Annotated in this window: 50 protein-coding genes and 2 pseudogenes; 31 read left to right on the top strand and 21 right to left on the bottom strand. The window is 39.0% G+C overall.

Features of this window, described 5'->3' with window-relative positions; all coding sequences use genetic code 11:
- Positions 1-99: 99 nt before the first annotated feature.
- Genes pheA through QME58_03610 form a run of 4 tightly spaced genes read right to left on the bottom strand, consistent with a single transcriptional unit; the run spans position 100 to position 5192 of the window.
- Positions 100-945, bottom strand: a complete 846-nt coding sequence (gene pheA / locus QME58_03625) for a prephenate dehydratase (GenBank protein ID MDI6802921.1) — start codon at positions 943-945, stop codon at positions 100-102.
- Entirely contained in the window at positions 935-1672 is a 738-nt protein-coding gene (locus QME58_03620) for an NAD-dependent deacylase (GenBank protein ID MDI6802920.1), read from the bottom strand. Before QME58_03620 ends, pheA begins: the two co-directional genes overlap by 11 nt.
- Positions 1673-1682: 10 nt before the next feature.
- Positions 1683-4136, bottom strand: a complete 2454-nt coding sequence (locus QME58_03615; protein MDI6802919.1) for a penicillin acylase family protein — start codon at positions 4134-4136, stop codon at positions 1683-1685.
- Complete coding sequence (locus QME58_03610) at positions 4137-5192, bottom strand: class I fructose-bisphosphate aldolase (GenBank protein MDI6802918.1); 1056 nt, start codon at positions 5190-5192, stop codon at positions 4137-4139.
- A gap of 132 nt (positions 5193-5324) precedes the next feature.
- Between QME58_03610 and smpB the strand changes: the two genes are divergently transcribed.
- From smpB to QME58_03595, 3 genes are read left to right on the top strand one after another with little or no spacing between them, the layout of a single operon-like run.
- Positions 5325-5786, top strand: coding sequence for an SsrA-binding protein SmpB (gene smpB / locus QME58_03605; protein ID MDI6802917.1), 462 nt, complete (start codon positions 5325-5327; stop codon positions 5784-5786).
- A 58-nt stretch (positions 5787-5844) separates the two neighbouring features.
- Positions 5845-7038, top strand: a complete 1194-nt coding sequence (gene tyrS, locus QME58_03600) for a tyrosine--tRNA ligase (GenBank protein MDI6802916.1) — start codon at positions 5845-5847, stop codon at positions 7036-7038.
- Positions 7039-7062: 24 nt separating this feature from the next.
- Positions 7063-7608: an arginine decarboxylase, pyruvoyl-dependent gene (locus QME58_03595; GenBank protein ID MDI6802915.1), complete on the top strand. Its 546-nt coding sequence runs from the start codon at positions 7063-7065 to the stop codon at positions 7606-7608.
- A gap of 304 nt (positions 7609-7912) precedes the next feature.
- On the opposite strand, the gene QME58_03590 is transcribed toward QME58_03595, so the two are convergent.
- The 8 genes from QME58_03590 to atpD all read right to left on the bottom strand — a co-directional run bounded on the left by QME58_03590 (position 7913) and on the right by atpD (position 16822).
- Positions 7913-8710 (bottom strand): hypothetical protein, encoded by a 798-nt coding sequence (locus tag QME58_03590; protein MDI6802914.1) that lies wholly within the window; start codon positions 8708-8710, stop codon positions 7913-7915.
- A gap of 604 nt (positions 8711-9314) precedes the next feature.
- The gene (locus QME58_03585; protein MDI6802913.1) at positions 9315-10115 is read right to left on the bottom strand and encodes a hypothetical protein; all 801 of its coding nucleotides are present in this window, start codon (positions 10113-10115) and stop codon (positions 9315-9317) included.
- Between the two features lie 1148 nt (positions 10116-11263).
- Positions 11264-11962 (bottom strand): transglycosylase SLT domain-containing protein, encoded by a 699-nt coding sequence (locus QME58_03580; protein MDI6802912.1) that lies wholly within the window; start codon positions 11960-11962, stop codon positions 11264-11266.
- Between the two features lie 130 nt (positions 11963-12092).
- Positions 12093-12542, bottom strand: coding sequence for a ribose 5-phosphate isomerase B (gene rpiB / locus QME58_03575; GenBank protein MDI6802911.1), 450 nt, complete (start codon positions 12540-12542; stop codon positions 12093-12095).
- 202 nt (positions 12543-12744) lie between these two features.
- Positions 12745-13833, bottom strand: a complete 1089-nt coding sequence (locus tag QME58_03570) for a mannose-1-phosphate guanylyltransferase (GenBank protein ID MDI6802910.1) — start codon at positions 13831-13833, stop codon at positions 12745-12747.
- 9 nt (positions 13834-13842) lie between these two features.
- A complete protein-coding gene (gene alr, locus QME58_03565) occupies positions 13843-14952 on the bottom strand; it encodes an alanine racemase (protein MDI6802909.1) in 1110 nt (369 codons plus the stop codon).
- A 51-nt stretch (positions 14953-15003) separates the two neighbouring features.
- On the bottom strand, positions 15004-15411 hold the full coding sequence (locus QME58_03560) for a F0F1 ATP synthase subunit epsilon (GenBank protein MDI6802908.1): 408 nt from the start codon (positions 15409-15411) through the stop codon (positions 15004-15006).
- Positions 15412-15418: 7 nt separating this feature from the next.
- Positions 15419-16822, bottom strand: a complete 1404-nt coding sequence (atpD, locus tag QME58_03555) for a F0F1 ATP synthase subunit beta (GenBank protein MDI6802907.1) — start codon at positions 16820-16822, stop codon at positions 15419-15421.
- Between the two features lie 185 nt (positions 16823-17007).
- Here atpD and amrA point away from each other — a divergent pair, with 185 nt between their 5' ends.
- From amrA to QME58_03485, 14 genes are all read left to right on the top strand, one after another.
- Positions 17008-17556, top strand: a complete 549-nt coding sequence (gene amrA, locus QME58_03550) for an AmmeMemoRadiSam system protein A (GenBank protein MDI6802906.1) — start codon at positions 17008-17010, stop codon at positions 17554-17556.
- Entirely contained in the window at positions 17556-18404 is an 849-nt protein-coding gene (gene amrB, locus QME58_03545) for an AmmeMemoRadiSam system protein B (GenBank protein ID MDI6802905.1), read from the top strand. Before amrA ends, amrB begins: the two co-directional genes overlap by 1 nt.
- The gene (locus QME58_03540) at positions 18404-19309 is read left to right on the top strand and encodes a DUF2520 domain-containing protein (GenBank protein ID MDI6802904.1); all 906 of its coding nucleotides are present in this window, start codon (positions 18404-18406) and stop codon (positions 19307-19309) included. The genes amrB and QME58_03540 overlap by 1 nt, the downstream gene beginning before the upstream one ends.
- Before the next feature lie 12 nt (positions 19310-19321).
- On the top strand, positions 19322-20392 hold the full coding sequence (locus QME58_03535) for a glucose-1-phosphate thymidylyltransferase (GenBank protein MDI6802903.1): 1071 nt from the start codon (positions 19322-19324) through the stop codon (positions 20390-20392).
- Between the two features lie 59 nt (positions 20393-20451).
- Positions 20452-21234, top strand: coding sequence for an enoyl-CoA hydratase-related protein (locus QME58_03530; GenBank protein ID MDI6802902.1), 783 nt, complete (start codon positions 20452-20454; stop codon positions 21232-21234).
- A gap of 3 nt (positions 21235-21237) precedes the next feature.
- Entirely contained in the window at positions 21238-21666 is a 429-nt protein-coding gene (locus QME58_03525; GenBank protein ID MDI6802901.1) for a hypothetical protein, read from the top strand.
- 21 nt (positions 21667-21687) lie between these two features.
- On the top strand, positions 21688-23160 hold the full coding sequence (locus tag QME58_03520) for a glycine--tRNA ligase (GenBank protein ID MDI6802900.1): 1473 nt from the start codon (positions 21688-21690) through the stop codon (positions 23158-23160).
- A gap of 27 nt (positions 23161-23187) precedes the next feature.
- Complete coding sequence (locus QME58_03515) at positions 23188-24417, top strand: fibronectin type III domain-containing protein (protein MDI6802899.1); 1230 nt, start codon at positions 23188-23190, stop codon at positions 24415-24417.
- A gap of 17 nt (positions 24418-24434) precedes the next feature.
- Entirely contained in the window at positions 24435-25349 is a 915-nt protein-coding gene (locus QME58_03510) for a fibronectin type III domain-containing protein (protein MDI6802898.1), read from the top strand.
- A gap of 15 nt (positions 25350-25364) precedes the next feature.
- Positions 25365-25745, top strand: coding sequence for a hypothetical protein (locus QME58_03505; protein ID MDI6802897.1), 381 nt, complete (start codon positions 25365-25367; stop codon positions 25743-25745).
- Between the two features lie 61 nt (positions 25746-25806).
- The gene (locus QME58_03500; protein MDI6802896.1) at positions 25807-26958 is read left to right on the top strand and encodes a hypothetical protein; all 1152 of its coding nucleotides are present in this window, start codon (positions 25807-25809) and stop codon (positions 26956-26958) included.
- Complete coding sequence (locus tag QME58_03495; GenBank protein MDI6802895.1) at positions 26959-27705, top strand: ZIP family metal transporter; 747 nt, start codon at positions 26959-26961, stop codon at positions 27703-27705.
- 30 nt (positions 27706-27735) lie between these two features.
- A complete protein-coding gene (locus QME58_03490; GenBank protein ID MDI6802894.1) occupies positions 27736-28002 on the top strand; it encodes a hypothetical protein in 267 nt (88 codons plus the stop codon).
- Between the two features lie 6 nt (positions 28003-28008).
- Positions 28009-28596 (top strand): MarC family protein, encoded by a 588-nt coding sequence (locus tag QME58_03485; GenBank protein MDI6802893.1) that lies wholly within the window; start codon positions 28009-28011, stop codon positions 28594-28596.
- Between the two features lie 77 nt (positions 28597-28673).
- On the opposite strand, the gene QME58_03480 is transcribed toward QME58_03485, so the two are convergent.
- A complete protein-coding gene (locus QME58_03480; GenBank protein ID MDI6802892.1) occupies positions 28674-28874 on the bottom strand; it encodes a cold-shock protein in 201 nt (66 codons plus the stop codon).
- 320 nt (positions 28875-29194) lie between these two features.
- Here QME58_03480 and QME58_03475 point away from each other — a divergent pair, with 320 nt between their 5' ends.
- The 11 genes and pseudogenes from QME58_03475 (at position 29195) to QME58_03425 (ending at position 42868) form a co-directional block, all read left to right on the top strand.
- Positions 29195-29734: a hypothetical protein gene (locus QME58_03475; GenBank protein MDI6802891.1), complete on the top strand. Its 540-nt coding sequence runs from the start codon at positions 29195-29197 to the stop codon at positions 29732-29734.
- A 13-nt stretch (positions 29735-29747) separates the two neighbouring features.
- On the top strand, positions 29748-30083 hold the full coding sequence (locus QME58_03470) for an STAS domain-containing protein (GenBank protein ID MDI6802890.1): 336 nt from the start codon (positions 29748-29750) through the stop codon (positions 30081-30083).
- 12 nt (positions 30084-30095) lie between these two features.
- On the top strand, positions 30096-31538 hold the full coding sequence (locus QME58_03465; protein ID MDI6802889.1) for a sodium:solute symporter: 1443 nt from the start codon (positions 30096-30098) through the stop codon (positions 31536-31538).
- 59 nt (positions 31539-31597) lie between these two features.
- Positions 31598-31969 carry a four helix bundle protein gene (locus QME58_03460; GenBank protein MDI6802888.1) on the top strand — a complete coding sequence of 124 codons (372 nt, stop codon included), beginning with the start codon at positions 31598-31600 and terminating at the stop codon, positions 31967-31969.
- Between the two features lie 29 nt (positions 31970-31998).
- A pseudogene (locus QME58_03455) lies at positions 31999-33747 on the top strand (Na+:solute symporter).
- 67 nt (positions 33748-33814) lie between these two features.
- Positions 33815-36868 carry a helicase-related protein gene (locus QME58_03450; GenBank protein ID MDI6802887.1) on the top strand — a complete coding sequence of 1018 codons (3054 nt, stop codon included), beginning with the start codon at positions 33815-33817 and terminating at the stop codon, positions 36866-36868.
- A complete protein-coding gene (locus QME58_03445; protein MDI6802886.1) occupies positions 36868-37902 on the top strand; it encodes a PDDEXK nuclease domain-containing protein in 1035 nt (344 codons plus the stop codon). Before QME58_03450 ends, QME58_03445 begins: the two co-directional genes overlap by 1 nt.
- A gap of 179 nt (positions 37903-38081) precedes the next feature.
- Positions 38082-38636, top strand: a complete 555-nt coding sequence (locus tag QME58_03440; protein ID MDI6802885.1) for an ORF6N domain-containing protein — start codon at positions 38082-38084, stop codon at positions 38634-38636.
- On the top strand, positions 38633-42337 hold the full coding sequence (locus QME58_03435; GenBank protein ID MDI6802884.1) for an Eco57I restriction-modification methylase domain-containing protein: 3705 nt from the start codon (positions 38633-38635) through the stop codon (positions 42335-42337). The genes QME58_03440 and QME58_03435 overlap by 4 nt, the downstream gene beginning before the upstream one ends.
- Before the next feature lie 69 nt (positions 42338-42406).
- Positions 42407-42598, top strand: a pseudogene (locus QME58_03430) (GxxExxY protein).
- 51 nt (positions 42599-42649) lie between these two features.
- On the top strand, positions 42650-42868 hold the full coding sequence (locus QME58_03425) for a hypothetical protein (protein MDI6802883.1): 219 nt from the start codon (positions 42650-42652) through the stop codon (positions 42866-42868).
- Between the two features lie 18 nt (positions 42869-42886).
- On the opposite strand, the gene QME58_03420 is transcribed toward QME58_03425, so the two are convergent.
- The 5 genes from QME58_03420 to QME58_03400 form a co-directional block, all read right to left on the bottom strand.
- Positions 42887-43816 (bottom strand): serine protease, encoded by a 930-nt coding sequence (locus tag QME58_03420; GenBank protein MDI6802882.1) that lies wholly within the window; start codon positions 43814-43816, stop codon positions 42887-42889.
- Position 43817: 1 nt separating this feature from the next.
- A complete protein-coding gene (locus tag QME58_03415; protein MDI6802881.1) occupies positions 43818-44021 on the bottom strand; it encodes a hypothetical protein in 204 nt (67 codons plus the stop codon).
- A 215-nt stretch (positions 44022-44236) separates the two neighbouring features.
- Positions 44237-45025, bottom strand: a complete 789-nt coding sequence (locus QME58_03410; protein MDI6802880.1) for an inositol monophosphatase family protein — start codon at positions 45023-45025, stop codon at positions 44237-44239.
- Positions 45026-45028: 3 nt separating this feature from the next.
- Positions 45029-47803, bottom strand: coding sequence for an alpha-amylase family glycosyl hydrolase (locus QME58_03405; protein MDI6802879.1), 2775 nt, complete (start codon positions 47801-47803; stop codon positions 45029-45031).
- A 2-nt stretch (positions 47804-47805) separates the two neighbouring features.
- The gene (locus QME58_03400; GenBank protein MDI6802878.1) at positions 47806-49281 is read right to left on the bottom strand and encodes a glycoside hydrolase family 13 protein; all 1476 of its coding nucleotides are present in this window, start codon (positions 49279-49281) and stop codon (positions 47806-47808) included.
- A 165-nt stretch (positions 49282-49446) separates the two neighbouring features.
- On the opposite strand from QME58_03400, the gene QME58_03395 reads away from it, so the two are divergent.
- Positions 49447-49596 carry a hypothetical protein gene (locus QME58_03395; protein MDI6802877.1) on the top strand — a complete coding sequence of 50 codons (150 nt, stop codon included), beginning with the start codon at positions 49447-49449 and terminating at the stop codon, positions 49594-49596.
- A 280-nt stretch (positions 49597-49876) separates the two neighbouring features.
- Positions 49877-50269: an SET domain-containing protein-lysine N-methyltransferase gene (locus QME58_03390; protein MDI6802876.1), complete on the top strand. Its 393-nt coding sequence runs from the start codon at positions 49877-49879 to the stop codon at positions 50267-50269.
- Between the two features lie 29 nt (positions 50270-50298).
- Here QME58_03390 and QME58_03385 read toward each other — a convergent pair whose 3' ends face one another.
- Both QME58_03385 and QME58_03380 read right to left on the bottom strand, forming a co-directional pair.
- On the bottom strand, positions 50299-50997 hold the full coding sequence (locus QME58_03385) for a hypothetical protein (GenBank protein ID MDI6802875.1): 699 nt from the start codon (positions 50995-50997) through the stop codon (positions 50299-50301).
- A complete protein-coding gene (locus QME58_03380; protein ID MDI6802874.1) occupies positions 50991-51503 on the bottom strand; it encodes a hypothetical protein in 513 nt (170 codons plus the stop codon). The genes QME58_03385 and QME58_03380 overlap by 7 nt, the downstream gene beginning before the upstream one ends.
- Positions 51504-51654: 151 nt before the next feature.
- On the opposite strand from QME58_03380, the gene QME58_03375 reads away from it, so the two are divergent.
- Positions 51655-51789, top strand: a complete 135-nt coding sequence (locus tag QME58_03375; GenBank protein MDI6802873.1) for a hypothetical protein — start codon at positions 51655-51657, stop codon at positions 51787-51789.
- 138 nt (positions 51790-51927) lie between these two features.
- Here the strand turns inward: QME58_03375 and QME58_03370 are convergent.
- The coding region (locus QME58_03370) for a T9SS type A sorting domain-containing protein (GenBank protein MDI6802872.1) at positions 51928-52425 on the bottom strand (498 nt) is incomplete at its 5' end.

Here is a 52425-nt window from a genome sequence, read left to right as displayed (position 1 = left end):
AACATACGACCCCTACGGGGTCGATATTTCTTTTGTTCTTTGATTATACAGACATTCGACTTCTCTGAAGTCGTTTATTTTTAAATGATCACGTAGTGGTCAAATGTCTGTAGCAGGATAAGAACCTAACACTTTGAGAAACGATGATTTATTTTGTAAATCGTTTAACATATCGCGACAGAGTTGGTCTTCGCGGTGTCCTTCAAAATCAAGATAGAACACATAATGCCAAGGGTTCCGGCGGTCAGGACGCGATTCGAGTTTGGTTAAATTAATTCTACGCAATGCAAGATAACCAAGACAATCGTACAAAGCGCCGGGAACATTCTCTGTTGTAAACACAATTGAGGTTTTCGATTTTTCTGTCCGCGGCAACTCAGAATTTCCAATCACAAAAAAACGTGTAAAGTTATTTGATAAATCTTCAACGCCGGTGGCAAGAATTTGCAGACCGTATAACCGTGCAGCAGTTTCGCTTGCGATTGCTGCTGCGTCAGGTTCGCCCGATACCGCGAGTTGCCGTGCTGCACCTGCAGTGTCGTAAACCGATACCGCTTCCCAACTGTGCGATGCTATAAACTGTTCGCACTGGGCAAGCGCCTGCGGATGTGAATACACCCTTCTAATATTTTCAAGTGTGGTCCCATTCGCAGCAAGCAGGGCGTGGCGAACCCGAAAAATTATCTCGCCAGATATTTTAAGATCGTGATCTAAAAGCAGATCGTACGATTGGTTTATAGCACCTGCTGTAGAATTTTCGATGGGAAGTAAACCTAATTCAGCTTTTTCGTTTTCAACCGACTTAAAAATATCCTCGAAAGTACGACAAGGTAACGTATGCGTATATGGTCCGAAAATCTTAAAAATAGCTTCCTGTGAATATGCGCCATCTTCTCCTTGAAACGCAACTATGCGGTTAGTATTTCTTTCTTGTTTATTTTTCATTGGAAATTATTTTAACAATTTGAGGTAAAATCTCGCCCGACTTTCCGCATAAAAATTCATCGGCAATTTCCGTAATAGGTGTGGGGTCGGGATTGACTTCTACAATATAAGCTCCGTTCCGCTTTGCTAAATATGGTAACGAAGCCGCCGGATAAACAATACCCGAAGTTCCGACAGAGAAAAACAAATCTGCTGAAAGTGCAGCCCTTTCAGCTCCGTTCCACTGGTCTTCGGGCAGCATTTCTCCGAACCATACAACCCCCGGACGGATTAATCCGGCGCAGACATCGCACTTTGGGATTTCAGCATTTGATAAAATCAATTCATCCGAAAAATCTTTCCTGCATTTTATACAATAGTTGAGTTGTATGTTTCCGTGCAACTCGAATATATTTTTACTCCCTGCCCGCCGATGTAAATTGTCCACGTTTTGCGTGATGATTGCAAAGTTTTTATATAATTTTTCAAACTCTACAATTGCATAATGACCCGGGTTTGGCTGAACGTTTGCAATAATTTGCTTCCGGTATTTGTACCACTCCCAAACAAGTTCAGTATTTCTTAAAAAAGCATCGAAGTTGGCAAGCTCTTCAGGTTTAAATTTTTTCCAAAGCCCCTCATCACCGCGGAAAGTCGGCACTCCGCTTTCTGCTGATATTCCGGCTCCTGTAAAAAACACGACCGATTCAGCTGCTTTTAATTTTTGAATTAATTTTTCTGAAAACATTTAGGCCTCATTATTTTTGCGGAGCTAATACCAATTTATTCCAACCTGAATTTTCAATCTCATTTCGATTCATTGAAACGATTTTATAATCGCCGTTTAACCACAACAATGTTTGGTCGGAATAATGCTTATTAAGCGGCTGTCCCGATTGTCCCGTGGTTAGGACACTAAACCTGCTCAAAGGTCTTGCTAAATCGACTATCTGGCGGGTTGAGGGACCCACAACGTTTTTGAACGGACGACTGAAATTGTACTCGCCGTTGTTTATTGTGTTTGTCGAACCACCAACCGGAAAAGGTCCTATATTAAAAACTTTATCGAGAGGTTTTCGTTTGCCGAACAGGTGTTCAAAAGTAACCGAATGCAAAACACCCCACTGCCAATTTTTTAATTCCGGATTTATATCAGTTCGAAGCTGTGCAAGGGCATCGGAAAAACTTTTTTTGATTATATCCGACTTTGTTTCTACCCGTTCCGTGTTAACATTGTCGAACCAACCTGATGAATCAGCAGAAAATATTTTATCAACAACTATAATTGGCACAGCAGAAAAAAACATGTAATCATTCAAAATTTCTTTCCCCATCTCATCTTCGAAAGTGTTATGAATTAGTTTTACGAAGAACATATTAAAAATCGTTGAAGCGACATCGGTTGGCGAGTGTTTGAAATCCCAATTGTTCAAATATTCGAGAGTCGACTTTATATCTGAATCTGTTACAGGATATTCGCTGAATGTATTTGTAATTAACCTTGTAAGATTGCGGGCATGTGGTGAGATGTAATCCAACTGCATTCTTTTAAAATCTTCTACAGAAAATAAAGGTGCTTCGTTTAGAAGTTCGTTTATTCTTTCGATGCGCGAAGGGGGCATAAAGAGATTTGAAATAAAGTAAGAAGTATTATCGGCAATTTTATTATTTGCAGTTGCTATAAATTGTTCAGGCGGATTCCAAAGTTTTGGTAATTGTTCGTAGCTGACAAAGCCCTTCCACTCATACTCTTTCGACCATCCGGGAAGCGGAAATGTGGGATTGAAATTTCCACGCAGCGGAATTTTTGCTGCTGTCCAATGACCGATATTTCCCTCTATATCTGCATAAATAAAATTTTGCCCCGGAACAGCAAAATGTTTCAGGCCATTTTCAAACTCTTCTTTATTACTTGCTTTGTTGATCAGGTAAAAAGCATAAGGTTCCTGGCTGACTTCAAATCCGCACCAACGCATCGCAACTAATTTATTTTGGGGATTTGCTTTTGTCATCAGGGCTGGATGGAGGTCGCTGATTATCGGCCCGTGATGAGTTTCGCGAATCGTAAATTCTAAACTATCCTCTTTTCCAATATATATTACTTCCTCACGGTTCTTAATCGGGATCAATTTTTTTTCGTAATTATACAAGTTTGGATTAGTAGTGTCGGTTGTTACAATATAGAAATCGGTTTCATCAATCATAGCATTAGTCAAACCCCAGGCGATTCGATCATTGCTGCCAATGACGATAAAGGGAGTTCCGGGAATAGCACAGCCGGCTACATTCCAACCGGGCGCCGAGAGATGCATCTCGTACCACTTTGACGGTGCAGGTAAACCGAGATGCGGATCGTTAGCCAATATCGGTTTGCCGCTTGCCGATTTTGCAGAAGAAATTACCCAGGCATTACTTCCTGTTGCCGAACCATTAATGCCAAAATAATTTCGATACTGTTGTACGAGATGTTTAAAACCTGAAATATCCGGAGTGTCGAGTAGGTTGTGCGTGGTATTCCGTACAACTTTTTTTTCCTGCAACTTTCCCCCAACTATCGTCGGTGCTTCTGCGGGATAAACCGGAAGTAATTCCTTCGCTTTTTCGTATCCGAATTTATCCGTCAGCGCCCCCATCGTCAAATCGACCCACCAAGCCAAATTTAAATCCCAAGCCATTAGGCGTGAGAGAAGCAGGCTGTGCTCGACTTTCCATAATTCAGGTTCGTATCCTAACATATCAAACTCGATGGGAAAATTCCCCTGATTTTCCCGAATGAAAGCATTTACACCGTCGGAATAAGCTCTTAAAGCTGAGTTGACTTCGGGCGGCAACTCGGCTTCTATTTTCGAGACAATTTCAGTCAGGTTCAAAGTTCGAAAAAGCCTGTCGAAACCGGCTGCAGAACTTCCTAAAACTTCAGCTAAGCGTCCTTCGCCGGCTCGTCTCGAAATATCCATCTGCCATAAACGGTCTTGAGCTTGGACATATCCTGCTGTAAACATCAAGTCGTGTTCGTTGTCAGCAAATATATGCGGTACACCGAACTCATCGCGGTAGATAGTAACCGCGCCGTTTATTCCTTCTACATTTATTTTACCCTCGTATTCGGGAAACGATTTAGTAACTAAATATTTTAGGAAAAAGATTAAAGCGATTAGTATAATAATTGCACTGCCTAAAATCCCTAAAGTGATTTTTAGCGGCTTCGTCATTTATGCTACAGTAACATCTTTAGATAGATATACATCTTGAATCGCATTTAGAATTTTTGCCCCTTCGTTCATAGGTCTTTGGAAAGCTTTCCTACCTGAGATCAAGCCCATACCGCCAGCGCGTTTATTGATAACAGCAGTACGAACAGCTTCTGCAAAATCGTTTTCGCCCGATGCGCCACCTGAATTTATCAAACCGATTCTTCCCATATAACCGTTAGCAACCTGATACCTTGTTAAATCGATAGGGTGGTCTGAGCATAATTCGGTGTACATTTTTTTGTGCGACTTTGAGAATTTAAGAGCTGTAAATCCGCCGTTGTTCTCGGGCATCTTTTGCTTGATGATATCAGCTTCGATTGTGGCTCCTAAATGGTCGGCTTGACCTGTTAAGTCGGCAGCTAAATGATAATCCTTATCGCTGGTTTGGAAAGCTGGATTGCGTAAATAGCACCAGAGTATTGTTGCCATTCCCATCTCGTGAGCTTGATGGAACATTTCGGAGACTTCTTGAATTTGTCTTGTTGATTCAGGCGAACCGAAGTAAATAGTTGCACCTACGGCAACCGCACCCATATGGTAAGCTTGTCTGATATTGGCGAAGATGATTTGGTCGTGTTTGGTTGGATAAGTGAGCAGTTCGTTATGATTGAATTTTAAGATGAAGGGAATTTTGTGTGCGTATTTCCGAGCGACAATTCCTAAAACACCCAATGTCGAAGCAACCGCATTACAGCCCCCTTCGATGGCAAGTTTAACTATGTTTTCAGGGTCGAAATAAATCGGGTTGGGTGCAAACGAGGCCCCGGCTGTGTGTTCAATTCCCTGATCAACAGGTAGAATAGAAAGAAAGCCGGTGCCAGCCAATCTTCCGTTACTGAACAATGTTTGCAAACTTCGTAGTGTTGCAATCGAACGGTCGGAATCGGCAAATATTTTATCAACAAAATTGGGCGATGGGAGATGAAGCATCTCTTTTGGAATCCCAGTACATTTATGTGCGAGTAAGCTTTCGGCTTCGTTACCTAACAGTTTTTCAATATCTTTTATAGTCATTATTACATCCTCTCTAAAATTATTTATAAAATTGTTTGTGTTTAATATATAAAAAATAAAGCTGAATTAAAAAAAATATCATTGCATTTACCTCACAAATTTATTATAATTGCATCGTAAAAATTGAACAAAATGGCATCTGAAACAAGCGAAGAAAAAGTTCTAATTCACAATAGAAAAGCGCGGCACGATTTCTACATAATAGAAACTTATGAGGTTGGAATAGTGCTCAAAGGAACTGAAGTAAAATCGCTGCGTCTTGGAAATGCAAATTTGTTAGACAGTTTTGCCAAGATAAGAGGTGGCGAAGTATGGCTTGAAAACATGCATATTAGCCCGTTTGACCAAGCAAGTCGTAACAACCACGACCCTAAACGCGATCGGAAGCTTTTGCTCAATAAACGTGAAATTAGACGCCTCATCGGCAAACTTCAGGAAGAAGGAACTACTTTAGTTCCGACTCAAGTTTATCTAAAAAACAACAGAATAAAAGTTGAGTTAGCCCTTGCCCGCGGAAAAAAGATGTTCGACAAACGGGAAGCCATAGCCAAACGTGAAACCGAACGCGAAGTAAGAAGAAAATACGGTATTTAAATTTTATAAAATAATCAAGAGAATAAATTAAGAATTGTTTCCTACCTTAAACGAACAGATGGACCTCATTAAGCGGGGAGTCTTCGAGATAATTCCCGAAGATACTTTAGTTGCCAAAATCGAGAAGTCCATTAAAACTCAAACGCCATTAAAAATTAAACTCGGCTGCGACCCGAGCCGTCCCGATTTACATTTGGGGCATTCCGTAGTTCTCCGTAAACTTCGCCACTTCCAGGATTTAGGACACGAGGCAATATTGATAGTAGGCGACTTTACCGGAATGATTGGCGACCCGTCGGGCAAAAGTAAAACACGCCCATCACTGACACTGGACGAGACACGCAAAAACGGACAAAGTTATTTTGAACAAGCGACAAAAATTCTTTCAACAAAAAATATCAAAATGCTTTATAACTCAGAATGGTTGGCAAGTATGACCTTTGCTGACGTAATTGCGCTTGCCAGTAAATATACCGTTGCAAGAATGTTGGAAAGAGACGATTTTGAAAAACGGTACCGGGATGGTGAGCCGATCAGCGTTCACGAATTTTTGTACCCACTAGCACAGGCGATGGATTCGGTGGCAATTAAAGCCGATGTTGAATTAGGCGGCACAGATCAAAAATTTAATCTATTAGTCGGTAGAGATATTCAAAGAGAATTCGGACTCGACCCTCAAGTAGCAATTATGCTTCCGATACTTACCGGAACCGATGGCGTCGAAAAGATGAGCAAATCGCTGGATAATTATATTGGTGTAGCCGAATCGCCAAAAGAAATTTACGGAAAAACCCTTTCGATACCCGATAAGCTTATTTACGATTACTTTTTGTTGACTACAGATATAGAGACTGATGATTTAAATAAAATCAAAGAACGGGTTACAACCAATCCGCGCGAAACGAAAAGGTTTTTAGCTCGATCACTTGTTTCACTTTATTGGTCGGATGATGAGGCACGAAAAGCTGAAGAAGAATTTGATAGAATATTTGTGCAGAAAGAAATTCCGGATACCATCGATGAATTCATACTCGAAACAAATGAAAAAGAAATGAATGTAATACAGATATTAACTGATACAAAACTTGCTACATCAAAATCAGATGCACGCCGGCTTGTTGAGCAGGGGGGTGTAAGTATCGATGGAAACCGGATAACAGATGTAAACCAGATGATACCGCTTGTAAGTAATTTTATTGTAAAAATTGGTAAAAGAAGATTTTTAAAAATAGTAACTGAAAAAAATAAATAATCAATAATAAATGGAGATGATAAATTGTATGTTCCCGCAAAAATATTTTTTACAAAAGGAGTAGGTAAACATAAAGACTACCTTCAATCTTTCGAAATTGCATTACGCGATGCTAAGATCGAGAAAAGTAATTTAGTAACTGTATCGAGCATTTTTCCCCCCGGTTGTAAAAGAGTAACAGTTGATGAGGGTTCAAAATTATTGCAACCGGGCGAAATTACATTTTGTGTAATGGCTCGAAACTCCACAAATGAACCGAACCGCTTGATTGCGGCTTCGATTGGTGTAGCAACTCCGGCAGATGCAACTCAATACGGTTACCTGTCAGAGCATCATCCGTTTGGAGAGACTGACGAGAAGGCAGGTGAATATGCTGAAGATTTAGCAGCTACTATGCTTGCTTCCACCTTAGGTCTCGAATTTAATCCTGATGACGCATGGGATGAACGCGAAAAAACATACAAAATGAGTGGTAAAATAGTTAAAACTTTTAATATCACCCAATCGGCTGAAGGTGATAAAAATGGTTTATGGACTACAGTGATATCCTGTGCTATTCTCCTTCCGTAACTATCGCCTAATAAAATACAAAAGCCAAAGAGTTTTTTTATAAGTTCCTGGTATTTTCCGCCTCCCGAGCGATCACACCATTTTTTTAACTCTTTGGCTTTAAATTTTGTGTTAATATAAGTCAGAAAAGTTCAAAAGTCAATACCTCATTTGAGGTATTTTTTGATTTATACGCATTAAAAAGTTAGTTTTTCGTTCCACCCGTTTTTGTCGGTCATTAAATAAAACCTTGTATCCCTTGATTTTATTGATATTTTTTTTGTTGTTTCGTATATTTAGCACAGGTTCAACTATTAAAATATTGTTATTTTAGGACAGTATCAAAGTAGCTTTCATAAATAATTGTGTATTCCCACGTTTTTGGATAACGAGTCAAAATTCTATTTTTCAGTGTTTCAACCCGAGTATTATTTTTTTGTTCTTGTGCTAAGAGTAATAATTGAAAATCCGCAGCACACGCTATCTCGTTTGAGTATTTTTCACTTAGCGTATTTAAATATTTCTTCATTTTTTCATACGTTACACCAGATTTTTTTGAGGATTCAGCGTAAGAATTAACACCGTACGTAGCCACCGCATTCTTTAATGCACCACTTCCTAACCCTGGGTATTTTTCAATGAATTTCTCGGATAGTTGTAATGCATCTTTAAATTTTTCTGCCATTAAAAAAGCTGTTAACAAATATGTTTCTATCTGAGCTTGATAAAGAATTCTATTATCAGTAATTAATTCTGTAGTTTCCAATGCCTTATTCATGTAAATGAACGATTTTAATATATCCTTGGGAATATAATATGCTCCCAAAATTCCGTAAAAATAGGCTTGGAATTCAAAATTATTGGGTACTTTGTTTTGGCTTATAATTTCCTCCGCACGGATTATAAACTTATTGCGATATTCATCAATTATATCTTTATTTTTTTTATTTTCAAATGAAAGTTCAAGTCGTATATCCGGAATTTTTAATGCCCTTATTATAGAATCTACTTTTTCTGAAACCTGTAAATCAATAGTCTTATCTGACTCACCTGGCTGGGAGAATCCGGTTGATAATATAAATATCAATAGGAAGATAATTTGAATAACTAAATTAATTCTCATTAATTAATTCCTTTCTTCTTTTAAATTTCTTTAAAAAGTGGATTACTCCTACCGCAATAACAAGCGGACAAAAAACATCGGCAACCTATTCCTATACAACCCAAACATTGATGGCTGCAAAAATGAAAAGGATTACCATCCCCCCTACACGTAAAAGGTTGTTGCCATTGACATATCCATCCTACCCAACTATCTGGATTGTCACATTTTAATGGTCCACAATTTAAATAAGAAACTCCACACATGGATGCTGAACAACAATCACCACCAGGTGGTGGTGCGGGTTTCTGTTTTACAGGGTCTTGATTTGTATCTAACAAATGTTTATCATCTCGACACGATAAAGAATAACCGAATATTAAAAATACTGTTATGGTTACGATTGCCATTACCATACAATTTTTAAACACTTTGGCTCCTAAATTTGCTCAAATATAAGTCAGAAAAGTTCAGAAGTCAATACCTCATTTGAGGTATTTTTTAATTTATACGCATTAAAAAGTTAGTTTTTTGTTTCGCCCGTTTTTGTCGGTCATTAAATAAAACCTTGTCATCCCTTGATTTTATTGATATATTTATCACAAGTTCAACTATTAAAATATTGTTATTTTAGGACAGCATCAAAATAACTTTCATAAATAATTGTATATTCCCACGTTTTTGGGTAACGAGTCAAAATTCTATTTTTCAGTGCTTCAACCCGAGTTTTATTTTTTTGTTCTTGCGCTAAGAGTAATAATTGAAAATCCGCAGCACAACCAACTTCGTTCATATAGGCATTGCTTATTTCTTGTAAAGAATCTTCAATCGACCTAACACTCCAACCTAAACCTTTTGCAGCATCAACATACTCACTCACACTGGAAACCGCAAGTGAATTTTTTAATTTGCCTTTTCCTATGTCTTGATATAGTACAATAGCTTTCTTCGCAAGTTGCAAAGAATTTATATATTTATTTGTAGCAGAATAGGCACCTATTAGAAACATTTCGATACCGGCAATGTAAGCTTTTTGTAAATCAGGTTGCATAGTTTTTGCTTTTTCGTTTGCTTCATTAAAATAATAAATTGACTTGTCGTATTCCTTCTTATGTAAATAAGAAACTCCTAATTTGCCATAAAAATAAGTTTGAAACTCATTATTATTCGGTAACTGTCCCTTTTTCAACATTTCATCAGCACGCGCAATATATCTGTCCTCAATTTCCATAATTTTATTTTTATCTTTCTGTTCTTCTTTTGAAAAGTCAAGCCTTGGATCGGGAAGTCGATAATACCTAAGCAGTGAATCAACCTCTTGTGATGCGGTAAATTTTTCTATTATTTCATCGAGCGTTTGAGAAAAGCCAATGTTGCTAATAATGAAAATATTTATTATAAAAATAAATAAAATATACTTAGTCATAACTTTTTTCTCCTTCTAAAATAAAATTTTTAATATAGCGGCGGCGGTAGTACATCACTACGACAATAACATAAGCTTACCACACATTTGCACCTGTCACCGAAACAGGCATTACATCTATGAGTTCCACAATATCCACTTCCGTTTCCTCCGCACGACCCATCATACCGATGGAACATACAAACCTTTGTCCAAATCGTTTCTAAGCAGCACGTATTACAATTCGTAAAAATAACATCACAAGCATTTCTTCCACAAACGTCATCTACAGGGCCTATCGGTTTAGACATAGTAATTTTGTCACAACAACTTTCACCGATTATTTCATTTGTGCCATCACATGACGTTAATATGTAGCTGCTAAGGAAACCAAAAAATATTCCAAAAATTATGAAATAATTATTCTTCATTTTATTTTTTTCTTTGGCTACTTATTTTGGTTAAATATAAGGCATAGAAGCTCAGATGTCAATACCTCAATTGAGGTATTATTTTTACTTTTTGGACTTGCGCGTTATACATAGGTTAGTCCCGCCTTTAAAATCTATTGCTTTCCCAAAATAATAAAAAATTTTCAACTAAGCTGCTGTTCTCCAAAATGTATAACCCATTTTTCTAATGTCGTTTTTGCAACTCTTTTTAAAATTTTTATGTATAAGGAAAAAAAGGAAAAGGGTATGTTGAATCGAAAGACATCTTTTAGTTTGCACACTGTTTACTTGCTGGGCTTGCAAGATGAGGCAATTTGGTAATCTTTCATCCTACTCTTTCGTGCTTGATGAGCTCGTAAAGGCAACCGTTTTCTGATCTCACCAGTAATGGCGTTTCGACACGCTCAACGCCCGGATCGGATTCTGAACCCTCGTTCTCCCCAATTTAGCACCCATTTTACTATTAACGTATCTATAACTCTTTATTTATCAATAAGTTATTTTTTTATTTCCGTATTCAATTTTTCTGAAATGATAATTATTTCGAGTGGGGAATTTTTTGAGAGTTAATTAAATCATGTTTTGTGAAAGAGGGTTGGCTTAATTCAAGATGTGGAGTGTATTTAAAAGAATTTTCGAGCAGGTGAGTAACATCAACTTCAAGCCCCAGAGTCGCCGCTCTGGTGATGGTCTCGTGAATAAACTGGAAACTAAATGTTATTGAATATCTTTATGAAATTTTAAAACATTTTGAACATACAAAATAGTCTGCCGCCAGCTACCGAAGTAGCCATTTCTGGGTTTCCCACCATCCCAGACTGGCTGGTGCAGCGTGTAGTAGCGTTTCGATAGCAGCGGCAGTGCGTTTTGGATCGACCGCCATGATAGCGGGTCTTCACCTAAATAAGCAGCTAAATCTTGTGCATCATAAATACGGCTCGGTCCGGCATTGTATGCAGCCAAAGCCAAACAAATTCTGTCTTCTTCCGGAGCGTTTTCAAATAATTTATACAATTTTGAAAAATAGCTAACTCCAAGTTTAATATTCTTCTCGGGGTGGAACGAATCGAGTGAGTCGTCCGATAATTCAAATTGAGTTTTGGGCATTAATTGCATTAACCCCTGTGCCCCTCTTTCGCTAACAGCATTTTCGTTGAACTGCGATTCTTGCTTTATGATAGCAAGTATAAGCTTTGAATCAAGATCATTAGCTTTAGCTCTTTCATCAACAATCTTCCGGTATTCGTGTAATTTTGATGATGGTTTGTTACCAGTCGTGCTTTTTGCTACTGTTTGATGAACGCTGCTTTCGTCTGCAAAAGCATCTCCAAAATTCCATTTCGAGAAATGGAAAATCTTCCCTTGTAAAAGAAATGTCAGTAACAAAACTAAAGATATTTTAAAAACGATTTTCAAATCAATCTAACTTGATATTTTTCAATGTATTAGCGAGGTATGCTTAAAGTTCACTATAAATATACTGTTTATTCTCTTTAAAGTCAAGAAAGGGAAAAGATCTGTGTGATATTCAGCAATCTGTTTTTTTTTAACCTTTTCGATACTTCAAGTCGATATCAGAAATTTTATCTACTCTTTTTTGGTGTCTACCGCCGGCAAATTCTGTAACGAGCCAAGCCTTCACGATAGTTTTAGCTAATTCTATTCCTATGATGCGTCCACCGAGAGTCAACAGGTTCGCATCGTTGTGCTCGCGACTACTTCGTGCGGCAAATTCGTTCTGACAAGCAGCCGCTCGAACACCCGGCAGTTTATTGGCAACCATAGCCGAAGCAACTCCAACAGCATCTATCATTATTCCCCTATCGGCATCCCCCGATGAAACTAATTTTGCTACGGCAAATGCATAATCAGGATAATCGCAGGCTTCTTCGGAAGTTGTTCCCATGTCTTTTATTGTGTATCCCATATCAGCGATGAACGGTTTTAATTGTTCTTTCATGCTAAAACCGCCATGATCACTTCCTATCGCTATGATACCTTTATAAACTTTTTTGGGCGGGGTTTTGTCGGCAACTTTCTGTAAAACATCATTAGCTTCAATGAATTCCATCCCTACACTTTTGGCAACATCACGGGCTGCCGAGGTTACAATTGTTCCCGGTGAAACTATAATTTGCTTCTGTCCTCTTTTAGTTGCTTCTTTTACTGTTAAGTCAGAAATTAATTTTTTATCCATATTATAAATATTGATCAATTTGTTTGCGTTTAAGATAATCGACAACCTCTTTAACGTCCTGCGATTTACCTAACTTACATACTAATAGTGCATCGTCAGTATTGATTATGATTATATCTTCCATTCCGATAACAGCTGTAAACTTATCGGGGGAATGAATTAATGCATTTTTAGTGTTATTCAACATAACCTTGCCGGTGATGCTGTTTCCGGTTTCATCTTTACCTGAGAGGCGGTAAACTTCGTCCCATGAACCGACATCGCTCCAGCCGAAAATTCCTTTAATAACAAAAACCTCTTTGGCTTTTTCCATAACACCGTAATCAATAGAAATCCCCCGAATCATTTTATACGACAGTTCAAGTGTGGAATCGTATTTACTCGTGCCTACGGTAGCGTCGATGTTCATAAGTTCTTGGTACATTTCGGGGAGCGATTTCTGGATTTCGTTTAAAATTGTATCCACACGCCAAATGAACATACCGCTATTCCACAGAAACTCGCCTGTTTCGATGAACATTTTTGCAGTCTCTTCGTTCGGTTTTTCGGCAAAGGTTTTCACCTTGTATATTCCACGCGTGAAATAAGGATTTGATTCATCGCTTACATCGTTGATTTGAATATACCCGTACCCGGTTTCGGGGCGCGTAGGTTGAATTCCCACAGTAATCAACTTCCCCGATTCATAAGCAACCCAAATTGCCAATCGAAGAACCCTATGGAATTCTTCAACATCCTCAATTATATGGTCGGCAGGCAGCGTAACCATAACAGCATCGGGATCGTGCCGGCGTAAAAATAAAGCCGCAAGCCCGATACACGGTGCGGTGTTTCTGCCAAACGGTTCGACAATAATATTATCTGCCGGAATATTAGGAAGCTGTTTAATAATTAACGGCTTCTGAATTTTATTTGTAACGATTAAAATGTTTTTCGGTTCGATTATCCTGTCTAATCTTTTAACCGTATTAACAATCATTGAATTCTTGCCGAAAATTTCTAACAACTGCTTCGGCGATTTTTCACGACTTCGGGGCCAGAACCGAGCTCCTACCCCACCAGCCATAATTACTGCATATACATTTGGCATAATTTCTCCTTATAAATAAATTCTTGGAACGCGTGCCGAGATACCGCACATTAATTCGTAGGCATTAGTTCCCACTTTGTTTGCTAATTCCCAAATTCCGATAGCTGCGTTTTTATCTTTTCCAATTAATGTAACATCGTCGCCGATGTGAATATCTGAATCTCCGATATCTACCATTATTTGATCCATACAAATTGCACCAACTACAGGATATTGTTGACTTTTTATTATCACATTTGTTTGATTAGTTAATCTTCTGTTGTAACCATCGCCATAACCGATTGGGATTGTGGCAATTTTTGTTCGTAACGATGTAAAATATTTCCGACCGTAACTTATGCTAGTGTTAGCTTCAACTGTTTTTATGAAAACAACTTTCGATTTTAATGAGAGCACAGTTTCAATCGTGATGCTTTCGGTTGTTTCATCAGAAGGATACGACCCGTATAAAACAATTCCCGGACGCACCATCGTGAAATACGATTCCGGTAAATCGAGAACGCCGCCGCTATTAGCAATGTGCTGCAACGGAATTTCGATCCCAGCCGATTTAATTTGGTTCAAAGCTGAACTGAAGCGGTCGAGTTGTGAGTAAGCAAAACTCTTGTCGCGCGCTTCGGCTGTAGCGAAATGGCTGTAAATACCTACAATTTCAATATGTTGTAATGCGGCAACTTTTTGTGCAAACTGAAGTGCATTATCTGAATGAACACCGATGCGTTCCATACCGGTATCTATTTTAAGATGCACTTTTGCTTTCTTCGAACTATGATGATCAACTTCCCGCTCGATACGTTCGGCAAGTTCGACAGACGAAACAGTGATGTCGAGATCGTTTGCAAGAAAATGTTGAACCTGATCGCCTAAAACTCCGCCAAGTACAAGTATCGGACAGTTAATACCGTTTTGCCGTAGAATTATTCCTTCTTCTAAAAATCCAACCCCTAAATAGTCAATGCCGAATTTTACAAAAGCTTTTGAAGTTTCGACCAAACCGTGTCCGTAAGCATTCGCTTTTACGATGCCCATTACCTTTACAGATTGACCGACTTTTTTTCTGACAGCTTCTAAATTGTGTTGAATAGCTTTAAGAGATATTTCGGCACGTGTAGGTCGCATAGTAAAATTAATTTTAAAATTGTTTCTCCCCTAAAGTTTAAACTAAATCGTTTACTTATTAGAGTTACGAATCCTGTTCAACGCGCGTTGCAGCGCTGCTTCGGCACGTATCAAATCGGTTCCCGGTTTTCTTTCTTTTATCCGCTTCATCGCTCGTTCACGTGCAGCTTCGGCTCGTGCAACATCTATTTCTTCTACAATCTCAATTGTTTCAGCAATCATAGTCACGGAATTGTCTTTCACTTCAACAAATCCGCCGCTCGTAGCGTACCGGATTTCCTGTCCATCTTTTGCAGTAAGTTTGATAACCCCTATGCCTGTTTCCGAAAGAAGTGGTGCGTGGTCGAATAAAACTTGAAACCCGCCTGTTACACCGGGAGCGGCAAAACTTAATACCTCGCCGCTGAAAATAATTTTTCGAGGTGTTACTATTTCTAATTTGTATGGTTTGTCGAACATCTATTTACTATTGCATCCGATTTGCTTTTTCTAATACTTCCTCGATTGTGCCTGCCATATAAAATGCACCTTCGGGAATATCATCGTAATCGCCGTTGACTATTCCTTTAAATCCTTTTATTGTATCTTCTAATTTTACATATTTTCCGGGAATTCCGGTGAATTGTTCGGCAACGAAAAATGGCTGCGATAAAAATTTTTGAATCTTTCGTGCTCGGGCTACGGTTATCTTGTCATCATCCGATAATTCATCCATTCCTAAAATATTTATAATATCCTGCAGGTCTTTGTAAGTTTGCAATATTTCTTTAACTCTTTTGGCAATGGCGTAATGCTCTTCGCCTACAACACCCGGTTCAAGAATTCTGGATGTTGAATCGAGAGGATCGACGGCAGGATAAATTCCTAACTCTGCAATTTGGCGGCTCAATACAGTTGTTGCATCTAAGTGACTGAATGTCGTTGCGGGAGCCGGGTCGGTTAAATCGTCGGCAGGAACATAAATTGCCTGCACCGAAGTGATTGAACCTTTCGTTGTTGAAGTAATACGTTCCTGCAATTCTCCCATCTCGGTTGCAAGCGTAGGCTGGTAACCAACCGCCGATGGAATTCTTCCTAACAAAGCCGATACTTCAGAACCAGCTTGCACAAACCTGAAAATGTTGTCAATGAACAAGAGAACATCTTTACCTTCGTCGTCGCGGAAATACTCAGCCATTGTCAAAGCTGTCAACCCGACTCGTTGACGGGCGCCTGGGGGTTCATTCATCTGACCGAAAACGAGTGCAGTTTTATCTAACACACCGCTTTCCTTCATTTCAAGCCAAAGGTCGTTACCCTCGCGCGTTCGTTCGCCCACTCCGGCGAAAACAGAGTAACCGCCATGATGCAATGCGATGTTGTGGATAAGTTCCATTATGATAACTGTTTTACCTACGCCGGCGCCACCGAATAGACCGGTTTTACCGCCGCGCGAGTAAGGTTCAAGCAAGTCGATAACTTTGATTCCGGTTTCAAACATCTCTTTTTTAGTACTCAGATCTTTGAAGTCGGGAACTGGGCGATGAATCGGAAAATATTTATCACTTTCGATTGGGGGGAGAGAATCAATTCCTTTTCCAATAACATTAATTAGTCTGCCGAGAACGGTTTCCCCTACAGGCACCATAATGGGCGATTCAGTATCAATTGCTTCCATCCCTCGCACGAGTCCATCGGTCGAGTCCATAGCTACTGTGCGAACCCGTTCTTCGCCCAAGTGTTGCTGTACTTCACAAATCAGTTCCTCTTCAATACCCTCGATGTTCGTCCGCTTTATTTTTATTGCGTTTAAAATTGCTGGAAGTTTGCCTCCGGAATAATCTATATCTATGACCGGTCCAATTACTTGGACAATCTTACCTGTATTCATTAAAAGCCTTTCATATATTGAACGATTGCCTGATGGAATTTCAGGAATTTTGATGTTTTTCTTAAAAATACGGTTCAAATATAAAACAAATTGAAGAATTTTACAAACCTTGTGTTCAACTTCAGGTTAAGTTTGTTTTTTCCCTATCTTTTAATTAATTTTCACAAAGAAAATTAGAAAAAGAAGTGTTAACACAAGAGGAAAGAAAATATTTACTAAATATTGCAAAGCAGTCGATAGAGTTCGCTGTAAATGAAAAGGCACATCAGGTTCCGCTTGAATATCCGGAAGTGTTTCGAAAACTCTCGGGTGCATTTGTAACAATTCATAAATTCGGTGAACTTCGAGGGTGTATCGGATATATAGAGGCAACAAGACCATTAATCGACACTGTAGTTGAAACAGCATCGCATGCTGCGATGAATGATCCGAGGTTTATGCCTGTATCAATCGATGAGTTGGAAGATTTGGAGTTGGAGATTTCAATATTATCTCCCTTAAAGGAAATCACCGATGTAAACGAAATAGAAGTAGGCACACATGGTATTGTGATGGAACAAGGATCCAACCGCGGCTTGCTACTACCTCAAGTTCCGGCGGAATATAATTGGAACAGAGATACTTTTCTGAGTCAAACTGCTCGTAAAGCGGGGCTACCTTACGATGCCTGGAAAAAAGGCAACACAAAAATTTCAATCTTTACAGCGGAAATTTTTAACGAATCGAATTTATAATGGATAAATTAAATGTACGCCAGCCTGCTGTAGCAGGATTATTTTATCCTGTTGATGCAAGAACGTTGATTCGACAGGTTACTGAATTATTGGAACGCGCCAAACCAAAAAAAATTAAAGGCGAATTAAAAGCTCTTATTTCGCCGCATGCCGGTTATACATATTCAGGGCTAACTGCTGCCTACGGCTATAAATTATTAGAGAATAAAAAATACGACACTGTTGTAATTATTTCGCCAAGTCACCGAGAATATTTCAAAGGAGTTTCAATTTTTCCCGGAAACTGCTACAAAACTCCACTTGGTGATGTGCCAATTGACATGGAGCTTAGTAACGAAATTATTGCCGAGGAAAAATTAGTGTTTCTTTCTATGTCAGGTCACCACGACGAACATGCTCTCGAGGTTCATCTCCCTTTTCTACAAATGACTTTAGAAAAATTTAAACTCGTTCCGCTTGTAATGGGCGACCAAACTCCGGAATATTGCATCCGGCTTGGTCAGGCATTGGCAAAAGTTTTGAAGTCCGCCGCAAAGAGAAAGAAAATACTCATTGTTGCCAGCACCGATTTATCGCATTTCCACCCATACGAAACGGCTCAGCAACTCGATCAGAGAGCTATCGATGCGATAGAAAATTTTGATCACATACAATTATTAAATGAACTCTATAACCAGACTACCGAAGCATGCGGAGGAGGTCCGACAGCAGCAGCAATGATTGCAGCAAAAGGATTGGGCGCCAACAAAGTTGAAAAATTGTTCAGTTGTAATTCGGGTGATGTAACCGGAGAGAAACGTGAAGTAGTTGGTTATCTTTCGGCAGTAATTTATAAATCTGTCGATTAATGCCATCCACTAAATTTAACATATCAATTGTCGGAGCTGGCAGAGTTGGCTCAGCTATGTCGTCTCTCCTTTTTGAAAAAGGTTCTACTGTACTATCGATTGTAGATGTAAATAAAAAAGCTGCTCGAAAACTTGCTAATTCAGTAAATTGCAAACAGGTTTCTACAGATGTTTCTGATATCGACCCCAAGACGCAGATAATTTTTATCACGATTCCCGACGACCAGATAGCGATCACTGCCCAAAAAATTTCTTCGGTTAAAAATTTAAATTTTAAGAAGCTTACAGTTATTCACACTTCTGGTGTATATACTTCCGAAATATTGAGCCCATTAGCAAAAAAGGGGGCTTCGGTATTTTCATTTCATCCTATACAATCATTTCCGGCAAACCAATCGATTCGGGATTTAAAAAAAAGTTTAAAGGGTATCTATTTTGGAGTCGAGGGAAACAAGAAAATCCATCATATATCACAAGAATTGGTAAAAACTTTCCGAGGCAAGTCGGTTTTCATATCTAAAAAAGATAAACCGTTGTATCATCTTGCTTGTGTGTTTGCTTCCAATTATATTGTAACTGCTTTGAATGCTCTTTCGGAAGCAGTTGAAAAATTCAAGTTTAAATCTGGTTGGATCGATGTTTTCACCCCTATTATAAATACGTCAATGAAGAATGTATTTACGACATCGCCTTTAGTCGCTTTAACAGGACCAATCGAGAGGGGCGATATCAAAACAATTGAATTGCATTTAAAGAGTTTAGCAGCAATAGCGCCACATTTGATTACATATTATATAGGCATGGGCATCGAGACAGCACGGTTAGCCCGACAGAAAAGAACAATTACAAACGAACATTTTTTAGAGTTAATAAATTTATTCAAGTCATTTTTAAAAAATAAGTGAAGGAAATTTTTTGTGAAAGCATTAATTGCAAGCGGTGGTCGTGGAACCCGGCTTCGGCCCATAACTCATACGCAAAACAAACATTTAATTCCGATTGCAAACAAACCGATTTTACACTATGCAATTGAAGGTGTTGTTCAAGCAGGTATAAAACAAATTGGAATTGTCGTAAACGCCGACAACGACGAAGTTCAAAGGGCTATCGGAGACGGAAGCAGATGGGGTATAAAAATTACTTACATTCCACAAGATGCACCTCTTGGGTTAGCTCATGTTGTAAAAATTTCCGAACCATTTATTGGTAAAGACGATTTTATTTTTTACTTGGGCGACAATATGGTTGTCGGTGGCGTGAAACGATTTATTAAGGAATTTCAAAACAGCAAATACAATTGCTGGCTAACTTTAGCAAAAGTGAAAGACCCCGAGCGTTTTGGTGTTCCTGACATAAATAGCCGAGGTAGGATTGTTGGAGTTGAAGAAAAACCAAAGAAACCAAAAAGCAATTATGCTGTTTCTGGTATTTATATTTACGATTCGAACATATTCAAAGCATGCGATAATATAAAACCGAGCGGACGTGGCGAACTTGAAATTTCGGATGCGCACCAATGGCTGATTGACCACAAATACAAAGTCGGTTACAGCGAAATTACAGGTTGGTGGAAAGATACCGGAAAACCGGCCGATCTACTCGAAGCAAACCGTCTGATTCTCGATAATCAGGAGCTACGCCTCGATGGCGAAGTTGATTCTCAATCGGTGGTTGCGGGAAAAGTTGTACTTGAAAAAGGTGCTAAAGTAATAAACAGCGTCGTCCGCGGTCCGGCAATTATTGGAAGAGATTGCATCATCGAAAACAGTTACATAGGTCCTTTCACATCTATTGGAGATAGAACGGTTGTTAGAAATAGCGAAGTTGAGTACAGCATAGTGCTGCGCGATTGCAAAATAATTTCTGTAAAAATCCGTATCGAAGGTAGTTTGCTCGGTAACGATGTCGAAATAGTAGAAGCTAATAGTAAACCACACGTTCACCGTTTTATGATTGGCGACCAAAGCAGGGTTGAAGTTGCATGGTAGAGTCTGGTAGTAAGTAGTAGGTAGTAGGTAGAAAAAAGTGAAACCAAAAGGAAAAAAAAATGGAATTTAAAACTATAATTGTTGAAATCCGAGACAGAATAGCTTTTGTAACAATTAATCGTCCTGATAAGTTGAATGCGATTAATTTGGAAGTAATTGCTGAACTTAAAACAGCTTTCGACTCATTCGAAAGCGAAGAAAATATCGGTGTAATTATTCTCACCGGTGCCGGCGAGAAAGCATTTGTTGCCGGGTCAGATATTAGCGCGCTTGCCGGATATTCTCCCGAACAAGCAAAAAACTATTCCGAAGTCGGGAATACTTTCCTGAGTCGAATACAAAATTTTCCAAAACCGGTAATTGTCGCAGTAAATGGATTTGCACTAGGCAGCGGTTGCGAGTTTGCAATGGCTTGCCATATCCGCATCGCTTCGGAGAATGCAAAATTCGGACAGCCCGAAGTAAACCTTGGTTTAATTCCGGGACACGGCGGAACACAACGGCTTGCCCGAATCGTCGGTATCGGCAAAGCTATGGAAATGACACTGACCGGCAACACTATTGATGCAAACGAAGCACACAGAATTGGCTTAGTCAACAAGGTGGTCCCGTTCGCCAATTTAAAAAATGCAGCAGAAGAAATGGCAAAAATAATTCTTACGAAAGCTCCTCCAGCAATAACGTATGCCATCCAAGCCCTGAATTCGAATTTAGAATTACCTCTTGCTAACGGATTGAAATTAGAAACTCAACTTTTCAGCGATTGTTTCAAAACTGAAGATTTCAAAGAAGGGACGAATGCATTTTTAGAAAAACGTAAACCTCAATTCAAAGGCAAATAACACTTGGAAAATGGTATCATCATTCGTATATTTGTAGTGATTTTATTGTCTTTAGTTGTTTTTTTTAACTTTCTGTTGAATGAGAACATCGATATCAAGCAAAATTTCAAGTATTATCAAATCGAGTCGCTGAAATACTCATCAACCGACGTCGATAGTGCTGTTGATAAAGTTTTATCGAAGTTCCATATTTCAAAAAATCAAATGAAAAGGAACGAGATTCGTTTTGCTGATTTCGTACGAATAGAAAAAAGAATTAACGTCCTCAACGATTCGCTTTCACTTCTAATAAATCTTGAATTGAAACAAATGATGGATGATTATGGACTGAAAGTATCGGGCACCGAAAATTTAAAAGAGAAGATTACAACACTTTATATAATTGATAAAGGAACGATTCTTCAATCAATAGGTTTTAAATCAAAAAAATAAATTAAGAAAGGAGAAGTTTTTATCGCTTCTAATAAGTCGGACACAATGGAAAAAATTGTATCGCTCGCAAAACGAAGAGGTTTTGTATTTCAATCGAGTGAAATTTACGGTGGCTTAAACGGCTGCTGGGATTTCGGACCTCTCGGTGTTGAGATGTTTCGTAACCTGAAAGAAGAGTGGTGGCGAACAATGACATTTCGAGAAGACATTGAAGGCGTTGATGCTGCTATTTTGATGCATCCGAGAGTTTGGGAAGCATCAGGACACGTTGAAAACTTTACCGATCCGATGGTCGATTGTAAAAGCTGCAAATCCCGATACCGGCTTGATAACTTAATCGATGAATTATCAATAAAAAAGAAAAAAGAAATTTTACGTAGTCTTGACCCTGCAACTTTTGAGGGGCGATTAGAAGACGAAAAAGTAATTGAAGAGTTTAAAAACAGAGTAATCGGCGATGTTGTCTCTAACATTCTCCAAAATATGGTTCCATGTCCGAATTGCGGAAACCAAGGTTCATTTACCGAGGCACGCAAGTTCAATTTAATGTTTAAAACTTTTGTAGGACCGATGGAGGATTCCAGCGCCGTAGTGTTTATGCGCCCCGAAACAGCTCAAGGAATTTTTGTAAACTTCTTGAATGTCCAAAATGCTACACGGCAAAAACTTCCATTCGGAATTGCTCAAATTGGAAAAGCATTCCGGAACGAAATTAACACGAAAAACTTTCTGTTCAGAACACGCGAGTTCGAACAGATGGAGATGCAATATTTTGTAAAGCCCGGCACCGATACAGATTGGTTCGAATATTGGCGCCAGCAACGCATGCAATGGTTCATCGACTTAGGAATGCGGAAGGAAAAACTGCAATGGCATCAACACGAGCCTCACGCATTAGCTCACTATGCAAAGGATGCTTATGATGTTGAATACCAGTTTCCGTTTGGCTGGGGCGAAATAGAAGGAATACACAACCGCACCAACTACGACCTTTCGCGACACGAAGAATATTCAGGTAAAAATATGAAATACTTCGATGACGAATCAAAAGAGAAATTCACTCCTTACATCATCGAAACATCGGCAGGTGCCAGCCGTTCGTTCATGGCATTCTTGGTAGATGCTTATGCGGAAGAAGAAGCGCCCACAGCAGATGGAAAAACTGAAATGCGTGTTGTGTTAAAACTTCACAACAGATTGGCTCCGATAAAAGTAGCGATTTTCCCACTCGTAAACCGGGACGGAATGCCTGAAATAGCCAAGAAAATCGCGAACGAAATGCGGCAACACATGCGTGTGTTTTACGACGATTCGGGCGCTGTAGGCAGACGCTACCGCCGGCAAGATGAAGTTGGAACACCATTCTGCATAACAGTCGATTCGCAAACTCTTCAAGACCAATCAGTTACAGTAAGAGATAGAGATACAATGTTACAGGAACGAATTTCTATTGAAAATTTATTAAATTATATACAAAAAAAATTAACAAAATAAGTATAACCTTTAATTAAGGAGAGTAGTATGAAACAAAAAGTATTTTTATTTATTCTTATGTCCAGTCTGCTATTAGTATTCTTCGCATGTCAGGATTCAACAGATGCAAATAAGTATAAGGTTAAGTTTCAACCGGTTACCAATTTAACAGGATTCGTGGTCGATTCTACAACAGCCGGTTTAACTTGGAACAGATCGGTAGATGAAGCTAGAGGCGATTTTGCTAGCTATTTAATCAGCGCAATTAAACCTGACGGAAACATTGAAAAAACCGTTAATGCTGCAAAGGGAGAAGATAGTGTTATGATAACGAATCTTCAGAAAAATCTTATTTATACATTTAAAGTTGTTACTAAGGTTTCTACTTTGTCGCAAAATGGTATCGATAGCGATCCGGTTGCTGTTAACTGGTGTCCGGGTTGGGTGAGATTACAACCTATAACCAATTTAATGTCGTTCTCCGTTTCGAACACTTCTATTGGTTTTAAATGGACAAAATCGGCAAACGAAACCCATACTGATTTTATGAATTACGTTATAAAAGTTGCAAAACCAAACAAGGCAATTGTAAAAGAAATTACCGTACCCAAAAGCACGGATAGTATAATAGTTACAGGACTTGAAAACGGAGTTATTTATTCTTCTGAGATAACTGCCTACGCTTCACCGACATCATTAGTGTTTACGGCGAGTGATGTTGTTAAAATAAAATGGGCGCCAGCCTGGAGATTTGATGCAATTAATACAAACCCTATTAACGTGTATGAAACTTCAAGCTCACCGGATTCTGCCAGCGGGTTAATATTATACGATCCAGTAACCAAACAAACTAAGACTGAAAAATTATTAGGTATCGATAGTGTGCTTATTGATCTTTATGTTCATACTGTTCCCGACACACTTGAAAGAATAAACCGTTTAGCAGTGCGAAGTTCACACTTATTCAGGAAAAACAGAAGGATATTACGCATTTCGACTGTGTCTTATAATTCTGAAACACTTAACAATCCACAAGTTGCACCTCCCGATACAGCAACCTATTCGTTGTTTGAATTCAGAGTTGATTCACTTGCTACGCCAACTTCCAGGATACATTATTTTAGAGCAAGAGGTGGAAAAGATTACGGGCGTTTACTAATTATGCGCAATCCCGAAAATGGGACATTACTCTGGGGAACTTCTCCATCACAATATTTGCGTTTCCAGGTTTCATATCAAACGGTGCCTGAAAATATTTATTCAAAAACTAATAAATAATATTTTAGGAGGATACAATGAATTATAAAGCAAAGTTGTTACCGCTTGTTTTTATAGCGGTAATTACATTACTCTGGGCAGGCTGCCAGGATTCTACAACAGGACCAGGCAAAGTTAAACTGCAACCAGTAACTAACTTGAAAGCATATTCAGCAAGTAATACTAGTGTCGTTTTGAAGTGGACAAAATCAACAAACGAAAATTTAGCTGACTTAGTAAACTATATTATCAAAGTAAAAACTTTGGACAATAACACTGTTAGAACTACATCGGTACCAAAGGGTGCCGATAGTAGTGTAGTAATAGCGAGCTTGAACAACGGGATGATATACAGATTCGAAATTACATCACAAGCTGCTGCCACATCCGAGGGTTACATCAACAGCGATTCGGTTACCATCAAATGGTCGCCGGCTTGGCGGTTTGATACTGAAGGGACTATCCCAATTCAAGTTTACGAGCGAACAAGCGGAACCGGTTTTGCAAGCGGTTTAATTTTTTACTACTCGCAAACAAGCTTGCCGAAAACTATCTCACTTTTAAACGCTGATAGTTCACAAATCGATGTTTTTGTAGATACAAAAACAGGAAGCAATGTGGCGCTGAGTAGCTCTCATCTGTATAGGGCAAACAGAAGAATTACACGATTCTCGACCGTCTCGATTAGTTCTAATACCTTAAACGATCCTCAAATTACTCCGCCCGATACGACAACTTATACACTTTATGAAATTCCTGTTGATTCCGTTGCCGCCACTACATCTAAAATTATTTATTACAAAGGTGTTAATGGAAATTACGGAAGAATTTTAATCGAGCGAAATCTCGCTAATGGAACTTTAATATATGGTTCTTCTCTCGATCAATATCTCCACGTAAGAATTTCCTATCAAAGCGTCGCTTATAATCCATATTCAAAAACTTCAAAATAATTTTAGGAGCGGAAGATGAAAACAAAATTTTTATTTTATGGATTAATTCTAATTTTAGGATTATTCCTATTCAATAATTCAACATTCGCACAGAAAAAAGCTACTGTTTATGGCGAAATCGTTGAGTTGACAACATTCGTCAAAGACAACATCAAACCTACAACTCCGGCTGGTACTGAAATTACACTCGATAATTTCAAGAAGGGCGGAACATTTGTATTGTTTGAAAAAGGAACCGGAAAACTTGTTTTTTTAACCGGCGGTTTAACCGATATAAAAATCGAAGACCAACTGAAGCCTTACCTCGGAATAACAGTATTCATCAAGGGTGCTGTTTACAAAAAAGGAGGCGTCAGATTAATAACGGTTGAAGATATCGGAAAATATTTAAAGTAAAAATATTACACTTAAATGCGGGGTTATTCGAATAATAAAATTCGGATAACCCCTTTATTATATGAAATTACTAATATCGATTACCTTGCTATTCATCTGTTTTGGGAATTCATTTTCTCAATGGATTCCAGACAGCACCGCCGATGCTTTAACACAGCGGGGAGTTGAATTAATTTACAGTTTACAATTCGACAACGCCAAGATTGAATTTCAAAAAGTTATCAAACAAAATCCCGACCACCCATCGGGACATTTTTTTCTTGCTATGATTGAATGGTGGAGAATAATCGTCAATCCTGAAAACACCTCAAACGACAATTATTTTTACTCGCTGCTCGAAAAGGTAATTTTTTTATGCGATAAGAAACTCGAATCAAATACGACTGATCTGACCGCTTTGTTTTTTAAAGGAGGTGCAATTGGATTCCGAGGACGACTCCGGGTTCATCGTGAACAATGGTTGTATGCGGCGAACGACGGAAGACTTGCAATCCCAATTGTTCATCAAGCATATAATCTTGAGCCGACCAATACTGATGTGCTGCTTGGAATGGGTATCTATAATTATTACAGGGATGTAATACCCGAAGAATATCCGATTGTAAAACCTTTTGTAATATTATTTCCAAAAGGCGATAAGATGCTTGGCGTTCAACAACTAAAGCAAGCAGCCGAAAAAGCACGCTATGCAAATTATGAAGCAACTTATTTTCTTATCCAAATACTTTTTAATTATGAAAAAAAATACAGTCAGGCACTTCCGCTTGCTTTAAAACTCTATATTAAATTTCCCAACAACCCTATTTTTCATAGATATGTAGGCAGGTTGTACGGTTCGTTAGGTAAGTGGAATGAGATGAAAAATATTTTTTTGGAAGTTCTCGATAACAATTCAAAAAATTATTTAGGTTATAACGAATCGGCAGTTCGCGAAGCACAATATTATTTAGGGATTTATCATTTTAATGTTGGGAATTATGATTCAGCGCTTAATCATTTTTACAAATGCGACGAACAATCGCGGTCGCTCGATACAGATAATCAATCGGGTTTTATGGTAATGACTAATTTAAAAATCGGTATGATTTACGATTTACAGTCGAAACGCGATTTGGCATTAAAGCAATACAATAAAGTTTTAAAAATGACTACATACGACGGTTCACGCGAACAGGCAAAACAGTATATCAAAAAATCATACGGGAGTAATTAGATGTTTACAATAATATTATTCGGGTTATTTGCGGCTGCTGCTGAGATTTTAGGCGGCTGCCTTGTTATTTTAAAAAAAGATTGGCCCAAAAAAGTACAGGAATATCTAATTGCTCTCGGCGCCGGTTTTATTCTCGCTCTCGTTTTTTTAGAATTAATTCCCGAAAGTATAGAACACTTAGGGCACTCTGCTCCTCTGTTTATGCTGTTGGGCTTTGCGCTAATACATTTTTTTGAACATACGATAGTCGGACACCTCCACTTCGGAGAAGAAACACACACCGATATAATGCTATCGAAGACTGCAAGCTATTCAGCGCTTAGCGGACTTTTAATTCATGCTTTTTTCGATGGACTTGCAATTTCAGCAGCTTTCCATTTCGACTTCTATATCGGTTTGATGCTCTTTATCGCAGTGTTGCTTCACAAATTACCAGAAGGACTCACGGTTGCAACAATTATGTTAGCATCAAATCAGACACGTAAAAATGCTTTTTGGGCAACAGTTGCTATAGGAATGGCTACTATGGCAGGAATTATTGCAGTTTTTTTCTTAGCTGAAATTGACCCTACGATTATCGGAATTGTATTCGCTATTTCCGCAGGCATAGCAACCTATGTCGGAGCTAGCGATTTAATTCCTGAGATTAACAGGTCAGAGAACCGTATAACACCTATCATTGTATTTGCCGGTATGCTCCTTTTCTATCTAAGCAAATTAATGATTGAACAAATAGCCGGACACTAAAATATTTCAAACAATAAAGAGCCAAATAATATGACAACAAAAAATCCACCTAAAGTAAAAGAGTTTTCAGAAGAATCGTTAGAAAAAATTGCATACAATGCCGTGCGAGATATCTCTGCAGTCGAACCGAATGACATCAACCGACTCGGGTATCACATATTTTTATTTTTAAGAGACAAAAGGGGAAGGCTTGCCAATGCGGTTGCAGAGGCTGAAGCACGTTTGCTAATTCCAAGGCAGGAAGCAATTAAAATTATCAAATCAGCTTTGGAAGCAAAAGGAATAACTGTAGAATAAGCCACAATGTCGCCCTTCGAAACATTTCTGCTTGCATTCATCCCGCTGTTCGTTGCAATGGATGTTCTCGGAACGCTTCCGTTATTCTTAGGTTTGACGGAGGGAATTACAGAGAAGCGTCGTAAGCGACTAATAATCGAGGCAACGCTAACGGCTCTTGTAATTTCTATCGTCTTTCTTGGAACGGGAAAACTTTTATTCGCATTTTTAGGGATTACCGAAAACGATTTCAGAATTGCCGGCGGACTTGTTTTACTGGTTCTTGCTATTAACGATTTACTTTTTTCAAGCGATACAGCTCGTAAAAATCCTGAATCGGCTGTAGGTGTAGTTCCGATTGGAATTCCTCTGATTATGGGACCCGCCGCTTTAACCACCATCCTCATGATAGTTGACTCGTACGGTTACTTGTGGACGATAACCTCCATCTCCCTTAATTTAATAATAGTGTGGATTGTTTTTTGGTATGCTGATCAGGTTTTAAAAATAATGGGGAAAGCCGGTTCGCGTGCGATTGCTAAAGTTGCCTCGTTGTTTTTGGCTGCAATCGCGGTTATGATGATACGCGTCGGTATTACTGAAATACTTAAATAAAAAACCCCGATCTCACTGATGCAAGATGCGGGGTTATAATTTAAGTTCATCGACCGTGGTCTACGACTATTCGTAGATTAGACCTTTGAAACGTTTGTAGCTTGGAGACCCTTAGGCCCGCGTTCGACTTCAAATTCGACGCGGTCGCCTTCGTTCAGATTTTTATACCCGTCGCCAACGATTGCTTTGAAATGAACAAAGACATCTTCGCCGCTTGGACGTGTAATAAAACCAAAACCTTTGGCTCCATTAAACCACTTTACAGTTCCTTTTTCCATGGAACGTATCCTTTCTTTTTCCGCCTTAATAACATTTGGCAGATAAATGTTGAATCTCCCGATCCTCTGGGAGTTGAGGTACCCCTGGTTTGTTGCTTGAAAACACGATATTGAACGCTGAAATTACTTTTTACCTCTAGTGGGCTAACGTTTCACATCAGTTCGATCGTAAAGCAAGATTTTGCTTCCTTGCGGTCGCCACATCCTTCCTTTCGGAAAACAACGGTGTACTGTTGATTGCGGGAATAAGATATATAAAGTTTCTATTAATTCCTAATTTGCTTATATTTATTTAAAATTTAACAAACTCATTCATAAAAATGTTCGAACACACGCTTGAATACATAGGGCTTCAATACACAAAGTTTTTGTACAGGAAAGAAAAGGATACTCAGCAAGAATTAACAGATTTCATATCTCACGCACGGACAATTCTTATAGTGCTTCCTGTCGATTACGAAGATGCTCAAGCTGCCGGTATTGCGTTTCGGACAATACGCGATAAACTTGAGAATAAAGAAATCACTATCGTTACGGAAGGGATACGTTCGACTTCTTTGAGCGAATTACCGAGAAGCAAAGTGATACGAATGAGCGCCAGCCACATAAACAAATTTTTTCTACCACGACAAAACTTTCTTGATAGACTCCGCGAAACAAGTTATGATGTAATAATTAATTTAAACCTTGATTTCGTCTTATACACTGCTTATATTTGCAAAGCAACCGGTGCAAAATACCGTATCGGTTTGGCGGATCGTGCCGCCGATACTTTTTATAATGTTCAGTTTAACTTTAACAAGGCGCAACCGGCAAGTAATATTTATCAACAATTTGTACAGTACCTAAAAATGTTTTAATCGGAGTTAATGAATGAAATTTGATGTTAGAAAAGAAGATAATGTTACAATTTTCAAATTAAATGAAAAGAAACTCGATACCTCTATCTCCTCTCAGCTTAAAGCCGAGTTTTTACTACTATGCAAACCTAAAAAAGCGTCGGTGCTTGTAGTAGATTTGAAAGATGTACAGTTCTGCGATAGCAGCGGATTGGGTGCCTTGCTGATTGCTCATCGTACAATGCACGAGCACGATGGAGAAGTTAGATTTGCTAACGTAAACAATTCGATTGCGAGTTTACTGAAAATTTCACAACTCGACCGGATTTTTCAAATCTTCAAGACAGTTAAACAAGCCATAAAAGGTTAAACCCAACCGACAATGGGTTTTTCTTCTCTCGATTATTTAATCATCGCAGTTTATCTTTTGGGTGTAGCAATATTTGGAATTATATCCGGGGGTAAACAAAAATCTACACACGATTATTTCTTAGGCAGCCGCAAAATTCCCTGGTGGGCTGTATGTTTTGCTATCGTTGCAACCGAAACAAGCACTCTCACATTCATAAGCATTCCGGGAGTTGCATACGTTGCTAACTTAAATTTTCTACAGCTTACAATCGGTTACATCGTCGGCAGGGTTTTAATCGCTTTTATATTTTTACCTGCATATTTCAGCGGTAACATCGAGACCGCTTACACTTTTCTGGGAAACCGTTTCGGCACTACAACACGTAAAACCGCATCGCTTGTTTTTATGATAACGCGCCTCTTTGCCGACGGAGTCCGTCTTTACGCTACTGCAATCCCAATTAAATTAATCACAGGTGTCGATTATCCGACTGCAATTATGTTAACTGCCGTTGTAACACTTGTCTATACTTACATCGGTGGAATACGTGCCGTAATATGGATGGATGTTGTTCAGATGTTTATTTATTTGGGAGGCGCTGTTGCGGCAATTTGGGTTTTGAGCTCACAAATTCCCGAAAGCATCGCATCTATATTCGCAGTTCGGAACATTTCAGAAAAATTTTCTCTCTTTAATTTCGGATTTAATTTAGATTTAAAAACTTTCTTCTCAACTCCATATACTTTTTGGGGAAGCGTTTTAGGCGGGATGTTTTTATCTATGGCATCGCACGGAACCGACCAGCTAATAGTGCAGCGATTGCTCTCAACCGATTCGCTATCAAGCAGTAAGAAAGCAATTATAACAAGCGGCTTCATCGTGATGTTTCAGTTCGCTTTGTTTTTATTCATCGGAATTTTACTCTACGTTTTTTACAACGGCGCCAAGATGGATCCGAACGAAGTTTTCCCTCAATACATAATCAATCATATCCCATCGGGTATCGCGGGGTTAATTATCGCAGGACTTTTGGCTGCGGCAATGTCCACACTTTCCGGTTCGATGAACTCACTCGCCTCGGCTGTGATGTTCGATTTTTATAAACCATTGTTTAGTAAAACAAACACGCCCGATAGCGAGTTAAGAATCTCTCGAATCATCACTGCACTATGGTGCTGTTTGCTGATTGGTTCGGCATTTATTTTTATGAACACTCCGAAAACAGTTGTTGAACTGGCGCTGAGTATAGCTTCGTTCACTTATGGCGGCTTATTGGGAACTTTCTTGTTAGGTGTTTTATTTAAGAAAACCAGACAGCGCGATGCTTTAATTGCTTTCGCGACAGGGGTTATTGTAATGATAGGTGTAATTTATTTTACAAGCATTGCCTGGACTTGGTACACGGTGATTGGAAGTGTAACTACAGTAGCGGTGGGAGTTATGGTGAGCAAGATGAGAAAAACCGAGGTGTAAATTTATGATTTATGATTCCTGATTTATGAATTTAAAATAAAATATGAAGGAACGATGGTATGAATAAAGAAGAATTAAAGAATAGAACAAAGGAATTTGCATTACGAGTAATCAAATTGGTAAACAATTTGCCAAAAACACAAATCGGTAAAATAGTTGGTAATCAACTTCTTAGGTCTGGAACATCCGTTGGTGCGAATTATCGTTCTGCATTGCGTGCACGTTCTCAAGTCGATTTTGAATACAAGCTCGGTTTAGTTGAAGAAGAAGCTGATGAGTCGTTTTATTGGATGGAATTGATTGTCGAATCTAATCTAATGCCGATTGATAAAGTGAAAAATCTTATGCAAGAAGCGAATGAACTGATTGCAATCTTTGCTTCAGCAATAATATCTTTAAAAAAGAAAAAAATCACAAATCATAAATCATAAATCATAAATCAAAAATCAAAAATTATCCTATGCTATTACTCGACTGGCTTTTAATCGTACTTTACTTCATAATCTCAATCATCATCGGAGTTTACTACTCAAAGCGGGCAGGCAAAAATACATCTGAGTTTTTCCTGTCGGGCAGAAACCTTCCCTGGTGGCTTGCCGGAACTTCGATGGTTGCAACTACTTTTGCCGCAGATACTCCGCTTGCAGTTACAGAGCTTGTGGCTCAAAACGGAATTGCCGGTAACTGGCTTTGGTGGAACTTCGTCTTCGGTGGAATGTTAACTGTGTTTTTCTTTGCACGGTTATGGCGGCGTGCCGGAATTTTGACCGATGTAGAATTCGCTGAGATACGATACTCGGGCAAGCCAGCCGCTTTTTTACGCGGGTTTCGTGCAATCTACCTCGGACTTTTCATCAATTGTATAATTATGGGATGGGTGAACGTTGCGATGGGCACAATTCTTCACGGACTTTTCGGAATTCCTGAATCACAAGTAATTCTTTACGTAGCCGGAAGTATGATCATCGTTGCGATCTATTCAGCACTTTCGGGCTTATAGGGGGTTGCTGTTACCGATGTGTTTCAATTTATAATCGCGATGGCTGGAACAATAATTCTTGCTGTTGTTGTGCTTTCATTACCTGAAGTCGGTGGCGTGGCTGGTTTAAAAGAGAAATTACCGGAATGGACATTCCAATTTTTTCCATCGATTGAATCGGTGGATGAAATGGGAATCAGCGGGGCGCTGGCGCTATCACTCTCGGCGTTTCTTGCTTTCATCGGTATTCAGTGGTGGGCTTCGTGGTATCCGGGTGCAGAACCGGGCGGCGGTGGTTACGCTGCTCAACGTATGATGTCGGCAAAAAACGAGAAGCACTCACTCCTTGCAACTCTCTGGTTTACAATTGCTCACTATTGTTTGCGTCCCTGGCCCTGGATTTTGGTGGGACTTGCAACGCTTGTGCTTTATCCCGATTTGACTGACAAAAAGTTGGGTTATGTTTACGCGATGCGCGACCACTTACCAACAGGTTTGCTCGGTCTATTAGTCGCCGCTTTCTTTGCGGCTTATATGTCAACGATTGCGACTCATCTCAACTGGGGAACATCATACATCATCAACGATTTTTACAGGAGATTTGTGAAGAAAAATTCTACCGAAAAACATTACGTGCAAATTTCGCGGTTCGCAACAATCGCTTTAATGATTGTGTCGGTTTTACTTACACTCGTTATAAATACAATTTCCGGTGCGTGGGCTTTTATAATAGAAGCCGGCGCCGGGCTCGGACTCGTTTTAATTCTGCGCTGGTATTGGTGGAGGATAAATGCATGGTCTGAAATTTCTGCAATGATAGCTCCGTTTATTGCTTTCGGTTATGTTAAGTTTTTCACAGATATAAAATTTCCCGAGTCGCTTTTTATTATTGTAGGTTTCACTACGGTTGTTTGGATAGTAATTACATTTCTTACAAAACCAACGGATGCTGAAACTTTAAAAAACTTCTTCAGACGAATACATCCTGGTGGATTCTGGCAACCGGTTGCCGAAACACTTCCCGATGTTCAACAGGATTCAGGTCTGGCATTCCTCGCATTCGACTGGCTTGCCGGCGTTGTTTTAGTTTATTCGATGCTCTTTGGTTTCGGAAAGTTTATACTCGGAGAATATATTCACGCTGCCATATTTCTCGCAGTTGCAGCGGTAGCAGGTGGAATTTTGATCAACCATATCTCGAAAATGGGCTGGGAGAAAGTGGCTGAGTGAAAAGATTTTGAACCTTTAGTAATTGTTGATTATATTTTTTAACTTTTAGTGTAAAAGGTAACGTATTATGAAAGCATTAAATTCTATCATTGATAATCGTGATGCAAACACTGTCTTGGATGCGCTCAAAAGATTACTACCTGAATCTAAACATTTAGATATCGCAACAGGATATTTTGAGATTGGGTCTTTTCTCGCTCTAGATTCGTTTTGGAATCAATTGGAAAAAGTTCGGATTGTAATGGGAGATGAAACCACCAAGCGAACCCGTAATGAGCTAATTAATGCCTTAACCGAAGCAAGCGAAGAAAGTATTGAGAGAGAAAAGGAAAAAGACGACAGCTTAACCGGGCTCCTTGCTATTAGGGAAGCGTTACTGAAAAAACAAATCGAACCTAAAATTTACCGACAAGCAAAATTTCATGCTAAAGCTTATTTGATGCAAACAAAACCCCCAAGCCCGGTGAACTTCGGTATAGTTGGATCAAGTAATTTTACTGAACCAGGGCTAACGAGAAATCTTGAGTTAAATCTGTTTACTACTGATCAGCTCCAGCTTAAAGCATTGCAAGAATGGTTCGACAAAGCATGGCAAGAGTCGGAGGAAGTGAGAGAAGAATTGCTCAAAGTGATTGAGCCGCATATTAAACTTTATTCACCCTTTGAAGTTTATGTAAAAGCTCTTTATGAATATTTTCATGGAAAAGAAATTCCAACCACAGCCTGGGAAGAACGGGAGTCAAAAATTTATCCCATACTCGATGACCTGCAGCGAATTGGCTACCGGCAAGCATTGTGGATTGCAGAACAATGGGGAGGTGCCTTGATTTGTGATGGTGTTGGATTTGGTAAAACTTATATCGGTTTAATGCTTATTGAAAGATTTCTCCACGAAAGAAAGCGTGTGGCTTTAATCGTTCCTAAATCAGCTAGAGTAAGTGTTTGGGAACGAAGGATAAAAGAATATTTGTCGAAGTACTATGGTGGTTCATTTAGCGGTGATTTGATAGAAGTTATCAATCACACCGACCTCCATAGAGAAAAACTAAAAGATCATTTAGCCAGTATTCGTGAAAGAGCAGATGTAATAATTATTGATGAAGCCCACCACTTTAGAACTCCGAATGCGCAGAGAAGCGAGAAACTTTTCGACATTGTAGAGTTTAACGGCAGGAAGAAAAAAATCTTCATGCTAACTGCTACACCGGTTAATAATTCTTTATTCGATATATTACACTTAATGGAATATTTTACAAGAAAGAAGAGAGAGTATTTTCAGAAACTTGGTATAAGTGATACAAGATCATATTTTGTTAAGAAAGAAAAAGCAATCGAAGCAAAGATGGGAGTAGAATCGAAAGTTGAAGGTGAAGAAAATTTATTTCCAGAATTCGATGTTATTGAAGCAGAAAAAATACTGCGGGATGATATTCTTTTCCGTACTGTCGTAATTCAGAGAAGTCGTGATTACGCAAAACAGTATTTCAAACAAATCGGAAATAACCAGTTTTATTTTCCTGAACGCGAAAAACCTGTTGTTGCAGATTATCAACTTGCAAGAATCTATGGAGAACTATTTGAAAGCATCAAGAAATCATTCAATAAAGATTCTCCATTTGTTGAATTAGCCCTTTATAATCCTGAGAATTTTAGAAAAGATAAATCCCAAATCGATAGAAAAATTGAGAATAGAGAACGCCAAGTTATTTCTTTAATTCGAGCAACACTTTTAAAACGTATGGAATCCTCATACAAGGCATTCGAAGCTTCCTGTGAAGATTTATTGCGTTCGTTAGCTCGATTCCTTCGTTATTATGAGAAAGAAGAGTGGGAGAAGTGGAAAGAAAAACACGACGATTTTTGGAAAATGGTTGAGGGACATTGGCGCGACCGTTTTGTTGATGAAGATGAAGAATCGGAAGTTGAAGAAGACGATATTCTACCCGAACCAAATAAACAATTAATTAAAGAAGATTTCTTCATCGAAGATATTATTGTAAGTGTGAAGCGCGATATGGATGAGTTAGCCGATTTTCTGCAGTTTATTCATTCCAATATCACAGAACAATCGGACGACAAGCTGAAACGACTCATCAATCTATTGAATGATGATAAAGAACTAAAAACGAAAAAGGTAATTATATTCACGCAATACAGGGATACTGCTCGTTATCTCTATAAGCAACTGAAAGCAAAAGGATTAGATGATATTGAAGAATTAGACAGCACATCAAAAAAAGATAGAGAGATTGTAATAAAACGATTCTCACCCTATTATAATTGCTCTGAAGAAGAAGTTCAAAAATATCTTAATCAACCGATTAGAATTTTGATTTCTACAGATATTCTTTCGGAAGGACTAAACTTACAAGATGCCAATCTTCTTATAAATTACGATTTACATTGGAATCCTGTCCGTCTCATGCAGCGCATCGGTCGTGTTGACAGAAGGCTTGATCCGAAAATTGAGAAGATGCTTGGTCGCGAAAATTGTGTTGTGCGTTTCTGGAATTTCCTACCACCTGATGAGCTTGATGAGTTGTTAGATCTCTATCAGCGTGTTTCAGGTAAGTTGTTACGGATTTCAAAAACATTAGGTATCGAAGGTAAATATATACTTACTCCCGAAGAAGAATATGATGCGCTACGTAATTTCAATGCTACCTACAATGGAATCATCTCATACGAAGAAAAGATACGACTAATATTCGATGATATCTTGAAAAAACATCCAAATTTAGCAGATATATTGCCCAAATTGCCTAAGCGTTTATTCTCTGGAAAGCAACATCAATCGAACCAACCGCAGGGTGTTTTTGCCGCTTATCGTTTTCCATCACGAGTTGTGAAAGATGAGAGAGGGAATGAGCTATCCGTGCCGGGTGAGTGCAGATGGTATTACCATAGATTTGGCAACGATGATATCCTCGAAGATATAGAAGCGATACATGCTATTATTGAATCCTCACCTGAAACACCAAGAGTAGTTGAAAAACCAATGGAAGAGTTAAGAAAAAGTATCAAGTTGATCGAACAGAAAAAAGTTAATACCGAGCTGCGAAACATGCAGGTGGTGATAGGAGAAAAAGCAATTTTAGTTTGCTGGATGGAGGTATGCTGATGAAAAAGCCACAACGCGATACAAGCTTGGTCAAAGCCCAATCTGCGAAAACACAGCAAGTGGCACGACACCTGTTCACCGAGATACGTTCACTGATAGAAACTACTCGCGGGCAAGTAGCGCAGGCGGTTAATTCCAGTCTCGTGTTGCTGTATTGGCAGATTGGGAAGATGATCCGAACAAATGTTCTCGGCGAAGAGCGGGCTGAGTATGGGCAACAAATTGTCTCGACACTGTCGAAACAATTGGTCAATGAGTATGGTAATGGTTTCAGCAGACGTAATTTATTTAACATGATTCGCTTTGCTGAGATATTTCCTAACGTCAAAATTGTGCAGACACTGTCTGCACAATTATCATGGTCACACTTTGTGGAGATTCTTGTATTTGAAGAACCACTCAAACGTGACTTCTATGCAGAGATGTGCCGCATTGAACGGTGGAGTGTTAGAATGTTACGCGAAAAAATTTCTGGTATGCTCTACGAACGCACCGCCATCTCTAAGAAACCTGTCAAACTTATCAAGCAAGAATTGAAATCCCTTCGTGACGAAGATAAACTTACACCCGACCTCGTCTTTCGTGATCCTTACTTACTCAACTTCCTCGGATTGAAAGATACATACAGCGAAAAAGGCATTGAGTCTGCAATCCTCAGAGAAATAAAATCGTTCATTTTGGAATTAGGCGTCGGTTTCAGCTTTGTTGAACGGCAGAAACGCATAACTGTCGATGGTGAGGATTATTACATCGATCTCCTCTTCTATCACCGTACACTAAAACGATTGGTTGCCATAGATTTGAAGCTTGAAAAGTTTAAAGCTGCGGATAAAGGGCAAATGGAGCTGTATCTCCGTTGGTTGGAAAAACACGAACAAGTTGAACTTCTGCAGCTTCACAAAACAGGCATTCGTGTGGCAGAATATATGACTGAATTGCCCCCGCGAAAAGTGTTAGAAAAGAAGTTGCATCAGGCAATCATAGCAGCACGGGAACAACTTACCCGACGTAGTTTAAAACCCTTATCACAATAACAAATATGGTGTAACCACAAAAGCTTTAAATCAAGCAGTAAAGCGCAATACCAACCGGTCACAATTTGTTACCGGTTCACAGAAACATCGCGACCCCCGATTTTTACCGTACGTTTTTACCGAGCATGGTGCGTTGATGGCAGCAAAAGTAAAATATCGTTTACGAAGGAGAAAATAAGATGAATACCAAAACATTGATTCCAATTGAAATTATAGAGCAGCGAATTTTTCTTATCCGTGGAAACAGAGTAATGTTCGATAAAGATATTGCCTATCTCTATGGTGTTCAAACACGAGATTTGAACAAAGCAGTCAAGCGAAATATTGACCGCTTCCCCTCCGATTTTATGTTTCAATTATCGGAGGAAGAATTTCAGAATTTGATGTTCCATTTTGGAACATCAAAAAAAGGAGGCACAAGAAAACTTCCATTTGCTTTTACAGAACAAGGAATCGCAATGCTTTCCAGTGTTCTACGCAGCAAACAAGCAATTCAAGTCAACATTATCATTATGCGAGCATTTGTAAAAATCAGGCAAGTATTATTGGCACATAAAGATATTGAACAAAAACTCTTTGAATTAGAACAAAAAATAAAGTCTCATGATAACCAAATTAGAAATATTTTTGAAGCAATACGACAGCTAATGACTCCTCCCGAAAAACCAAAACGGCAGATCGGATTTAGAGTTGAAGAGCCGAAGCAAAAATATTCAGTAAGGAGAAAACGTTGAAGCACATACCATCAGAAGCAGTTCAGAACATACACAACCAAAATTCATTCTTCCAATTTTTCAAAGATCATCTCGGATGGAAAATTCAGGATGATATTTCATTTGACGAACTTACCTACGGCTGGTCGCCGGAAGAAATGGATTTAAAGAGCGATGACCTGCGCGGCTCAAGAATTTCTCAGCTTCGTCCGTTTACGCACGATCAACCTTGGGGTATCTTCTTTATCCATCTTGCTAAACCGCAAGTGTATGTAACGCAGTTGAGGAAACTAATCCGTGCGCTTGCGCCGATGAAACGAAAGCACAAAGATTATCCAACGTGGAATCCGCATAATCTCCTTTTCATTTGCACACCCGATTGGAAGAATTATACGTTTGCGCATTTTGAAGACGGTAAACCAGAGAAAGCAAAACTTAGCACTTTCGGTTGGGAGTATCAGTCAAGTTACATTCGAACACTATGCGAGTTCAATCTTAAAGCGCTGCAAATGCCTGAGGTAGATATGTTTAGCATTTCACCAAAACTTTGGCTTGATGAATGGTCGAAAGCTTTCGATGTAAAGAGTGTAACTGATAAATTCTTCCAAGAACTTCGCGATACTTTCAGGGATATACAATCATACATAACCAATCTTTCTGAAGAAAATAAACGTTCTTTTGCTCAACTGCTTTTGAATCGATTGCTATTCCTGAAATTCTTAGAGAAAAAAGGATGGCTGTTTGTAGAAGATTCCGATTCATTAGAGCTTCGTCGGTCATATCTCGCACGTCAAAGGGAAAAATTAGGCCAGCAAAATCAGTGGCAGTATTTCTTCAAGTATTTATTCTTTCACGGACTCAATCGTCCTTGGATGAAAGGTTCTGTAGGAACAGTTGAAGAGACGGATGCTATCAGAAAAATAATTGGCAGAGTGCCTTATCTGAATGGAGGACTTTTCGAAAGGTCGCACGAGTGGGACGACGAGAAAGTCAAAGTTGAGAATGAAGCTTTCGATATGATTTTCGATAAACTTCTCGATAGATATAATTTCACAATACAAGAAAATACTCCTATAGATATTGAAGTAGCTCTCAACCCCGATTTACTCGGTTACGCTTATGAGGAACTCATCGCCGAACGACACGGACAAGGTGCATTCTATACACATCCCACAGAAGTCGGCTTGATGTGTCGTGAGTCGCTGAAAACATTCTTAGAAGAACATACACAAGTTCTGCATTCATCTATCGCAGACCTGGTTGATGGATGGAACGCAAAAAATCTCTCGGAAGAACAAGCTTTCGCTATCTACCGCCTTATACACAATATCAAAATACTTGATCCTGCTGTCGGTTCAGGCGCCTATCCTGTTCGTATGATGCAAGAGTTAGTGCAAATATACAAAGCCCTTGCAAGCAAATTAAACGAAGGACAGCTCCGTTATATCTTTGAGAACAAACTTGCAAACCCGCGAAGCATATTCGAGTTAAAACTAAATATCATTCAAAACAATTTATACGGAGTGGATATCGACCAATTTGCGGTTGAAATTGCCAAGCTCCGTTTCTGGCTCTCGCTCGTAGTTGATTATCGCAGAGGAGATGGGAAAGAAGAAGATATCAAATCTCCTGAAGAGCTTAAATTAATTCCGGCTCTTCCGAATTTAGATTTCAAACTCCGTGTAGGCGATAGTCTGGTTGCTTCGGCTGGCGTTGGTAAGAAAGGATTAAAAGAAAAAGGACAAGCATTCAACCTTGACATCAGGTTAAGCGACCACGCGCCCGATTTGTTTGTGGCTGATAAAATTCCCGAGCTTATAAAACTGAAAGAAAAGTTTTTCAACTTCGAAGAATTAAGAAAAAATGACGCTGCTCTTGTTTCTATTTCTAAAGAAGAATTGAGACATAGGATAGCAGAGAAGGAGAATGAAATATCGCAAGCATTAGGTTTTGTAAAAGTAGAGAATATCGATACACTGCCGCATATACTTTGGCAAATTCATTTTGCGGAAATTTATGATGTAGGTCGAGTCGCTGACTCGACCTCAGGACTACTTGGCGAGTCGTCCTACAGATACGGTTTTGATATTTGTATTGCGAATCCACCTTACCTTCGGCAGGAAAAGATTAATGAGCTTTTCAATACGTTTAACATCGGTTTAACCAAAGACGATTTAGTTGAAACGTATGAGGCGCTTTATAAAAATCAAAATTTAAAGATTAATAAAAAAAGCGATCTGTATGTTTACTTTTACTTGCGTGGAATAAATTTATTGAAAGAAAAAGGCGTGCTTTGTTTCATCTGTTCCAACTCGTGGCTCGATGTTGGGTATGGAGCCAAGCTTCAGGAGTTTTTACTGCGCAATAGTCGCATCAAAGCAGTTTATGATAACAGCGCCAAACGCTCGTTCGAAAAAGCCGATGTGAATACAACGATAAATGTTTTTGTGAAAGATTCTACAGTTGAAAAGAAAACTGTAATATCCACAACGGCTGGCTCGAAAGTAGAAGTATCATCGGAGAATGTAGTGCGGTTTGTAAATTTCCGGAAGCCGTTTGAGCTTGCGGCGATAAGCGATACACTGCAGCAGATTGAGCGTGCAACTGCAATTACTTCGACAGATGATTACCGCGTTTATCCGATTAAGCAGAAAGATTTGTGGAAGGCAGGGATTGAAACAAAAGAGGAAACTGTCATTGCGAGGAGTCCCGAAGGGACGACGAAGCAATCCGATTCATCCTCGAAAGGTCAGATTGCTTCATCCCGCCAAAGCGGGATTCGCAATGACGTTATAGCCGAATACACTGGCGATAAATGGGGTGGCAAGTACCTCCGCGCACCGGACATTTTCTTCACGATATTGGAGAAAGGCAAAGGTAAACTTGTGCGGCTGGGCGATATTGCAGAAGTGCGGCGTGGATTCACAACTGGCGCCAACGAGTTCTTCTACCTTGACGACGCAAAGATTGCCGAGTGGCAGATTGAGAAAGAGTTTTTGAAGCCGGTGATAAAAAGCCCAAGGGAATGTAAGAGTATTTTGATTGACCCGAAACAACTGAAGTACAAAATCTTCATGTGCCACGAAGAGAAGAAAGAACTGAAAGGCACAAAAGCCCTGAAGTATATTGAGTGGGGTGAGGAACAGGGATTCAATGAAAGACCAAGTTGTAGTGGAAGACAGAGATGGTATGATTTGGGAAAACAAGACCAACACCATTTTGTTATGCTACGATTTCGAGATAAGAGAAATTGGACTCCAGTTCTTCCAGTTAAAATTTATGTTGGTGATATTATGTTTGTTGGGAAAGTTCTAGATGAAAATGATTTAGAGATTAATTTAGCCTTACTTAATTCGACATTACATATATTTTCAACTGAACTTTTTGGAAGAGTAAATTTGGGAGATGGTCTGTTGACAACATACGGTCCAGAGATCCCAAAGTTTTTACTATTAGATAAAACAGGAATCGCCAATCAAAAAAATTTTCTGAAAGCTTTTGATCAAATAAAGAATCGTCCAGTCAAAACTTTTTATGAAGAATGCGGATTAAAAGGTGATAAAGAAATCCGTTCTCAGCAGCCCAATCCCTTGCCCGACCGCAAAGCGTTGGATGATGTTGTCTTCGATGCGCTCGGTCTCACCGAAGCTGAACGAAAAGAAGTGTACTGGGCGGTGTGCGAGCTTGTGCAGAATAGGTTGAGAAAAGCGAAATCAGTCTGAACCGTGATTATATTTTATCAAGGTAATCCCATAATCAAGTGAATCATGGTTCAGGCAAAGGAGAAAGCAATGAAATACGAAGATATAACAGAGAAAATTATCGGCTGTGCAATGAAGGTGCATTCGACGTTGGGAAATGGTTTTTAAGAAGTTATTTATCAGCGTGCCTTAGAGATCGAGATGGAAGTTGGTTTATTGATAAACTTTGGAAGTAAAAGTTTACATTTCAAGGGGCTTCATAATAAAAAGTACCACGATTAATAGGATTACCGGGATTATATCAATCGTGGTAATCTTCTAATCAAGTAAATCTTGGTTCAGACAATTTCCCAGCAGCCCAATCCTTTGCCCGACCGCATCCTTCGCCTTCGCTCAGGACAAGAAGCGTTGGATGAAGTTGTGTTTTGCACCAAAGGTGCATCCGCCTCTGGCGGAGATGCAATCGGTTTAACAGAAGCAGAGCGGAAAGAAGTTTACTGGGCAGTATGCGACCTGGTGCAGAACCGGTTGAAGAAGGCGAGGAGTGTGTGAGTTGTTTAAATAAAAATTTTATCTTCTTTGTACCTGCACCTGAAATTGCTTGATAAAGGCATTACCATTTTGATTGCATACCACCTTAACCGCAGTAGTATTTAGTGTATGCATAGTGGCGTGAAAAACAGAAAGAACTTTTTCTTGTAAATCTTGATCATTTTCTAAATCCATTATCTTCAAACCTATTTCTTTAGCTTTTTCAATGTTAATATGTTTTCCGTGAGTTTTAAAATTATCGTGATTTGATAAAAACTCAGCAATTTTTGCTGCTTTATTTCCATCATCTCCTTTAAACATATAATTGCCCAGCCAGTTTTTTACTAAGTCCATGCCAAAATCAATTTGATTTTGACACTGAACGAGTAATGCCGGTCCGTATTGGCTTAACATTGGCAGCCAAGAATTTAAATTCTTGGGATTGTCCGCACAATCTTTTTGTGCTTTTTTGAATTGTTCAATTATTGCTTGTGCTGGTACCGCTTGAACTCCTACACCAGTATTTAAAATAAATTGAGGATCGATTGGTCCAATAAAGGAATGCTTTCCCATTACTATTTCATCTGCTGACAAAGCGAACATCGTCCCGGCAGACATTGCTGCTTGAGGTATAAATACTCTTATTTCATTAAACTTCTGCCTTAAATAAGTTACAATAGCATCAGTAGCTTCGGCAGACCCGCCACCAGTGTGTAATATTAAATCTAATTTATCACCACTTAGTCCGTGGATTGCTTCCATAAAAGCTTGTAAATCTTCATCAGTAATAGATATTATGTTTGCTGGTATGTCTCCACTTGTCCACCGGCTAGCGTAAATTATAGTGTTTCTTTTTGTTTTATCTGATAATTCTTTTAAATATTTATTACGTACAGTATCAAAAGCTGCAGGATCATTGTTTTTAATTGCAGTTTGAATTTCAGCTAATATTTGCCCCCAAGTTGGCATCTTATTCTAAACAAGTTTGATTGGAAGCCTTTGAGAGGGATTGCTCATTTAATAAAGAAATATAATTTAAATAACTTTCTTGCTCAACTCTAATCGAGTTGAAGGTCTCAATATTTTTTTCAATATCCGGATAAATCTCTTTAGCTTTTTTTTCTAATTCGGCATATATTTCAAGAATTTCTTTTTGATTATCCTGATTTATCATATTATTATCCGTTTTCTATCGTTTGTTAATTAAAATTACAAATTCATTATGTTAATTGCAAATAATGAACATAATGGATTATTGAATGAAATAAAATCAAAGTAGACCAAATAGTGGAACCGAATAAATGGTTTCATTATAATGAGTTATTGTAACAAGTCTAATTAGTACAAAACTTTTTGTATAAAGTAATAAGAATAATACTTAATTCAAAATTATTTGAGTAAAGTCGGCTTTCTACTTATCAATCCCACCATCTCATCGTGTATTAATCCATTGCTTGCGACGATTTGTTTTCCATAAATATTTATTTCTTCTCCTTTAAAACCAGTAACTTTTCCGCCGGCTTCGCGAATCAACAAAACTCCCGCTGCCATATCCCAGGCATTCAAATTAACTTCCCAGAATCCATCATAACGACCAGCGGCAACATAAGCCATATCGATTGCTGCTGATCCCATTCTTCTGACTGCTTGACCTTCAAAGAGGAAATTTACAAAATGTTCGATGCAGTTGTCGGGATTTTCATTTACGTTATAAGGGAATCCTGTTACGAGTAAGCTTTGTTTGAGAGATGCTGTCTGAGAAACACGCAGGCGTCTGCCGTTTAAAAAAGCGCCGCGCCCTTTTTCTGCCGAAAAAAGCTCATTCAAATTCGGGTCGTAGATTACACCGGCAATTAATTCACCTTTGCGTTCAAGTCCGATGGACACACAAAATATCGGCAGACCGTGTGTAAAGTTCGTTGTTCCGTCTAACGGGTCTATTATCCAGCGAAAGTCCGATTTTTTACCGTGCTCGCTACCGCTTTCCTCGGCGAGTATATCGTGATTTGGAAAATGTTTTCTGATAATTCCCACAATCATCTCTTCCGATTTTTTATCAATCTCAGTAACGAGGTTTTTTTCCTGTCCGCTTTTAAGATTGATCTCTCTAACTTTTCCCAAGTTATGTTTTAAAAATTTGCCCGCTTCTTTGGCGGCTTCGATTGCAATGTTTAGCATAAATTATTTGAGTAATAAAAGTTTTTTAGTTTCTGTGAAGTTGCTTCCAACTTGCCCGCCATTTATTGGGTGGGCTTGCATACGATAGAAGTAAACTCCACTCGGCAATCCTACTGCATTCCACACCGCCTCATAATTTCCAGCTTTCTTGAATTCATTTACGAGTGTTGCTACTTCTCTACCTAATAGATCATAAATCTTCAAAATTACTAATCCTTCTTGCGGAATATCATATCGTATTAACGTTGATGGGTTGAATGGGTTTGGGTAATTTTGCTCTAACCGAAATTCAGTTGGAAATTCTGTTATGATATTCTCAACAGAAAGTAAAATACTGTCCGGTTTGTTTGAATAAACTTTTGCTGTGAAAGCCGGAATCGTAAAGCTACTTAACGTTGTTCCGGATGCAATGAACTCGGTTTGGTCGATAGCATCGAACCAAGTTCCCGAAGCAAGCCAGGGAACATTACTCACCGTTTGCTGACTATTACTCAAATTTGCAACGCACATAATTTTTGCATCGGTATTTGTATCTTCAAACCCCCAAACTAACACGCGTTCAGTATTGTATCGGAATAGTTTGCGTAACTCTCCGTTGTGAAGCGCCGGGTTGTTTAGTCGTTGGAAAATTAATCTGCTGTAATAATTATAGTGCACTTGACCTGTCGCTGTTGAAAGACGGTTAAACTGTACAGGGCGATACGAAAGTTTTTCACCGTCACTCTGAAAGCCGCGCGGTTCAGCAAACTCCATCCCCTGCCATAGCATAGGAATACCGAGCGAGGTAAACATAAGTGTTGCGTAAAGCTTATCTCGTTGAATCGCCTGTTCCAATGGTACGCCCTGCCAGGTTATCATCTCGTAAATCAAAGATAGCTCATCGTGGTTTACTGTTGCATTCACAGGTTCTTTTCGGTTTGCGTAGCGGTCGGGAGTTGAAGGAGTATCGCCACTTGGATATGCACCGAGGTCGAGCACCCTATCTTCAATCGTTGCCAATGTTGGATGTTGCGACGGTATTAAGCATTTGAAAACTTCATCTCTGAAGCTGTCGTGCCAACCGCTTGTTATGCCGCTGTTGAAAATCAGCGCGGGACTTTCGGGTAAATGTTCAACAATCTGATAAATTGCGCCGCCATATTCCGAATGAATTTTATTAGCCCATCCTAAAATTCCTTTCGTTGGCTCGGTTATTCTCCAACCGATTCCTTGTGTCAAATCATATCTGAAACCATCTACTTTGTAATCATCAATCCACATTTTCAATGTATTATAAATTAACTCCTGTGTTTCATTAGTCCAATGGTCCATATCTTTAAAGAAACAAAGTTGATCTTCGTTATATCGAAGGTCGCTGCATCTTTTAAAATAAGGATTGATATCTTCGTTCTGTGCCATTTGCCAGAGGGCACTCGTTTCGTTGAGGTGATTGAAAACGACATCAACGATTACAGCAATACCTCTTCCATGTGCGGAATCGACGAGAGCTTTAAAATCGGCTGGAGAACCATAACCGGGTTCTAATGCCAAATAAGAATTAAGATCGTAACCCCACGAGAAACCCGATTTTCCGATCAATCCATAATCGTTGATGGGCATTAATTCAATAGCATTCACACCGAGCGAATCGAGATATGGAATTGTTTCGATGAAATGGCGGAATGTAACTTCACCTGCAGGAAGTCCTAACTTACCGCCGGCAAATTCGGCAACATTGAGTTCGTATATAACTAATTTATCCATTGGCGGACGCTGGAAATTAGTATTTTGCCAAACATAATCGTCGGCAGTTAAACCTGTCGAGTCTGTGGCGAACCGGCTTCCGTTAGTGCCGTTCCATTTTCCCCATGGATCGTAAATCATTTTGTTATTTTCAATTTCATAAAGATATTCGTAAGTTCCTTTCGCAAGTTTTACGTTCATCCACCATTCGTTGTTGAGTGTTGCACGCCTCATTACTATTGGGGAGGCAGTAACAGGATTTTGTCCAAGGGGTGCGATACGCAGAAGAACATAATCTTTTCCAGGCACGTGAATTCTAAAAGAAGTTGAGTCGTTCGATGCAGTACTCGGTAGTGTAACACCGTGCTTCACATAAGCCGGCATCGGCAAAGTGGCAATTATATAACCGCCACGTTTATACACAACCGAGTCGCCTTGATCGTTGTACCCGACTAAACGAACAAAATAAGATTTTGGAATGGGTAAAGGAAGTGTATAATCAACTATTCGTGTCGCACGGTTGAAAAATTGAGTCACATCTGTAATTGTGCGTGGCGAGGATTCGGTTTGAGCAATGGCGAGGTAAACAGATGTAATAGAATCACTGTTAGCGTGTACCAATGAAGCTGAAACTCGTGAAATTTGCTGCGATACTTCAAAAGTATAAAATTGAAACCAGAAAAATTTTGTAAGCCGTAGGACCGAATTGTTGTAGTCGGCTGGATTTTGTTCGGGATTGAGGGGATCGCCGTACCATCCCGCCGCTGTGCTGTAAAATTTATATTGCCACACCGAATCGCCCATACGTCTTCGTGTATCCAACGGATCCTTAATTTTGAATGTGTATGTTTTAGTCCAACTTGCTAATGTATTATCATAACTCATCAAAGAGATAGGCGCATTGTTTACCCAACCGTTAAATTCCCCGGGCAAATATAAAGCAGGTGAAGTCGGTTGATATGTGCGAAAAGTAATTGTTACGCTGTCGGCAGGATTGGAGAATAAAAAATTGCCGGTTAAGGTAAATAGAAACAGAAATAAAGATATTTTTTTCATATTCACTTCCTCGAAATTAAAATTGCACCGCTCATCGGTGGAATATTTTGAATTGATATTTTTGATTTGTCATTTTGCCTGATAGTAACATCGTTTATCAGGTCAACCCATTTTTTTACGTTTTTATTAGGAGACTGTAACTCAACAGTCTGGCATTTATTCGAGTTATTTAAAATTACGATTGCTTTTTCGTTTTCGAGCTCGCGTAAAAAACCAAAAAGGTTGCGTTTGCCGTCGGTAAGAATTGTTTTATAACTTCCTCTGCTAAAAACTTTATTTTGTTTTCGCAGGTCAATAAGTTTTTTGTAGAAATTCCGGAGGTCGATGTTCCAATGTAACGAATCCCAAACCATAGTCCGGCGGCAGTCGGGGTCGCGTCCGCCCATCATACCGATTTCATCGCCGTAATAAACCATCGGCGCTCCGATGTAAGTCATTTGGAATAAAGCAGCTAATTTGGCTTTCTCAGTGTTGCCTTTTGTTAATGTAAAAAACCTTTCAGTATCGTGGCTGCCTACTAAATTTTGCAGTGCATACTGAACTTCTTTTGGATATTTTCGAGGAATTGCGAGTAACGAATCGAACTGTTTTACATTTAATTTATTAAAAACAAAATACAGGTTTACTGCATCGCGAAAGAGATAATTCATAACCGCATCGAACTGGTCGCCCTTTAACCACGGAGTTGCATCTTCCCAGATTTCGCCCACGATGTAGCAATCGGGATTGATCGACTTAACAAGCTTTCGCCATTCGATCCAGAAGTCGTGCGACATTTCGTTCGGCACATCGAGCCGCCAGCCGTCGATTCCCATAGCAGTCCACTTTTGAGTCGCATCGAAAAGATGCTTTTTAACATCGGGTTCTTCTGCCATTAGTTTAGGCAGGTCGCCAATTCCCCACCAAGCTTCATAGTTTGGTTTTGCAGGCGGAAGCTGAACCGGAAAACTGTGTACTTTAAACCAATTTAAATACTTCGAGTTTTTTTCCTTCTCGACAATATCTTTGAAAGCGAAGAACTCGATGCCGGTATGGTTGAACACACCGTCGATAACGACACGAATACCTCGCTTATGGCATTCATCTAAAAGTTGCTTGAAGATTTTGTCGTCTCCAAAATTATCATCAATCTTAAAATAGTCGGTTGTGTGATATTTATGATTAGAGTTAGATTCGAAAACAGGATTGAAATATATAGCATTAACTCCCAGGTCCTGAATGTAATCGAGTTTCTCGATAACTCCGTTTAGGTCGCCGCCGAAGTAGTTATTGTATTTGGGAATGGCGCCCCACGGCTGTGTGTTTGGGGGATCGTTTGTAGTATCGGCATTGTAAAAGCGTTCCGGGAAAATTTGATAATAGATTGCATCAGCTGTCCAATCGGGAATGTTAATTTGTTGCGTATATGAAAGTTGAGTAAGAAAAATTATAGCAGCAAAAAACAAGATACTTACTTTTTGAGTGGGTGTGCTTTTCATTGTTTTGTTTCCTTATAATATTGGAAACAATATAATAAAAATGAGAATGAGGCTCAAACTTGTTCAAGATAGTAGGTCGGATTTGCAATCCGACCTAAAGAGTAAACGTTTGGTTCGACAGGCTCACCAAAGCAAGTGCGATAGAAAAACTATTCGGACTTTTTTATGAATATCTCAACGCACGCAGACAGTGCGTACAGTGGTGAGTCGGTATCTCTAGTGGTAGAACACAAAAAAATGATTAATCAGATTCACGAAAAAGGATACAGAAATAAACCGCTTACCGAAGAACAACAAGAAGGCAACAGAGTATGAATGGCTCTTTTATCCGAACTATTGGTATTAAGCGAGCCACAACTGTCGTGGGACTGATGAATTTAACCTACAATATGTTTCGAGCGATTCAACTCGGATATACTGCCGCGTAGAAAGAGTGTCTCCAGAACAAAAGGAGAGCGAAAAATGGAAAAAATGTGAAGAGTACTAAACACGGAATTAGTGCTCAGGCAACCCCAGTTAGTGACTGCGTTTACAATCACGTTGATCTTTATTGCCAAACTAAGATTTTAGAGATGCCCTTATTAAAGAATCCGCAATTAACCGTTTTGGTTGTTTTACCAATAAATTTATTTCCAAAGATCATCTTATTGCTGAATACGAAGGTGAATTAATTTCTGCTGAAGAAGCTATGAGAAGAGAAGAAGATTTGAATCGTTCAGGAATTTATACTTTTTGGCTGAACGATGAAAATGCTATTGATGGTTACGACAGGGGAAATCACACAAAATATTTTAACCATTCGTGCGATCCTACTTGTTATTATGAAATTGCCGGCAACAAAATTTTATTCTATGCTGCGCGCGATATTCAGCAGGGTGAAGAATTAACGATTGATTATGATTATGATGCCGAAAGCGAATTGGTTGTCTGTCTCTGTGGTTCAGCTGAGTGCAGAGGATACCTTAACGAATCTGGTGAAAATGGGTGAGAATGAAAGGGTCTATGTTGTTGAGTTCGTTAGAGGACATCGGTAATTAATTTAAGATTGTCAATGATTTGTTGAAAACGTATGTCCCGAATTTCATAAGAGAGATTACATAAAATTGCTTCTTGTTTTAGTTTATCTTTTTGCATGCCGATGAATTCCCTTCGTAAATATTTCCTTACTTCATCGTCAGAATATTTAAATATCTCCTCCGTAAGGTCTTTTCTGTTATCAAGTATGTACACAATATCCTCAAAGTCCTGACTTGTTCTTGGATCTTTAGATCCCCTGTCATCAAACGCCTCAAACTTCGACGCTAAGTAATAAGATAACGGGAGTATTTGAATTTTCTGATCATCCACATCAACTACTTGCTTAAAACGAAAGCCCGGCTCAAACCAAGAATTGGCGGGCGCCCAACCTACAGCTTTTGTACTCATTACATCTACCTTAATACCGGCGTATTCAAACCGACACATTACTTTCTCTTCGGCAGTTTGTATAAATCCTTTTTTTATTAATTGTTGACGCAGGTTCTCCAATTCACCAAGGGAAGCAATGGATAGACTAATATCCACATCTTTTGTAGGGCGGACATCTTCTGCAGAGGGGTCATTGATGTATAAACTCACTACTGCACCACCGACATAAATTACCTGGTCGCTGAGATTATCCAATGCGGCGGCAATTTGTTTTATTGCTTCCCTATTGATGAGTATGTTTTTTAGCATAACCTTTTCTTTAACTCTTCCATTGCAAGGTTCTTTTCTCTGGCTCTGCCAATTCGTAGCGCATCGGCCAGGGCGAGTAGGGCATACAACTCCGGGTCTTGCAAACATGCAGATGGAACAGATGGATGTAAAGGTTCAATAGCTTGCCCTCTGACGGCTCCATCGGGATGCGGCCAAACAACCGCTTCGTTACTTGCTATTTTTTCCGACAATGGAGGCGCTGAATAAGCAGTAGGTACTCCTCGTACCAACGCCCCCGGATGTTGAGGATAAACATACCTTAATCCATACTGCAAAAATTCCAATAAAGCCGTTATCATTATTTTTTTTTTATTACCCACAATTAAACCTGCAAGCGAAGAACGATGTAAGCTTTCGCTTATCTCACTAGCACTGATATTCAATTCTGCAGACAATTCTTTCATTAGCCATGTTTTATTACTTTTGGCAGCAATTTTCAAAAGCACTACTACGTCGAGTGGGCGCATTCCGCTGTGTTTTTTCATGATGTTTTTATTCAAAGATATAGAATAAATTCGTAATTCGCAAATTGCGAATCGCAAATTCGCCTCATATCACTCATTTAATGTCTTTTTTAGATTGTTCAGGATTGCTTTTAGATGCAGTGCGAAGAGAGGTTTTTGTTACCACGGCAAAATGGACGATAACTGGCAAAACCCGACTGCTGTAAAAGATAAGTATTTGCAGGATGCGGTAGATGCGATACTAACTAGCAAAGTTGTTAAAACTCCTGAGACTTTTTCGATTGGGTGTACGATTAAGTGGAGATAATGAACAGAATAGTACAAAAATGTGATACTTAAGTAATTATTCTTAGATTCATTATCAACGGATTTAAATAAAAAGCCCTGAACTGTTACGGCTCAAGGCTTTGATTTTAAAAACTCTCATTTTATAAAAATGATGTTGCTATTTTATTAAAATAATTTTTTTTGTTTCAGTATAGCTTTCCGTTTGTATCTTACATAAATATATACCACTACTCAAACCGGTCGCATTAAAAATTGCTGAATACCGCCCCGGTTGCTTTACTTCATTCACAAGCGTTGCAATTACCTGACCAAGCGTATTAATGATCTTTAAAGAAACAAAACTTCTTGAGGCGATATCATACATAATCTCTGTTGTTGGATTAAATGGATTCGGATAGTTTTGGTATAGGGCGAAATCTTCGGGTAAGGCTTTTGTCTCTTCCTCGCCTTTTAATGGTAATGGCGGCGGAGGAGGCAAATCAGAATCAGGTTTAATGATAATATTGGCTTTTGAAAGTTTTTGGCTTCCGGCTTCTAAGATCAATCTGCCGGCTTGATTTACTTTCACCCAATAGCCAATACCAGAAAAAATAGTGTCGGTTGTTTCGTATCGACCGTTGTCAGGGTTATATCCAAAGAAATTGGATACAACGAG

Source organism: Bacteroidota bacterium (genome assembly GCA_030017895.1).
GTDB lineage: Bacteria > Bacteroidota > Ignavibacteria > UBA10030 > BY39 > JASEGV01.
The sequence above is the reverse complement of the archived record's forward strand: the minus strand, read 5'-3'. Positions and strand labels throughout refer to the sequence as shown.

Coding starts and splice junctions, on each gene's coding strand:
- pheA (MDI6802921.1), bottom strand. CDS start 945: ATGAAAAATAAACAAGAAAGAAATACTAACCGCATAGTTGCGTTTCAA.
- QME58_03620 (MDI6802920.1), bottom strand. CDS start 1,672: ATGTTTTCAGAAAAATTAATTCAAAAATTAAAAGCAGCTGAATCGGTC.
- QME58_03615 (MDI6802919.1), bottom strand. CDS start 4,136: ATGACGAAGCCGCTAAAAATCACTTTAGGGATTTTAGGCAGTGCAATT.
- QME58_03610 (MDI6802918.1), bottom strand. CDS start 5,192: ATGACTATAAAAGATATTGAAAAACTGTTAGGTAACGAAGCCGAAAGC.
- smpB (MDI6802917.1), top strand. CDS start 5,325: ATGGCATCTGAAACAAGCGAAGAAAAAGTTCTAATTCACAATAGAAAA.
- tyrS (MDI6802916.1), top strand. CDS start 5,845: ATGGACCTCATTAAGCGGGGAGTCTTCGAGATAATTCCCGAAGATACT.
- QME58_03590 (MDI6802914.1), bottom strand. CDS start 8,710: ATGAGAATTAATTTAGTTATTCAAATTATCTTCCTATTGATATTTATA.
- QME58_03585 (MDI6802913.1), bottom strand. CDS start 10,115: ATGACTAAGTATATTTTATTTATTTTTATAATAAATATTTTCATTATT.
- QME58_03570 (MDI6802910.1), bottom strand. CDS start 13,833: ATGCCAAATGTATATGCAGTAATTATGGCTGGTGGGGTAGGAGCTCGG.
- alr (MDI6802909.1), bottom strand. CDS start 14,952: ATGCGACCTACACGTGCCGAAATATCTCTTAAAGCTATTCAACACAAT.
- QME58_03560 (MDI6802908.1), bottom strand. CDS start 15,411: ATGTTCGACAAACCATACAAATTAGAAATAGTAACACCTCGAAAAATT.
- atpD (MDI6802907.1), bottom strand. CDS start 16,822: ATGAATACAGGTAAGATTGTCCAAGTAATTGGACCGGTCATAGATATA.
- amrB (MDI6802905.1), top strand. CDS start 17,556: ATGGATAAATTAAATGTACGCCAGCCTGCTGTAGCAGGATTATTTTAT.
- QME58_03540 (MDI6802904.1), top strand. CDS start 18,404: ATGCCATCCACTAAATTTAACATATCAATTGTCGGAGCTGGCAGAGTT.
- QME58_03530 (MDI6802902.1), top strand. CDS start 20,452: ATGGAATTTAAAACTATAATTGTTGAAATCCGAGACAGAATAGCTTTT.
- QME58_03515 (MDI6802899.1), top strand. CDS start 23,188: ATGAAACAAAAAGTATTTTTATTTATTCTTATGTCCAGTCTGCTATTA.
- QME58_03510 (MDI6802898.1), top strand. CDS start 24,435: ATGAATTATAAAGCAAAGTTGTTACCGCTTGTTTTTATAGCGGTAATT.
- QME58_03505 (MDI6802897.1), top strand. CDS start 25,365: ATGAAAACAAAATTTTTATTTTATGGATTAATTCTAATTTTAGGATTA.
- QME58_03500 (MDI6802896.1), top strand. CDS start 25,807: ATGAAATTACTAATATCGATTACCTTGCTATTCATCTGTTTTGGGAAT.
- QME58_03495 (MDI6802895.1), top strand. CDS start 26,959: ATGTTTACAATAATATTATTCGGGTTATTTGCGGCTGCTGCTGAGATT.
- QME58_03490 (MDI6802894.1), top strand. CDS start 27,736: ATGACAACAAAAAATCCACCTAAAGTAAAAGAGTTTTCAGAAGAATCG.
- QME58_03485 (MDI6802893.1), top strand. CDS start 28,009: ATGTCGCCCTTCGAAACATTTCTGCTTGCATTCATCCCGCTGTTCGTT.
- QME58_03480 (MDI6802892.1), bottom strand. CDS start 28,874: ATGGAAAAAGGAACTGTAAAGTGGTTTAATGGAGCCAAAGGTTTTGGT.
- QME58_03475 (MDI6802891.1), top strand. CDS start 29,195: ATGTTCGAACACACGCTTGAATACATAGGGCTTCAATACACAAAGTTT.
- QME58_03470 (MDI6802890.1), top strand. CDS start 29,748: ATGAAATTTGATGTTAGAAAAGAAGATAATGTTACAATTTTCAAATTA.
- QME58_03465 (MDI6802889.1), top strand. CDS start 30,096: ATGGGTTTTTCTTCTCTCGATTATTTAATCATCGCAGTTTATCTTTTG.
- QME58_03460 (MDI6802888.1), top strand. CDS start 31,598: ATGAATAAAGAAGAATTAAAGAATAGAACAAAGGAATTTGCATTACGA.
- QME58_03450 (MDI6802887.1), top strand. CDS start 33,815: ATGAAAGCATTAAATTCTATCATTGATAATCGTGATGCAAACACTGTC.
- QME58_03445 (MDI6802886.1), top strand. CDS start 36,868: ATGAAAAAGCCACAACGCGATACAAGCTTGGTCAAAGCCCAATCTGCG.
- QME58_03440 (MDI6802885.1), top strand. CDS start 38,082: ATGAATACCAAAACATTGATTCCAATTGAAATTATAGAGCAGCGAATT.
- QME58_03420 (MDI6802882.1), bottom strand. CDS start 43,816: ATGCCAACTTGGGGGCAAATATTAGCTGAAATTCAAACTGCAATTAAA.
- QME58_03415 (MDI6802881.1), bottom strand. CDS start 44,021: ATGATAAATCAGGATAATCAAAAAGAAATTCTTGAAATATATGCCGAA.
- QME58_03410 (MDI6802880.1), bottom strand. CDS start 45,025: ATGCTAAACATTGCAATCGAAGCCGCCAAAGAAGCGGGCAAATTTTTA.
- QME58_03405 (MDI6802879.1), bottom strand. CDS start 47,803: ATGAAAAAAATATCTTTATTTCTGTTTCTATTTACCTTAACCGGCAAT.
- QME58_03400 (MDI6802878.1), bottom strand. CDS start 49,281: ATGAAAAGCACACCCACTCAAAAAGTAAGTATCTTGTTTTTTGCTGCT.
- QME58_03395 (MDI6802877.1), top strand. CDS start 49,447: ATGAATATCTCAACGCACGCAGACAGTGCGTACAGTGGTGAGTCGGTA.
- QME58_03385 (MDI6802875.1), bottom strand. CDS start 50,997: ATGCTAAAAAACATACTCATCAATAGGGAAGCAATAAAACAAATTGCC.
- QME58_03380 (MDI6802874.1), bottom strand. CDS start 51,503: ATGAAAAAACACAGCGGAATGCGCCCACTCGACGTAGTAGTGCTTTTG.
- QME58_03375 (MDI6802873.1), top strand. CDS start 51,655: ATGGACGATAACTGGCAAAACCCGACTGCTGTAAAAGATAAGTATTTG.